This is a genomic window from Mesorhizobium sp. M0306, from assembly GCF_040321655.1.
Lineage (GTDB): Bacteria > Pseudomonadota > Alphaproteobacteria > Rhizobiales > Rhizobiaceae > Mesorhizobium.
Window position 1 is genome coordinate 55,764 of the sequence record NZ_JAMYRY010000024.1, and the last position, 44,511, is coordinate 100,274.

The following is a 44,511-nucleotide window of genomic DNA, read 5'->3' on the forward strand; positions in this document are numbered from 1 at the left end:
GCGATCCGCTTTCAGGTCGGGCAGTTCGAAACGACTGCGGCGGACGTCGATACTGCTTTCGAGGTCATCACTGACATCGCGCGGGGCCTAAGTTGATAGCCTCGTCGAGATTGCGCCGGAGCTTTTCTCTCTGCAGTCGCCCGATTTTCATTAGCCGGCTCATACCTGTTCATGGCTTTCGTTTTCAGCTATAGACGAGAAAAACGAAAATGAGAGGTTGCTAGATGTATCTGTCGCCGCGTCATTCCGAAATCATCCAGATGGCCAAAGATCATGGCCGCGTACTGGTCGAGGAGTTGGCGACGCATTTCAACGTGACGCCGCAGACGATCCGCAAGGATCTCAACGATCTCTGCGACCAGCGACTTTTGTCCCGCATTCATGGCGGGGCATTGTTCCCGTCCGGCATCGAGAACATGGAATATGAGGCTCGGCGCAAGATCGCCGCCGAGGAGAAGGAGGCGATCGGCCGCGCAGCAGCCCGGCTGATCCCCGACAACGCATCTCTGTTCATCAATATCGGGACCACGACGGAAGCTGTCAGCAAGTCGCTGCTCGATCACAGCGGCCTGATGGTCATCACCAATAACATCAATGTTGCCAATAGGATGCGCATATATCCTTCGATCGAGGTGGTGATCGCCGGCGGTGTCGTGCGCGGTTCCGACGGCGGCGTGGTCGGCGAGGCAGCGGTCGATTTCATCAGGCAGTTCAAGGTCGATTTTGCGGTGATCGGCGCCTCGGCCATCGACCATGACGGCGCACTGCTCGACTTCGATTTTCGTGAGGTGAAGGTGGCTCAGGCGATCATCGCCAACGCCCGGCATGTGATCCTGGTGTCGGACCAGACCAAATTCGAGCGCACCGCGCCCGTCCGCATCGGCCATCTGTCGCAGGTCAACACCTTCATCACCGATCGTTGCGACATCCCGTCGGTGCGCAAGATCTGTGAAGAGGCAGAGGTTCAGCTGATCGAAACGTCGCTCTCCTAGAGATGCCGCTGCGGCATCTGCCGCCGATCATATTTCGTTTGACATTCGTTATCATTTCGAAATAATCCCGTCACGGTTTCGCAAAACTCAAAAATGCTGCAATGCGAAATCGAGGGAGGATTTCTTTGCGCGCATCACCGATCCATGACATTTTCGTCATCGGTGGCGGCATCAATGGCTGCGGCATCGCCCGCGATGCCGTTGGACGTGGCTTTTCGGTCTTTCTTGCCGAGATGAACGATCTGGCCAGCGGAACTTCTTCGGGTTCGACCAAACTGATCCATGGCGGCTTGCGCTATCTCGAATTCTACGAATTCCGCCTGGTGCGCGAAGCGCTGATGGAACGCGAGGTCCTGTGGAGGAACGCGCCGCATATCATCTGGCCGATGCGCTTCGTGCTGCCATACGCCAAGGGGCTGCGTCCGGCCTGGCTTATCCGGCTCGGGCTTTTCCTCTACGACCATATTGGCGGGCGCAAATTGCTGCCGCCGACGAAAACGCTGGACATGGCCAAGGATCCGGCCGGCAAGCCGCTGAAGCCGTTGTTTCGAAAGGCGTTCGAATATTCCGACGGTTGGGTCAACGATGCCCGGCTGGTTGTGTTGAACGCCCGTGACGCTGCCGAGCGCGGCGCAACCATTCGAACCCGAACAAGGGTCGTCAGCGCCCGACGTGAAGGCGATCTCTGGACGGTCAGGCTTGAAAACGTGCGGACCGGCGATACCGAGGAGGTCAAGGCGCGGTTGCTGGTCAATGCCGCGGGCCCGTGGGTCGACCAGGTTCTTTCGGCCACCGTCGGCCTGAACGACGTGCACAATGTCCGCCTCGTGCAAGGCAGCCACATCGTCGTTGGCAAGAAATTCGACGACCCACGCGCCTATTTCTTTCAGAACAAGGACGGGCGCATCATTTTCGCCATCCCCTACGAAGACGAGTTCACGCTCATCGGCACCACCGACCGGGACTATCCCGGCGATCCGCACGACGTCAGGATCAGTGATGCCGAGATCGACTATCTCTGCGCTGCGGCAAGCGAATATTTCGCGCAGCCGGTCAAGCCGTCGGATATCGTCTGGACCTATTCCGCGGTGCGCCCGCTCTACGATGATGGCGCCTCAAAGGCGCAGGAAGCCACGCGCGACTATGTGCTGAAGGCCGATGGAGGCGAGGGTGCCGCCCCGATCGTCAACGCCTTTGGCGGCAAGATCACCACCTACCGCCGATTGTCGGAATCAATGCTCGAGAAGATCGAGGGTTTTCTCGGCAAGCGAGGCAAGCCATGGACAGCAAACACGCCGCTGCCCGGCGGTGACTTTCCCGTCACCGGCTTCGATGGCGAGGTAGCGAAACTGAAAACGGCGTACCCGTTCCTCGACGCGCGGCTGGCCCGCCGGTTGACCCGGCTCTATGGCACCCGCGCAAGGAAGCTGCTGGGCCTCGCCAAGTCGAACGCCGATCTTGGCCGCAACTTCGGCGCCGATCTCTACGAGGCCGAGGTGCGCTACCTCGTCGAAAACGAATGGGCGATGACTGCCGAGGATGTATTGTGGCGCCGGACCAAGCGCGGCCTGCGTCTCAGCCGTGAGCAGGCGGCAGTGCTCGACGAGTTCATGCGCGGAATAAGCCGGCAGCACGTAGCGGCTGCCGAATAGGGACGGCCGACTGATGCAGAAAGCCTGGGAGGAGGCATCATGCTTGAACTGAGAAACGTGACGAAGACGGTGGGTGCGGCGGAACATATCCGCGACGTCTCGCTGACGCTTCAGCACGGCTCGCTCAACGTCCTGCTCGGGCCGACGCTCTCCGGCAAGACCAGCCTGATGCGGCTGATGGCGGGCCTCGACGTGCCGACCTCCGGCTCGGTCTGGTTCGATGGCAAGGATGTCACCGGCATGCCGGTGCAAAAGCGCAACGTCGCCATGGTCTACCAGCAATTCATCAATTATCCGGCGATGACGGTCTACGAAAACATCGCCTCACCGCTGCGGGTGGCCGGCACGGATGAGGCAACGATCGACAGGGAGGTGCGCAATGCCGCCGCCCTTCTCAAACTCACGCCCTATCTCGACCGCACGCCTCTCAGTCTGTCGGGCGGCCAGCAGCAGCGCACCGCGCTGGCCCGCGCCATCGTCAAGAATGCCAGCCTCGTGCTGCTCGACGAGCCGCTCGCCAACCTAGACTACAAGCTGCGCGAAGAATTACGCGCGGAACTGCCGAAGGTCTTCGCGGCCGCCGGCACAATCTTCGTTTATGCCACGACCGAGCCGCACGAGGCCTTGCTGCTCGGCGGCAACACGGCGACGCTTTCCGAAGGCAGCATCACCCAGTTCGGGCCGACCATCGAAGTGTTCCGCAAGCCGGTCGATCTGGTGACGGCGAGAACCTTCGCCGATCCGCCGCTCAACACCATCGTGCTTGCCAAGAAGGGCCTGGATTTCCTGCTCGAGGGCGGCGTGAAATTGCCGGTGCCGGCCGAGCTCTTCGGCATTGCCGATGCGATCTATACGATCGGCTTCCAGCCCCATCATCTTTCCCTCGATCGGCCCAACGCCGCCGCAGTGCCGGTGCGCGCAAAGGTGACGATCACCGAGATCACGGGATCGGAAAGCTTCATCCATCTCGATTTCGCCGATGCGCGCTGGGTCATGCTGACCCACGGCATTCGCGACTTCGAGCCGGATGAGGAAGTCGAGGTGTTCATCGACCCGCGCCACATCATGGTCTTCGACGAGCACGGCCGCGCCGTGGCCGCGCCGAAGCTGGCGGCTTAGGAGGAAGCGATGGCGCGCATCGACGTCAATCATATCCGCCACTCCTATCTGCAGAACCCGCGCACGGATGCCGATTTCGCGCTGAAGGAAGTGCACCACACGTTCGAGGATGGCGGCGCCTATGCGCTGCTCGGCCCGTCCGGCTGCGGCAAGACTACGCTGCTCAACATCATTTCGGGATTGCTGCATCCCTCGCACGGCCAGTTGCTGTTCAACGGAAGGGACGTGACAAATCTGTCGACCCAAGAGCGCAACATTGCCCAGGTCTTCCAGTTCCCGGTGATCTACGACACGATGACCGTCTACGACAATCTGGCGTTCCCGCTGCGCAATCGCGGCGTGCCGGAGGCCGACGTCGACCGCAAGGTGCGCGAGACGCTGGAGATGACCGGGCTGGCCGATATGGCCAAACGAAAGGCGCGCGGACTGACCGCCGACCAGAAGCAGAAGATCTCGCTCGGGCGCGGGCTGGTGCGCTCCGACGTCAATGCCATCCTGTTCGACGAGCCTTTGACCGTCATCGACCCGCATATGAAATGGGTGCTGCGCTCGCAGTTGAAGCAGCTTCACCGCCGCTTCGGCTACACCATGGTTTATGTCACGCACGACCAGACCGAGGCGTTGACCTTCGCCGACAGGGTGGTCGTCATGTATGACGGCGAAATCGTGCAGATCGGCACACCGGCGGAGCTGTTCGAGCGCCCGCGCCACACCTTTGTCGGCTATTTCATCGGCTCGCCCGGCATGAATGTCATGACGGTGGCGATCGACGGCAAGACCGCGAAGCTGGGCTCGCAGCAGATCGAACTGCCGGGCGTGCCCAAGGCGGGCGGCGGCGCCATCGAGCTCGGCATCCGTCCCGAATATGTGCGCCTGGGCAGCCAGGGCATGGCCGTCCGGATCAGCAAGGTCGAGGACGTCGGCCGCCACAAGGTGGTCCGTGCCAATCTCGAAGGGCGCGAGATCGCCGCCGTCATCGGCGAGGACGAGACGGTTCCGGCTGATCCGAAGGTGCGGTTCGACCCTGCCGGCATCAACATCTATGCCGATTCCTGGCGCGTCGAGATGGGAGCCTGAAGTGGAAAAGACCTGGAACAACAGAGCCTGGTTCCTGGTGCTGCCGGTGCTGCTGCTGGTGGCGTTCTCGGCGGTCATACCGCTGATGACGGTTGTCAATTATTCGGTGCAGGACACTTTCGGCAACAACGTCTTCTTCTGGGCCGGCACCGAGTGGTTCGAGGAACTGCTTTCCTCCAGCCGCTTCTGGCAGGCGATGATCCGCAACCTTGTCTTCTCCTTCATCATCCTGGCGATCGAAGTGCCGCTCGGCATCTTCATTGCGCTCAATATGCCGAAGAAGGGTTGGGGCGTGCCGGTTTGCCTTGTTTTGATGGCGTTGCCGCTGCTGATCCCATGGAACGTCGTCGGCACCATCTGGCAGGTGTTCGGGCGCAACGACATTGGCCTGCTCGGCTATTACGTCAACGCGCTCGACATCGACTATAATTATGTGCAAGACCCTTATGACGCCTGGGTCACGGTCATCATCATGGACGTCTGGCATTGGACCAGCCTCGTCGTTCTGCTCTGCTATGCCGGCCTGGTCTCGATCCCGGATGCCTTTTATCAGGCGGCCAAGATCGACGGTGCCTCGCGCTGGGCGGTGTTCCGTTACATCCAGTTGCCGAAGATGAACCGCGTGCTGCTGATTGCCGTGCTGCTGCGCTTTATGGATAGCTTCATGATCTACACGGAACCGTTCGTGGTGACCGGCGGCGGACCCGGCAACTCGACGACCTTTCTTTCGATCGATCTCGTCAAGACGGCGCTCGGCCAGTTCGACCTCGGCCCGGCGGCGGCGATGTCGCTGGTCTACTTCCTTATCGTCCTGTTGTTGTCATGGGTGTTCTACACCGTGATGACCAATTACGACGCGGAGCGCTGAGATGAGCCGCGCTGACGAAAGAGCCGACAGAGTGAGCGAGACGACAGCTTCGCAAGGATTGGCCAGCACGCTGCGGCAGGACGAGATCGCACGGCTCATGCGCCGTCGCGGCGAGGAGTCGCGTTGGTGGTGGATCGTGCCGACGCTCTACATCATCGTTCTGCTTTTGCCGATCTACTGGCTCATCAATATGAGCTTCAAGACCAATGGCGAGATCGTCTCGTCGCTGACGCTCTACCCGCACGCACCGACATTAGCGAATTACCGCACCATCTTCACCGACGCGTCCTGGTATTCGGGCTACATCAACTCGATCACCTATGTGGTTATGAACATGGTGATTTCGGTGGCCGCAGCACTGCCTGCTGCCTACGCCTTTTCGCGCTATCGCTTCCTCGGCGACAAACATCTGTTCTTCTGGCTGCTGACCAACCGCATGGCGCCGCCGGCGGTGTTCGCGCTGCCATTCTTCCAGCTTTATTCGGCCTTCGGCCTTATCGACACCCATATCGCAGTGGCTCTGGCGCATTGCCTGTTCAACGTGCCGCTGGCGGTGTGGATCCTCGAAGGCTTCATGTCGGGCGTGCCGAAGGAGATCGATGAGACCGCCTATATCGACGGCTATTCGTTCCCGCGCTTCTTCATAAAGATCTTCATGCCGCTGATTGCGAGCGGCATCGGCGTGGCGTGCTTCTTCTGCTTCATGTTCTCGTGGGTCGAGCTGCTGATCGCCCGCACGCTGACGACCACGGACGCCAAGCCGATCGCCGCGACCATGACCCGCACCGTTTCGGCCGCCGGCATGGATTGGGGGCTGCTCGCCGCAGCCGGCGTGCTGACGCTGATCCCGGGCGCGCTCGTCATCTGGTTTGTGCGCAACTACATCGCCAAGGGCTTTGCCCTGGGGAGGGTATGATGGAGCAGGTCGACAGAAGCCCATGGTGGTGGGCCGTGCTGTTTCTCGCCCTGATCGTTGTGGCCTGGGTGGCACTTCAAATCGATTTCGTGGCAATAACCGTAGGTTTCAGCGATCCGGCAAATATCCGCCTGTGGGGATTTAACCTCTCGTCCAACCTCGATTTTTCGTGGATGGCCTGGACGTGGCCGACCGCGGCCTTCTTTGGAACCATCTTTCTGCTGCTTTGCGGCATGGCGGTGTGGGAATACGTCTCGCCGGGCGGCAATCCGCGCGTCGGCGTGCTGCGCTTCGAAACGACGCGCGGCGACCGCTTGTTCCTGTCGCTGCTTGGCAGTGCCTTTATCCATCTCGCTTGGCTGGGTCTAGTCGGACCCAATCTGTGGTGGGCTCTCGCTCTCTCCGTGGTCTACGCCGTTGGCGTGTTCCGCTACGTATAGAGGGGGAAACTGTTGGAACGGCGGCGTGCCGGCCGCCGATCCAGATCGCACTTTGAACTTTAACAGTGGAGGAAATACATGCGACGGCAATTCTTGACATCAACAACTGCGCTTGTCCTGTTGCTCGGGGCAAGCAACGCCTATGCCGGAATGGACGAGGCCAAGGCCTTCCTGGACAAGGAAATCGGCGACCTCTCGACGCTCGACCGCGCCGGCCAGGAAGCCGAAATGCAATGGTTCATCGATGCCGCGAAACCTTTCGCCGGCATGGATATCAAGGTGGTTTCCGAAACCATCGCCACGCATCAGTATGAATCGCAGGTGCTGGCGCCGGCCTTTACAGCCATCACCGGCATCAAGGTTACGCACGACGTCACCCAGGAAGGCGACGTTGTCGAGAAGATCCAGACCCAGATGCAGACCGGCCAGAACCTCTATGACGGCTGGGTCAACGATTCCGATCTGATCGGCACGCACTGGCGCTACCAGCAGGTGCGCAACCTGACCGACTGGATGGCAGGCGACGGCAAGGATGTCACCAACCCGAATCTCGACCTGAAGGATTTCATCGGCACCTCGTTCACCACCGCGCCCGACAAGAAACTCTACCAGCTTCCCGACCAGCAGTTCGCGAACCTCTACTGGTTCCGTTACGACTGGTTCAACGACGAGAAGAACAAGGCGGACTTCAAGGCCAAATACGGCTACGACCTCGGCGTGCCGGTGAATTGGTCGGCCTATGAGGACATTGCAGCGTTCTTCACCGGGCGTGAGATCGACGGCAAGAAGGTCTACGGCCATATGGACTATGGCAAGAAGGACCCGTCGCTCGGCTGGCGGTTCACCGACGCCTGGCTGTCGATGGCCGGCAATGGCGACAAGGGCATTCCGAACGGTCTGCCCGTCGACGAATGGGGCATCAAGGTCGACGAGAATTCGCGTCCGGTCGGTTCCTGCACGGCGCGCGGCGGCGACACCAATGGTCCGGCTTCCGTCTACTCCATCCAGAAGTATCTCGATTGGCTGAAGGCCTATGCACCGGCGGAAGCCCAAGGCATGACCTTCTCCGAATCGGGGCCAGTTCCGGCGCAGGGCGCGGTTGCCCAGCAGATCTTCTGGTACACCGCCTTCACCGCCAGCATGGTCGACGCCAGCGCCAAGGCCGTGCTGAACGACGACGGCACGCCGAAGTGGCGCATGGCGCCGTCGCCGCATGGCGTCTACTGGAAGGACGGCATGAAGCTCGGCTATCAGGACGTCGGTTCCTGGACGCTGATGAAGTCGACGCCGACCGACCGCGCCAAGGCCGCCTGGCTCTACGCGCAGTTCGTCACCTCGAAGACGGTCGACGTGAAGAAGAGCCATGTCGGCCTGACCTTCATCCGCGAGAGCACGATCCACGACAAGAGCTTCACCGAACGTGCGCCAAAGCTCGGCGGCTTGATCGAATTCTACCGCTCGCCGGCGCGCGTCCAGTGGTCGCCGACCGGCACCAACGTGCCGGACTATCCGAAGCTGGCACAGCTCTGGTGGCAGGCGATCGGCGATGCTTCGTCGGGCGCCAAGAGCGCGCAGGAAGCGATGGACTCGCTCTGCGCCGAGCAGGAAAAGGTGATGAGCCGCATCGAAAAGTCGGGCGTCCAGGGCGATATTGGCCCGAAGATGGCCGAAGAGCATGACCTCGCCTACTGGAATGCGGACGCGGTCAAGAAGGGCAATCTCGCTCCTCAGCTCAAGATCGAGAACGAGAAGGAAAAGCCGGTCACCATCAACTACGACGAGCTGGTGAAGAGCTGGCAGCAATAGGACCGTTTGATGCGGGCGTCCGCGCCCGCATCGCCATGCTCAGGGGAGGCGGCATGTTGCCGTCTCCCCTGTTTGCGTGAACGGCTCGGCGCCATCTGGCGTCGAGACACCGTAGCACCTTTGAATTCGCTTCGACGGGAGAGAGAATGACCGGATACATCCTTGCAATCGACCAGGGAACGACATCGAGCCGGGCGATCCTGTTCGACGACAAGATGAAGGTCGTCGGCAGCGGGCAAAAGGAATTCACCCAATATTATCCGGCCTCCGGCTGGGTCGAGCACGATCCCGAGGAGATATGGGCAAGCGTCGTGGAAACGGTGAAGGCCGCGCTGAAGACAGCCGGCCGCAACGCAGCGGAAGTCGCCGCGATCGGCATCACCAACCAGCGCGAAACGGTCGTCATCTGGGACAAGGAGACCGGCAAGCCGATCCACAATGCGATTGTCTGGCAGGATCGTCGTACCGCGCCGCTATGCCAGAAACTGAAGAAGCTAGGGCTGGAGAAGAAATTCACGAATAAGACCGGCCTGCTGCTCGATCCCTATTTCTCCGGCACCAAGATCGCCTGGATGCTGGACAAAGTGAAGGGCGCCAGAAAACGCGCCGAGAAAGGCGAACTGCTGGCCGGCACCATCGACAGTTTTCTGATTTGGCGCCTGACTGGCGGCAAGGTCCACGCCACTGACGCCACCAATGCCTCGCGCACACTGGTCTACAACATCGAACAAAACGCCTGGGACGACGAGCTGCTGGCCATTCTCGGCATACCTGCAAGAATGCTGCCGCAGGTGAAAGATTGTGCCGATGATTTTGGAATCACCGACAAAAGCCTGTTTGGCGCAGAGATCAGAATTCTCGGTGTGGCCGGCGACCAGCATGCGGCGGCGATCGGCCAGGCCTGTTTCGAGCCGGGCATGATGAAATCGACCTACGGCACCGGTTGCTTCGCGCTGCTCAACACCGGCAGCGATCTGGTGCGTTCGAAGAACCGGCTTTTGACCACCATCGCCTATAGGCTGAACGGCAAGACCACCTATGCGCTGGAGGGCTCGATCTTTATCGCCGGCGCCGCCGTGCAATGGCTGCGCGACGGCATCAAGGTGATCGGCAAGGCCGAGCAGAGCGGCAAATTGGCGGCGGAAGCCGATCCGACGCAGAACGTCTATCTGGTGCCGGCTTTCGTCGGGCTCGGCGCACCGCACTGGGATGCCGAGGCGCGCGGTGCCATCTTCGGGCTGACCCGCAATTCGGGGCCGGCGGAATTTGCCCGCGCGGCACTGGAATCCGTAGCGTTCCAAACGCGCGATCTGCTTGACGCCATGCGCAAGGACTGGAAGGGCGCCTCGGCCAAGACTGTGCTCAGGGTCGATGGCGGCATGGTGGCGTCGGACTGGACTATGCAGCGGCTGGCCGACATTCTCGATGCGCCGGTCGACCGGCCGACAATTCTCGAGACGACCGCGCTTGGTGCGGCATGGCTGGCCGGCTCGAAGGCCGGTGTCTGGCCGAGGGCCCGGGAATTCGCTAGGAGTTGGGCGCTCGAGCGCCGCTTCAACCCAGACATGGATGCTTCGACACGTGCCGCCAAGCTGGCAGGTTGGCGCCACGCTGTGCGCAGGACGCTAAGCATGCAATAAGCAAGTGGCCGCCGAATTCCCAACCTTGTTTAATCAGGCGGGGCTGGTGGTTGCTCGGATGTGTGGGGCGACTCCGAGAGCGGGTCAGGCAGGGTGAGGGTCCATGAAACACCCAGATTGGTATCCTGCTTGGCGCCAAGAAGCCATCGAGCAACTGAGCGCTAAGAATAGAGGCTTGCAAGATGATTTCGGCGTCGGCAGTTGGCCTCGTTATGATTACGCCCTAAAGACTGGAAAGCTTCTTTTCTCAGATCAAGGTGTCGTCAAGGTCGTCGCCGAAATCCAGGTTGCAGGCTCCACAAGCGGCAAAGGTGGCAATTGGCTTTGGGCCTGGGGAAATTCAACCTGCCTGGCGACGTAGTTACCGATGCCCAGCGAGTTCGATCCTTCGGGGAGAAGAACGGCATTGATGAACTGACTCAGCTTTTTGTGACAGATGATAATGACCTGACCGTGCTTGGGTGGGAACTGGCGGCCGTAATGGCTCGAATTTGCAACGCCCGTGGGGTCTATCGTTCTCCTCGTGGCGAAGGGGCAAGCCTCTATCCGACCATCAAGAGCATCAGCCGGGCAAACTGATCTTGATGTCTGCCTGCCGAACGTTCGAGACGCAGTGACTATGGCGGAAATATCAGTGCTTCCTCGCCCAGCAATAACCCGCGCCGTTTCGGGCGCGGGCTTGCAGCCTCTAAGCTAGGACTCAGTAAGGCGACCGGCACTGCCGGCGCGGACCGTAGTTGGGCTGGTAAGTGTTGTCAGAAGCGCGATAGCTCCGATAACGGTCATAGCACCACTGCACGTGGGCATCGCCACGATAGACACGATTCTGGCTGTTGACGATGGCGCCCGTAATCAGCGCTCCTGTGGCGAAGGCGGCCAGCGGGAACCAGTAGTCACCGTGACGGCGATAGCCGCGACGATATTCGCGATAGCCGCGATGGCCACGCCAATACATGCCGTCCTCACGCGCAAAACTGCGCCGCGAGAAATCGCGGTTGAAACTCCGGTGCCTCCGCCACGGCTCGTACTGGACGGTCTGGACATTCGAGGTGAGCCCCTGGGCAGGGGGCGCATAGCTGGGCTGAGCGTTGACTGGCACGATCTCCGCGGCAGCGAATGAGATCGAAAGGGTGGTAGCCAGCAGGCCCGACATGATCCTATTCATGATCTTCTCCTTGAAACGCGTGTCCCTTGTCGCGGAAAAACGGGCAGGCTGCGCAAATTGTTCCGCTAAAAATCCCAAGTTGCTGATCTGCAAAGGTTCTCCCGATTCGCTGCTTGTGCTTGTCCCGCAAAGCGCGAGCTTCGGCCTTGCGCGAGAGGGAGGCAGTTCCGTCAACGCCGAAGCGCACCGCACGGCATGCATGACACGGCAGGAAAGTCCGGTTTGGGAGCCGTCTTTTTCCGGTTGACCGGCAGAGGCACTCTCCCTATGTTCCGCGCAATTTCGAGGGCGGCCTTTCTGAGCCCGCGGGAGCGCGTAGCTCAGCCGGTAGAGCAACTGACTTTTAATCAGTAGGTCATGGGTTCGAATCCCATCGCGCTCACCATCAATAAAATTGTACGGCCGGAAACATGGGTAACAGTTTGCACCTAAGACATGGGTGACAACCTCGTGCCGAACGCATGCGGTGGCCTTAGCCACCCGCGCCATCGTCCATCATCGTGCCGGTGAGCGCCTCATAGGCTCTGCTGCACAGCTGTGAATGCGGACAATCCTTCACGATAAGCACTGGCACCACGGTGAGAACCGCTGCGGCAAGGATTTGCAGGCAAAGACCGACGGCGCTTACCTTGCTGTCGAACATGCCGGCCAGGAAAAAGTAGAGACCCTGGGCCATGCAGGCTGCCGTCAGAATGCCCAGAAGCGTGCTGGTCGCTCTTGCGAAGGGCGTTATGTAGCCGTCAGGAAAACCCAGCATGCCGAGATCGGCGGACCATTGCAGCGCCAGCATGACGCTCAGCACTGACCAGACGAGGGCCGTCGTACGAGTGAACAGCGTCTGCTTTGGTTTATTGCTCGGATCGGCCATCGGGGTCACGTCGGAATTGCTTGCCGGGACATGCGCAAGCTCTCGGTCAGATCAGTGAGACGTTGCCGCCGGCATGGCGTTCGAGCCGTCCGGCGAGGTCGAGCTCCAACAGCACCATGAACACTTGAGCGGGATGCAGGCCGGTGTGGCGGATGATCTCGTCGACTGCTACCGGCGTCGGGCCGAGCGCCTCGACGACGCGGTCGCGGTCGTCCTCGCGCGGCGGCGGCGTTGCCGAAAAGTCGGGCGGCTCTTCGAGCGGCGATGTCCTTGGCGTCCAGGCGCCGACCAGCGGCGCGATCGCGCTGGTGATATCGGCGGCCTCGGTGACAAGGGTGGCGCCGTCCTTGAGCAGGCCATTGGTGCCGGCGGCGCGCGGATCGAGCGGCGAACCGGGAACGGCGAAAACCAGCCGGCCCATCTCGCCGGCGAGGCGGGCGCTGATCAGCGAGCCGGAGCGCTGCGCCGCCTCGACCACCACCAATCCCAATGCAGCACCGGCGACGAGCCGGTTGCGGCGGGGAAAATCCTGTGCGCGCGGCTGCCAGCCAAACGGCATTTCGGAAATGATGGCGCCGCCACGCTCGGCGATCTCGTCGCACAGGCCGGCATTTTCGGGCGGGTAGGGCAAATCGAGGCCGCCGGCGAGCACGCCGATCGTCCCGGTCGAAAGGCTGCCCTGGTGCGCGGCCGTATCAACGCCGCGCGCCAGGCCGGAGACAATGCCATAGCCGTCGCGGCCGAGATCCGCCGCCAGCATCCGCGCCATCTTGATGCCGGCCAGCGATGCGTTGCGAGCGCCGACGATGGCGACCGCTGGCAAGCGGAACACCGCACTGTTGCCCCTGACCGCGAGCAGCGGCGGCGGATGATCCATGCTCTTCATCAGCGGCGGATAGTCCGCCTCGCCGATGCCGACAAAGCGGGCGCCCGCACGCCTGGCTGCCTCCAGCTCCGCCTCGGCCTCGGCAATGGACGGAATGCGGGCGATTTTTTTGGCGCCACCCGAAATCATCAGCTCCGGCAGCATCGATAACGCTGCTTCGGCCGAACCGAACCGGTTGATCAGGTCGCGAAAGGAAGCCGGGCCGACATTCGGCGTACGGATCAGACGAAGCCAACTCAGCCGCTGCCGGTCGCTGAGGCGCGGCCCGGAATTGGGCTCGCTCACTCCTTGGCCCCGATCTTACCCTCGGTGCCGGCAAGCAGCCGCGCAATGTTGGCGCGGTGCTTTACGATGACGATGAGGCTCATCGCCGCGAAAAGCCCGGCAATCTGCGGCGTGCTCAGGAGATACAGGGCCACGGGCACGACGACCGCTGCCGTCAGTGCCGCAAGCGAGGAGAAGCGGAACAGGAAGGCCACCGCCAGCCAGACGACGGCGAAGATCAGCGCCACCTGCCAGGCAAGGGCGATCAGCACGCCAAGGTACGTGGCGACACCCTTGCCGCCCTTGAAGCCGAGCCAGACCGGAAAGAGATGGCCTAAAAACGCGCCGAAGCCGGCCCAAAGTCCGAGCTCGGGCGCAAAGCGGCCTGCGATCAACACCGCCGCGGTGCCCTTCAGCGCATCGAGCAGCAGCGTGGCCGCGGCCAAGCCCTTGTTGCCGGTGCGCAGCACATTGGTGGCGCCGATGTTGCCGGAGCCGATGTTGCGCACGTCGCCGAGGCCGGCGGCACGGGTGATCAGCAGGCCAAACGGGATCGAGCCGAGAAGATAGCCGAACACCAATGCCAAGACGGGACTGTAAACCATTGTTCCCCCGAACTTTCCTTGGCCGAGCGGATTTGAAGACGTGACGGCCGCTCCGTCCTACGCCGAAAACACTGTGCGGCCCGCCACCATCGTTTGCAAGACCTTGCCTTGCAGCCGCGCGCCTTCGAAACAGGTGTTTTTCGAGCGCGAGCGGATGCCGCTCTCGCTGACGACCCATGGCTCGTCCAGATCGACGAGCGCAAGATCGGCCAATGCCCCCGGTTTCAGCGTGCCGCCGGGCAGGCCGAACAATCTTGCCGGCGCGGTCGACAGTGTCTCGACCAGCCGGAGCAGCGTCGCGTCGCCATTGTGATAGAGCCGCAGCGCTGCGCCCAGCAGCGTTTCCAGCCCGATGGCGCCGGCCGCGGCATCGGCAAAGGGCAGGCGCTTGGTGTCGACGTCTTGCGGGTCGTGGGAGGAGACGATGAGGTCGATGGTGCCGTCCTTGATCGCTTCGATCATCGCCAGCCGATCTTCTTCAGCGCGCAGCGGCGGCGTCAGCCGGAAGAAGGTGCGGTACTCGCCGACATCGTTCTCGTTGAGCGACAAATTGTGGATCGACACGCCTGATGTGACGTTGGCGCCATCGGCTTTCGCGCGTGCTACCGCGTTTGCCGCCATAGCCGTCGAAATCTTGGCAGCGTGATAGGCGCCGCCGGTCAGCCGAGCCAACGCGAGATCGCGGTCCAGGGGAATCGATTCGGCTTCGCGCGGAATGCCGGCAAGGCCAAGCCAGCTTGCGTAAAGGCCTTCGTTCATGACGCCGGCCGAGGCGAGATCGGCGTCCTGGGTTTCATGCGCGATGACGCCGCCGAAATCGCGCGCATAGGTCAGCGCGCGGCGCATCACCAGCGCGCTGGCAATAGAATGGCGGCCGTCGGTGAAGGCGACCGCGCCGGCCTCGCGCAGCAGGCCGAATTCGGTCATCTCGCGGCCTTCCAGCCCCTTGGTGATCGCTGCCGCCGGAAAGATGTTGACGATTGCAGTGTCCTTGGCGGTGCGCAGCACGAACTCGACCAATGCGACATTGTCGATCACCGGGTCGGTATCGGGCATCATGACGACTGAGGTGACGCCGCCGGCCGCCGCAGCGATGCTCGCCGAAGCAATGGTCTCGCGGTGTTCGCCGCCCGGTTCGCCGATGAAGACACGCGCATCGATCAATCCGGGGATGATAGTCTTGCCGGCGCAGTCGATGATCGTGGCGCCTTCGGGCGCGCCCTGGTTCAAGGCCGCCTTGCCGGCCGCAACGATTTTGCGGCCTTCGACCATGACGGTACCGACCTCATCAATGCCGCGCGACGGGTCGACGATGCGGGCTCGGCTGAAGACCGCTATGCTCATGCGCCGCGGCCCTCGTGGTTTCGACGGGGATCGAGCAGTGCTTCCATCACCGCCATACGTACGGCGACGCCCATCTCAACCTGTTCCTGGATGACGCTTTGCGGGCCGTCGGCGATCTCGGAGGCGATCTCGACGCCGCGGTTCATCGGGCCTGGATGCATGACCAGCGCGCCGTCCTTGGCTGCTTTCAGCTTCTCGGCGTCGAGGCCGAAATAGTGGAAATATTCGCGCACCGACGGTACGAAAGCGCCTTCCATGCGTTCGCGCTGCAGGCGCAGCATCATCACCACGTCGGCGTCCTTCAGACCCTCGGCCATCGAGCGGGTGACGATGACGCCCATCTTCTCGATGCCGGCGGGCAAAAGCGTCGAAGGGGCGACGACCCTGACCTGGGTACCAAGCGCGTTGAGCAGGATGATGTTGGAGCGCGCCACGCGCGAATGCAGGATGTCGCCGCAGATCGCCACGATCAGCTTTGACAGCGGACCCTTGGCGCGGCGGATGGTCAGTGCGTCGAGCAGCGCCTGGGTAGGGTGCTCATGGGCGCCGTCGCCGGCATTGACCACCGAGCAGCCGACTTTTTGGGCAAGAAGTGCTGCCGCACCGGCCGATTGATGGCGGATGATCAATATGTCGGGACGCATGGCGTTCAGCGTCATCGCCGTATCGATCAGCGTTTCGCCCTTTTTCACCGAAGAGCTCGCTACGGACATGTTCATGACGTCGGCGCCGAGCCGTTTGCCGGCCAGCTCGAACGACGATTGCGTCCGGGTCGAGGCTTCGTAGAAGAGATTGATCTGAGTGCGGCCGCGCAGCGTCGATGTCTTCTTGTCCGACTGCCGCGAGATGGCAACGGCCCGGTCCGCCCGGTCGAGCAGTAGCTCGATATCGGCGGGGGAAAGATCGCGGATGCCCAGAAGATGGCGGTGGGGATAAAGTGGCAGGGACGATGCGTCGGTCATCTCAAGTCGCTGCTATAGGGGGGAGGCCTCGCGGCTGCAAGCACCGGCTTGGGATTGGATTGGTTCTCCCCGGTATTTTCGTCGCGCGCCGCTGGCCATAGGCTATAAACCGCCTTGGCTTTGGATTCGCAGCCTTCAGGTGATAAGGACGAAGCGTGACTGACGACGTGACCAACCAGCCGCCGCCGCTGGCCGGCGGCAACGCCTGGCGGGGCGATCCGTTGCTGATCCAGCTTGCCGAGCGCTTTTCCGATCCGGTCCGCAAGGACCTCGACGGGCTTGGTCGTTTCGTTCTGACCCATGAGGCGCAGGAACTGGCCCGTCTTGCCAATGTCGAGACGCCGAAGCTCAGGACCCATGATCGCCAGGGCCGGCGCATCGACCAGGTCGAGTTCCATCCCGCCTATCACGCGCTGATGCGCCGCTCTGTTGCCAACGGGCTGCATTCGTCGGTCTGGGAGAATGGCGACGCCGAGATCGGCCGTCGCCACCAGGTGCGTGCCGCGCGCTTTTATCTCACGGCTGAGCTCGAGACCGGGCATCTCTGCCCGATCACCATGACCAGCGCTTCGCTGGCAGCGCTGATGGCCAGCCCGAAGCTGTTTCGCGAATGGGCGCCTCGGGTGACGACGCGGAAATACGATCAAAGCCAAAAGCCTCCGGTCGAAAAAGCCGGGCTGACGCTCGGCATGGGCATGACCGAGAAGCAAGGCGGCACCGATGTCCGTGCCAACGTCACCAGGGCCGAGCGCGCCGGCAGCGGGTTTTATCGCCTGACCGGCCACAAATGGTTCATGTCGGCGCCGATGTCGGATGCCTTCCTGGTGCTCGGACAGGTGCCGGAGGGACTGTCGTGCTTTCTCGTGCCCCGCTTGCTCGGCGACGGATCCGGCAACGGCTTCCGTTTTCAACGGCTGAAGGACAAGCTCGGCAATCGATCCAATGCCTCGTCGGAGGTGGAATTCGTCAATGCCATCGGCGAGATGGTCGGCGAGCCCGGCGCCGGCGTGAAGACGATCATGGACATGGTGACCCTGACGCGGCTCGACTGTGCCGTCGCCTCGTCGGCGATCATGCGGGCCGGACTGGCCGAGGCTGTCCACCACACGCGCCACCGCAAGGTGTTTGGAACCAATCTGATCGAGCAGCCGCTGATGCAGCGTGTGCTGGCCGATATGGCGCTGGACGTTGCCGCCGCTACCGCGCTGTCGTTCCGGCTGGCGCGCTCCTTCGACGAGGCGGCCGGCGACCGCGGCGAGGCGGCCTTCGCCCGCGCCATGACGCCGGTCGTCAAATACTGGGTCTGCAAGATCGCGCCGCCGCTGCTCTATGAAGCAATGGAGTGCCTCGGCGGCAACGGCTATGTCGAAGAGGGGCCGCTCGCCCGCTACTATCGCGAAGCTCCGGTCAACGCGATCTGGGAAGGTTCAGGCAACGTCATGGCGCTTGACGTGCTACGTGTGCTGGGGCGTGCACCCGGCCTGTTCGATGACGTGCTGTCCGGCATCGACCGCGATCTCGGTGCAGGCGGACGCGGCACCGTCGGCGTGCTCAAGGCGGCAATGCAGGTCGCGGCTACCGACGAGGGCTCGGCGCGGCTGTTGACCGAGCAATTGGCATTGTCGGCGGCGGCGGCAGAGCTTCGCAGGCTGGGGGCAGGGCGGATCGCCGACGCCTTCGTCGAAACGCGCCTCGCCGGCCAGTGGCGCAATACCTATGGCATGATCGATTCGCGCCATGATGCGCGCATGATCATCGATACGCTCTACCCGCCGATCAACTAAGTGCCGTCGCCCAATTCGCTGCCGCTCTCGCGCCCCCTGTGGATGGCCGTTAACCTTAACGAATGGTTTCCATTGCGGCGACCGGTGGCAAAGCCCAGTGTTATGGTTAAGGCAAGGATTGTTCAGCTTGAGCGGCTTTGCCCTGCGAAGCAGGAGCGTCATGCGGCATATTCTGAGCTCTTTTCTGGCATTGCATTGGGCGGCCGTTTTCGCCCTGCTGGCGTTCATCTGCATCGACGGAAATCGAGGCGTCGCGACGGCCCTTGGCGTGCTCGGCGTTCCCGTCCAGAACACTCGATTTGCCGATCTCGAAAACGCTGTCGTCGTGGCGCCGCTCGCCGTGGCACTGCTTGTCGTCGCGGTGCTGTTCTGCTGGGCCTTTGTTGAAGCACTGACCAGCGACGCGACCAACCCGGACCCCGCCGACAGCGTCGTGCGGATCGCCTTCATCTCCGCCTTGGGCGTGCTGTCGCTGATAGTCATCGGCGGCGCCGCGCAAGGCATTAATGGGCTGTTCATGGTTGTCGCGGTGCAATTGGCGGCACTTCTGGCGTCCTATGTCGCGATGCTCGCCGAGCGGCGGTCGGCCGTTGCCGCGGCAGTTCCAGGAACCGGCGAAATCCGAGCGGCCGCCCATGTCATGGCCAAGGCAGCGGCGCATAATTCCTCGCTTGCCCGCATTTCCGGCCGGCTGGATTCGAGGGATGACCGCTAATGCGCACCTTGTTCGCGCTGTGGGCGGGTCCGCTCCTCTTATTTTGGGGCTGGTTCTTTCTGTCGCTCAACGACATCAATTTCGGCTATGTCATGCTGAGCCGCCAATTGCACGATCTCGTCTTCCAGCTCTATGGACAGATGCTGGGCGTTGATCCCGCGCTCATTCCGGGCATGGTGGCGAAAGCTTGCGTATTCGACGGGCTGCTGCTGATGGCGTTCTGGGCATTTCGCCGCCGCAAGGCAATTGGCGGCTGGATCACGGCGATGCGCAACCGCTATTTCGACCAGGCATCGACGCCGAGCGCCTGAAGGCGGTCGAGAACGCCCTGCAGGATAAAAGCGGCCGCCGCCGAATCGATCTTGCCGGCGCGCTTCTTGCGGGAAAAATCCATCTCGATCAGCGTCCGCTCGACCGCCACCGTCGACAGCCTTTCGTCCCAAAAGACGAACGGCAGATCGGTCAATCCAGCCATATTGCGCACGAAAGCGCGGGATTTTTGGGCGCGCGGGCCTTCCGAGCCGTCCATGTTGATGGGGAGGCCGATCACCGCGGCGCCGGCATTTTCCTTCTGTAGCAGAGCGAGCAGCACTGCGGCATCGAGCGAGAATTTCCTGCGCATGATGACAGGGCGCGGGTGCGCGAAGGACAAGCCGCGGTCGGAAACCGCCACGCCGATCGTCTTGTCGCCGAGGTCGAGACCGGCCAGGGTTTTGCCGCCGCCTAGCCGGGCCGGCAACTCCTCGATGGTGATGATGCCCAACGGCTTTTCCTTTGACCGCGACGCCGCACGTCCTATACGCGCAAAGCGTGCGTGGCACTTTAATTTCGCCGTCGGCGTTCTATCCTCTACCGAAACAAAAATCGAGGAAAGCATTGATGAGACTGACCTGGTACGGACATTCGGCATTCCGAATCGAAATCGAAGGCGCGAAAATCCTGATCGACCCCTATCTAGTCGGCAACCCGTCGTGGACGGGCGGCTGGGAAGGGCCGGCCGAAGGGATCACGCATGTCTTGCTTACCCATGGCCACAGCGACCACATCAGCGGCGCCATCGAAGTGCTCAAGAAAAGCGGCGCGATGCTGGTCGCCAATTTCGAGATTTGCATGTACCTGGTCGGCAAGGGCGTCGGTGACAAGCAGATCAATCCCGGCAATATCGGTGGTACGGTCGATTGCGGCGGCTTCACCACCACCTTCGTTCAGGCCCTGCACTCATCGTCCTTTCCGGGCGAGGGCGGCCAGAATACCTATCTCGGCAATCCGGGCGGGCTCGTCCTGCACTTCCCCGAGGACAAGACGCTTTATCATATGGGCGACACCGACATCTTTTCCGACATGGCGCTGATCAACGAGTTGCATGAACCGAAGATCGGCATCGTGCCGATCGGCGACCGCTTCACCATGGGTGGGGCGGTGGCAGCCCTTGCCTGCCTGCGTTTCTTCAAGTTCGAGACGGTCGTTCCCGCTCACTTCGGCACGTTTCCGATGATCGACCAGACCGCCGACAAATTCGTGGCCGGGCTGGACGGATCGGGCGTGAAAGTGGCGTTGCCGAAGATCGGCAAGACGATTACGCTGTAAAGAAAGCCGATCCGGAACGATACGATGCGCTTGAGAAATTCTCTTTGCATTTCCATGCTGGTTGCCGCGTCGCCGGCGCTGGCGGCGGAGGATTTCATCGAGGGCATCTATCTGCAATCGGAGGATCTCTGCGCGCAGGCCAAAAAGGATACGCTGCAGACGGTGATCGAGGGCGGCAATATCGTGCTGTCTGCAAATGGCCTGGAAAGCATCGAATATAACTGTGAGTTCCTGCAGATCACCAAAGCGACTCGCTCGCCAAGCTGGGCGGTGACCGCCATATGCCAGGAACCGGGCTACGTCTTTCCCGATGTTCTCTCACTGACACAGATGAGCCCGAAGCAGATCGACCTGGTATCGGTTCGGCCTGCCGCCGACGAAGGCGAGCAGAGCGGCAACGGCGGCAGTTATTTCCTCTGCGACGGCGTCGCGATGCCATAGGGCAGTTGTCGGCACGATGCATGTTGCGCGGCACGCGCCGCGCCGCTATAGCGCTGGTTTTCCCCGAGGCACAAACATGTCCGTTGATATAAAAACCGTGAAGCGCGTCGCGCATCTTGCCCGTATTGCGGTGAGCGAGGAGGATGCAGAGCGCATGACCGGCGAATTGAACGCCATTTTGGGCTTTGTCGAGCAATTGAACGAGGTCGATGTTTCCAGCGTCGAGCCGATGACCTCGGTCACGCCGATGGCAATGAAAAAGCGCCAGGACGGCGTCACTGACGGCGGCAAGGCAGCCGACATCGTCGCCAACGCGCCGGCGACCGAAGAGAATTTCTTCCTTGTGCCGAAGGTCGTGGAGTAGCTGGCCGATGGCAATCGAGATCGCCGCGGAGACGCCGCTGCAGGACGATGTGCGTGGGCTGGTCGAGGAGCTCAACGCCACATTGCTGGAGCTGACGCCGCCGGAGCATTGCTACCATTTGACGGTCGAGCAGATGGCGGACGGCGACACGACCGTCTTCATCGCCCGCGATAACGGTCTTGCCATCGGTTGCGGCGCACTGAAGCGCCACGATACTGTCGTCGGCGAGGTCAAGCGCATGTATACGCGACCTTCGCATCGCGGCCGCAAGATCGGCGCGAAGATTGTCGAGCGAATCGAGGCGCTGGCGCGCCAAGAAGGGCTTAAGCGTCTGGTGCTGGAGACGGGGGACCGTCATCCCGCCGCCTGGACCGTCTACGAACGCGCCGGATTTTCTCGCTGCCGTCCGGTGCTGAATTATCCCGATTCCGAGTGGTCGGTGTTTTACGAAAAGAGCCTTGCCTGATGAGCGATCTGACCCAGCTGACGATTTCGCAGGCCCGCGCCAAATTGCGCTCCAGGGAGATCACTGCCACCGAAATCACCGAGGCTTATCTATCGGCGATCGAGCGAGCCAATCCGGCGCTCAACGCCTATGTCGTGGTCACCGACGACAAGGCGCGGGACATGGCCAAGTCCTCCGACGCGAAACTAGCCAAGGGCGAGGGCGGGCCGCTTGAGGGTATCCCGCTCGGCATCAAGGATCTGTTCGGCACCGAAGGCGTCCACACCCAGGCCTGCAGCCATGTGCTAGACGGCTTCAAGCCGCGCTACGAATCGACTGTCACCGCCAATCTGTGGGCGGATGGCGCCGTCATGCTCGGCAAGCTCAACATGGACGAGTTCGCCATGGGCTCGTCCAACGAGACCTCGTATTACGGGCCCGTCATCAACCCGTGGCGGCGTTCGCGCCTCGACACGGTGGTGATGCCGACGACGCATCAGGGCGAGGGCGGCTTCGTTTCGGCCGGCGGCACCAGGACCGCGCGCACGTTGGACAATGCCCAATTGGTGCCGGGCGGTTCGTCCGGTGGCTCGGCATCAGCCGTCTCGGCTTTCCTGTGCGCCGGCGCCACCGCCACCGATACCGGCGGCTCGATCCGCCAGCCCGCTGCCCTCACCGGCACGGTCGGCATCAAGCCGACCTATGGCCGCTGCTCGCGCTGGGGCATCGTCGCCTTCGCCTCGTCGCTCGACCAGGCCGGGCCGATCGCGCGCGACGTCCGCGACGCCGCGATCCTGCTGAAGTCGATGGCTTCGGTCGACCCGAAGGACACGACCTCCGTCGACCTGCCGGTGCCGGATTACGAGGCGGCGATCGGCCGCCCGATCAGGGGCATGAAGGTCGGCATCCCCAAGGAATACCGTGTCGACGGCATGCCCGCGGAGATCGAGGCGCTGTGGCAGAAAGGCATTGCCTGGCTGAGGGATGCCGGCGCCGAGATCGTCGATATCTCGCTGCCGCACACGAAATACGCGCTGCCGGCCTATTACATTGTGGCGCCCGCCGAAGCTTCGTCCAACCTCGCCCGTTACGACGGCGTCCGCTATGGGTTGCGCGTGCCCGGCAAGGACATTGTCGAAATGTATGAAAAGACCCGCGCCGCCGGCTTCGGGCGCGAGGTCAAGCGCCGTATCATGATCGGCACCTATGTGCTTTCCGCCGGCTATTACGATGCCTACTATCTGCAGGCGCAGAAGGTTCGAACCCTGATCAAACGTGACTTCGAAAATGTGTTTGCCGCAGGCGTCGACGTCATTCTGACGCCGGCAACGCCGTCCGCCGCCTTTGGCATCGCCGACGAGGACATGGCAGCCGACCCGGTCAAAATGTATCTCAACGACATCTTTACGGTGACGGTGAACATGGCCGGCCTGCCCGGCATAGCGGTCCCGGCTGGGCTCGACGCCAAGGGGCTGCCGCTCGGCCTGCAGCTAATCGGCCGGCCCTTCGACGAGGAAACGCTGTTCCAGACCGCCCACGTCATCGAACAGGCGGCCGGCACATTTCAGCCGGAAAAATGGTGGTAGGATCGTTTCTCATCTGAGGGGGTGAGGGATGTTCTTCTATGTCTCCAAGATTCTCTGGTTCTTCGTCCAGCCGTTGAATCTCACGATCTTCCTGCTGCTGGCGGGGCTGGTCGCGGCGATGTTCGGTCGGCGACGGTTGGCGACCGCCGGCAGCGCTCTTGCCTTCCTCATTCTGGCGGTTTCGACATGGAGCCCGCTCGGCCCCATGATGCTCAATCGGCTGGAGGAACGCTTCCCCAGGCCGCCGCTGCCGGAAAAGGTTGACGGTATCGTGGTGCTTGGCGGCAGTCTGGATGGCGCCGTCAATCTGGTGCGTGGTGGCTATGAAATGAACTCCAGCGGCGACCGGATGGTCGAGGCGGCCGTGCTGGCGCGGCGGTTTCCGATAGCGAAAGTCGTTATCTCCGGTGGCAGCATCGAAACGTTCCGCGGCGGCGAAGGCGATGCAGATACCGCGCCGCGTCTTTTTGCCGCTTTCGGCGTCGCGGCCGATCGGCTGATCCTCGAGAACAAATCCCGCAACACCTACGAGAATGCTGTCTTTACCAAGGAACTGGTGACGCCGAAACCGGGCGAGACCTGGTTGCTGGTGACCTCGGCCTTCCACATGCCACGCGCCAAGGCGCTGTTCGACAAAGCCGGCTTTTCGACCGTTCCGTGGCCAGTCGACTATCGCACCTCCGGTAGGGAAGGCATCACCACGTTCCCCTATCCCGGCGACTGGCTGGAGGTCACCACTGTTGCGATCCGCGAATGGATAGGGCTCATCGCCTATTGGCTGTCGGGCCGCATCGATCGGCCTTTTCCCGGGCCGGGCGGCTGACCGAGCACCGCCTGCCGCGCCGCCGAGAAAAATTGGCGGCGCACCAGTACCGCCAGTAGCAGCAGCGTCGATAGCACGAAAACGGTGGGATCGACGAACCAGCCGAGATAACCAATCGAGAAGAACACGCCGCGCAGGCCCGAATTGAAATGCTTCCCGGCCAGCATGTTCATGCGCGCGGCACGCCAGACTGCCGTTTCGGTGACCGGATTGCGCGACGCCTCGCCATGCGGAATCGGCACGGCGCCGATCAGGATCGAGCAATAATTGAATAGCCGGTAAGCCCAGCCGAACTTGAAGAAGGAAAAGGCCAGGATCAGCACCAGCCCGAACACCTTCGTCTGGAAGGCCGCGCGTGAGGACGTGGCGCCAAACGGCAGGTCGCTCAGCACGGTCAGAACCTGATCGGAGGCGCCGAGCAGGGCAAAACAGCCGCCGATGGCAATCAGCGAACTGGAGGCAAAGAAGGCGGTTCCCTGTTGCAGGCCGCTCATGATGGCGGTGTCGACGATGCGGATCTCGCGTTCGGCCATGGTCCGCATCCAGGCCTCACGCTGCACGTTCATCGCCCTCGTCAGCGACATGCGGCTGACCAGCATTCCGTCGGCGGCGAGCGTATGCAGCACCCACGCGGCAAGGAAGAACCCCAGCGCCGCAAGGTCGGCCATCGATAGATGAAAGGAATCGCTCATGCGTTGCTTTTACCACAGGCCGAGGGGACGCTTCGATGGTCGAAGCTGGAATGTCGCTGCCGGAGCAAACAAGGTCGGCAGGCGCAGCGCCGCGATCTTCAAAACAGCGGAAAACATCATGGCAGTTCCTATATGTAGACCTCAACAGGGTCCCAGGAGAAAACGCCCACGTGTTCCTTTCGGTTTTCGACCTGTTCAAGATCGGCATCGGCCCATCGAGTTCGCACACGATGGGGCCGATGACGGCTGCGCGGCGGTTTCTCGATGAGATTGCGGGAGACGACTGGCCGCGCCCGGCCGGCGCCAAGGTCGACCGCATCGCGGCCAGCCTGCATGGCTCGCTCGCCTACACCGGCATCGGCCATGGCTCCGATCGTGCCGTGGTGCTCGGCCTCGCCGGCCAGACGCCGCAGATGGTGGATCCCGACCAGGCGGACGGCATCGTCGCTCGCATCGCCGCCGAGAAGCGGATTTCGCCGCCTGGCCATCCGTCCTATCGTTTCGACCCGGGAACGGATCTTGTGCTGGATCGCAAGACGCCGCTGCCGGGTCACGCCAATGGCATGGCCTTCTCTGCCTATGATGCCGGCGACCGGTTGCTGCTGAGGCGGGTCTACTATTCGATCGGCGGCGGCTTCGTAGTGTCCGAGGAAGAACTGCAGCGGCTGAAGGCAAGGGGCTCGGCGACAACAGAGGGCAAGAAGGTTCCGTATCCGTTCAAGAATGCCGTCGAAATGCTGTCCCTGGCAGCGAGAAGCGGGCTTTCCATTGCCGAGATGAAGCGCGTCAACGAGGAGACGCAGATGTCGCGCGAGGAGCTCGACGCCGGTCTCGACGGCATCTGGAGCGCCATGAAGGGGTGCATCGAGCGCGGCCTGTCGCAAGACGGCATCATGCCGGGCGGACTGAAGGTGCGCCGTCGTGCCCGGATGCTGCACGACAAGCTGCAAGAGCAATGGCAGCAGAACCGGCCCAACCCGCTGCTCGCCAATGACTGGCTGTCGATCTATGCGATGGCGGTCAACGAGGAGAACGCTGCCGGCGGCCGTGTCGTCACCGCGCCAACGAATGGGGCGGCCGGCACTCTGCCCGCGGTGCTGCGCTACTGGCTGCATTTCCATCCCGAAGCCGACCAGCCCAGCATCCGCGATTTCCTGCTGACGGCGGCGGCGGTGGGCGGCATCATCAAAACCAATGCTTCGATCTCGGGGGCGGAAGTCGGTTGCCAGGGCGAGGTCGGTTCGGCTTCGGCAATGGCTGCGGCGGGACTGTGCGCCGTCATGGGCGGCACACCCGAGCAGGTCGAGAACGCCGCCGAAATCGCGCTGGAACATCATCTCGGCATGACCTGCGATCCGGTCGGCGGCCTGGTGCAGGTGCCGTGCATCGAGCGCAACGCGCTTGGCGCCGTCAAGGCGGTGACCGCCGCTTCGCTGGCCATCAAGGGCGATGGCGTTCATTTCGTGCCGCTCGATGCCGCGATCGAGACGATGCGCCAGACCGGCCTCGACATGAACGAAAAGTACAAGGAAACCAGCCTTGGCGGATTGGCCGTCAATGTCGTGGAGTGCTGAGCGCCAATCTGGCGGCCTGGACCACCACTGTGGAGAAGTCGATCAGGCCGTTGACGCGTTCGCGTGCTGGACTAAACCTTAAACGATGTCTCTCAATCTCATAAAGCTTTGCGTCGGCTGTGACAGCGTCGAGGATCTGGAAGAGTGGATTGCCTTCCGTCTCGACGAGCGGCGCCGCGCCGGCGAACCGGCCGAGCACTACCACACCACCCGCATGGTGCCGACACGCGGCGCCGAGATTACCGACGGCGGCTCGCTCTACTGGGTGATCAAGGGCAATGTTCAATGCCGCCAGCTGATCACCGAAATCCGGCCCTTTACCGATGACGAGGGTATCGGCCGTTGCCATCTGATCCTCGATCCCGAGGTCGTGCGCACCGACTGGCAACCGCGCCGTGCATTCCAGGGGTGGCGCTACCTGAAGCCGGCGGACGCGCCGGCCGATCTCGGCAAGGGCAAAGCCGGGCTGATCGAGATGCCGCCGAAGCTCAGGCGTGAGCTTGCCGATCTCGGCCTGCTCTGACGCCGAGAACCGCGACGCCAAGACCACCAGGCGAAGCGCTTGTCCGCAGTTGCCATCATCACCGGTCCTCCAGGTCGCCTCATCTGGGCTTGCAAGCCGGGGAACAACGCCACATCTTGAATGTCATGAGCGACAAGAAGCAGCCCGTGCCTGCAAAGGCAAATCCTGCGCCGGTCGAGTCTCAATCGAGCACCGGCGAGATCGACGCGTTTCTCCGTCAGGCAAGAACGCTCGCTGCATCCGCCACCGGTTCAGGCAGGCTGATCCTGTCCCTCGACGCGACGATGAGCCGCCAGCCGACCTGGGATCTCGCCTGTGCGCTGCAGGCCGAGATGTTCGACGCCGTCGGCAAGACCGGGGCGCTCAAGGTTCAACTTGTCTATTTTCGCGGCCTTGGCGAGTGCCGCTCCTCCGCATTCGTCCCCGATACCGAAGCTCTGAAGCAGTTGATGACGCGGATCGAATGCCGCAGCGGCCATACCCAAATCGGCAAGGTGCTCGCCCATGCGCTGAAACAGACGGCGGCGGCCAAGGTCAACGCGCTGGTCTATATCGGCGACGCGATGGAAGAAAACATAGATGATCTGGCCGAAAAGGCCGGCAGCCTCGGTCTGCACGGCGTTCCTGTCTTCGTCTTTCAGGAGGGCCATGATGCCGCCGCGGAAAAGGCGTTCAAGGAAATTGCGCGGCTGTCGAAAGGGGCCTGGTTCCGGTTCGATCGGCGGGCTGCCGCAACCTTGGCCGGCCTGCTTTCGTCCGTCGCCGTGTTTGCGACCGGCGGCCTGAAAGCACTGGAGGCCCGGGGCAGGCCGGAGGACCGGCTGATGATCGAGCATCTGAGGGGCGGCGGAAACTGATGGGCGCAATTATCGCTTTTGTAGCATTGCTTCTGGTGTTTCTCGGCACGGTCACTGTCTTCCTGCGCGCCGATCCGGCCAAGCTTGCAGGCGGCATGAGGACGCTTGGACCTGTGCTGCTCGGGCTGATTGGCGTCGCCGTGCTGCTGGTCGGGCGCGAGGGTATCGGCGGCTTGATCCTGTCGGCTGCGCTCGCCTGGTACGGCTCCATGCGCATGAATCGGCCGGCAGCAAAACTGGCACCAGGCAAGCGTTCGACAGTTCGTACAGCGGCGCTTGAGATGGAACTCGATCACGATACCGGCGGCCTCGAAGGCCTCGTGCTGGCTGGGCGCCATGAAGGCAAGATGCTTGGCTCGATGGGGCTTGCCGAATTGCAGCAACTCTATCGCGAACTCTCCGGCGATCCGGAGAGCCGCCAATTGCTAGAGACGTATCTTGACGGCAGATTTCCCATCTGGCGCAAAGACGCTGATGCGAATGGTGGCGAAGGGCTGGGTGTTGCGCCAGGTTCTGGCGCCATGACTAAGGAGGAGGCCTACAAGATCCTTGGTCTTGAAGCGGGGGCTGCCGCGGCGGATGTCCGCAAGGCGCACCGCCGCCTGATGCAGCGCCTGCACCCCGATATCGGTGGCACGTCTTTCCTGGCGGCGCGGATCAATGAAGCCAAGGACGTCTTGCTCTCCAATCACAACTAGTCTCCTTCGACGCAGAACTTTCGGGAAAGATATCGTTTCGCGCGCCGCTTACTGCTGGACGGCGTAGCACTCGATCTTCTTCTTTTTCAAAGCGTTGCAGGCCTTCCAGGCAGCGGTCTTCGAACCGAAACCACCGAACCGGGCGCGGTAGTAGGTGACACCGTCCTTGTCGAAGGCGACGGTGAAACCGGAGGCATCGGCCAGAACGGAGGGCGCCTGCTTCGTCGCCTTGTCGAGGAAAGCCTTCGCTTCGGCCTGATTTGGCGAAGAGGCGACCTGTATTGCCCAGCCGGATGGCACTGACGCCGTGCTGACCGGATCGACCTCTGCCGCCGGTTCGGCATAGGCTGCGGCGACCCGGGCTGTCGCCACGTCGTCCACCGTCGACACAGCCGTCGTCTTGACCCTCTTGGCCTGAACGACCGGAGTGGTTTCTTCAACGACGGGCGCATTTTCCTCGACAAGGGAGGCAACGGCATCGTCGTCCGGCTTACTGTCCGGTGTCGGCGCGTCATGCTTCGGTAGAAGCACCTTGGCCAAGGCTGAAATCGGATTGCCGCCACCAGCCTTGGCAATCAGCACGCCGCCGCCGCGCGACGACGCCTTCGGCATGTAGGCATTGATCAACCCGGCCATCTGGCTGTCGCGGCTGCCGCCGGACCTGCCGCCCATGACCACCGCTACGATGCGCCGATCGCCATCCGAGACCGAGGAGACCAGATTGTAACCGGAGGCGCGGGTGTAACCGGTCTTGATGCCGTCGACGCCCTTGATACGTCCGAGCAGACGGTTGTGGCCGTTGATACGCTGCCGCCCATAAAGAAAGGAGCGTTGCGAGAAATAGCCGTAATATTGCGGAAAATGCTCTCTCAGGGCGATGCCGAGCATCGCCATGTCGCGCGCGGTCGTGAACTGGCCGGGATCAGGCAAGCCGTTGGCGTTGCGGAAAACGGTTCCCCTCATGCCCAGCGCCCGCGCCTTGGCGGTCATCATGCGGGCGAAATTGGCTTCATTGCCGCCGAGCATCTCGCCAAGCGCCGTTGCGGAATCGTTTGCCGATTTGGTCACCATCGACAGGATCGCGGTCTCGACCGTGACCGAGCCGCCCCGCTTGACGCCGAGCTTCGTCGGCGGTTCGGCAGCGGCATTGGCCGAGAACACGACCGGGGAATTCTCGCTGATCCTGCCCTTCGCCAATGCCTCGAACGTCAGATAGAGCGTCATCATCTTGGTAAGCGACGCCGGATAGCGCCGGCCATCGGCGTCCGACGAATAAAGCACCTTGCCGGTCTTGGCATCGATGACGATGGCCGCCGACTTGGCCGCCATGGATGAAGCCGCGTCCGCGACGACGAAGCTCATCGCCATAGCGAGGATCATGATCGTTTGGAGGGAGCCCGCGGATTTGGAAACGAAGCCCGACAACGCCTTACGCACTGATAGTTCCTTTGAATTTCCGTTGCCTTGGAGGCGGCAAAGGGTCCTGCCTCACCTCCGGCCACGCTAACGCGCGCAGCGTTACCAATCCGTTTATGGTAACCGCCGCGTTCACCGTTTTCTGCGGGATTGAGCTTCTCTTTATTCGAATCTTAGCGATTGCCGGCAGCTCACGATGCGCATTGCCGCGGAAATCTTGACTTTTTGTGCACTGCACAATATATTTACACGCATTGCACAACGCGGCCCGGACAAGGCGCGTCCATCGTCCAAAGGCAACCGTTCAAGGGAATGCGTGAAATGACCCAGACCTATGAAGATTTCAGCAAATACGGCAAGGAATTTGCCGACACCGGATTGAAGAGCTTTGCATCGCTGTCCAAGGGTGCGCAGGCTATCGCCGCCGAGGCGGGCGAGTACACCAAGAAAAGCTTCGAAGCCGGTAGCGCCGCTGTCGAGAAGCTCTTTTCCGCCAAGTCGCTGGACAAGGCGATCGAGATCCAGTCCGACTATGCCAAGCAGTCCTATGAGAGCTTCGTCACCGAGGCCACCAAGCTTGGCGATCTCTATGCCGAACTCGCCAAGGAAGCCTACAAGCCGTTCGAATCGATCGTCGCCAAGGCGAAGTAAATTCGACGAACGTTCCGAGCCGACCCTGGGCTCGCAAAGACAGACCCGGTCGCAAACGCGCGGCCGGGTTTTTTCATGCCAGCTCGAAATCGGGGCCTGCGGTCTTCACGATTTGAAAAATCGGTCAAGTTTGGCCACCTAGCCATATTGTCAGCTAAACAGAAGGGCTTAAAATCGTCCATCGAACACCTACATGTCGAGGATGCATGAGGATTCGAAAGAGGCAGGACTACGTGACTACAGGTTTGACTGCCACGAGCTACGTGGTGCGAATGCAGAACGGCAGCAACGGCAATGAGGCCGGTCGCGGCACGGCCGTCATCACGCGCACAAAAACCAAGACCAAGAAGCCCAGTCTGTATCGGGTCCTCATTCTTAACGACGACTACACACCCATGGAATTCGTGGTCCACGTGCTGGAGCGCTTTTTCCAGAAGGACCGCGAAGCCGCCACACGCATAATGCTTCATGTTCACAATCATGGGGTGGGCGAGTGCGGGGTCTATACATTCGAGGTGGCCGAGACCAAAGTGTCTCAGGTCATGGATTTCGCCCGACAGAATCAGCATCCGCTGCAATGCGTGATGGAGAAGAAGTGAGGTAACATGCCGGCTTTCTCCCAAGGCCTGGAAAAGGCGCTTCACCAAGCGCTGACGCTCGCCAATGAGCGGCACCATGAATATGCAACCCTTGAACATTTGCTGCTCGCCCTGATCGACGACACCGAGGCGGCCGCCGTCATGCGTGCCTGCAACGTCGATCTCGACGAGTTGAAGCATACGGTCCTCACCTATATCGACACCGAGCTCGACAACCTCGTCACCGGCTACGATGAAGATTCCAAGCCGACTGCCGGTTTCCAGCGCGTCATCCAGCGCGCGGTGATCCATGTGCAGTCGTCAGGCCGCGAGGAAGTGTCCGGCGCCAACGTGCTCGTCGCCATCTTCGCTGAGCGCGAGAGCCACGCCGCTTACTTCCTGCAGGAACAGCAGATGACCCGCTACGACGCGGTCAACTACATCTCGCATGGCATCGCCAAGCGCCCCGGCGCCTCCGAGACGCGGACGCCGCGCGGCGCCGACGACGAGCAAGGCAACCAGGGCGGGGCCGAGCCGCAAGAGGAAGGCGGCAAGAAGAAGCAGCAGCAGGACGCGCTGACTGCTTATTGCGTCAACCTGAACAACAAGGCCAAGGCCGGCAAGATCGATCCATTGATCGGTCGCGAGAGCGAGATCAACCGGACCATCCAGGTGCTGTGCCGCCGCTCCAAGAACAACCCGCTCTATGTCGGTGATCCCGGCGTCGGCAAGACGGCGATCGCCGAAGGCCTCGCCAAGCGCATCGTCGAGGGCGACGTTCCCGAAGTGCTGCACAATGCCACCATCTTCGCGCTCGACATGGGCACGCTGCTGGCCGGCACCCGATATCGCGGCGATTTCGAGGAGCGGCTGAAGCAGGTCGTCAAGGAGCTCGAGGACTATCCCGGCGCCGTGCTGTTCATCGATGAAATCCACACCGTGATCGGGGCAGGGGCCACCTCCGGCGGCGCCATGGATGCATCGAACCTGTTGAAACCCGCATTGTCGTCAGGCGCCATCCGCTGCATCGGCTCGACCACCTACAAGGAGTTCCGCCAGTTCTTCGAGAAGGACCGCGCGCTGGTGCGGCGCTTCCAGAAGATCGACGTCAACGAGCCGACCGTCGAGGACGCCATCGAGATCATGAAGGGCCTCAAGCCCTATTTCGAGGAGTTCCACAAGGTCCGCTACACGAGCGAGGCGATCAAGGCTTCGGTCGAGCTCTCGGCGCGTTACATCAACGACCGCAAGCTGCCGGACAAGGCGATCGACGTGATCGACGAGACCGGCGCCTCGCAGATGCTGGTGCCGGAAGCCAAACGCAAGAAGACCATCGGCATCAAGGAGATCGAAGCGACGATCGCCACCATGGCACGCATCCCGCCGAAGACGGTTTCCGCCGACGACGAGAAGGTGCTGCAAGGCCTCGACATCGAGTTGAAGCGCGTCGTTTACGGCCAGGACACCGCAATCACAGCACTGACCTCGGCCATCAAGCTGGCGCGGGCCGGCCTGCGCGAACCGGAAAAGCCGATCGGCTCGTACCTGTTCTCGGGCCCGACCGGCGTCGGCAAGACGGAAGTGGCCAAGCAGCTCGCCGCCTCGCTTGGCGTGGAGCTGATCCGCTTCGACATGTCGGAATATATGGAACGCCACACCGTTTCGCGGCTGATCGGCGCGCCTCCCGGCTATGTCGGCTTCGACCAGGGCGGCCTTCTGACCGACGGCGTCGACCAGCATCCGCATTGCGTGCTGTTGCTGGACGAAGTCGAGAAGGCGCATCCGGACCTGTTCAACATCCTGTTGCAGGTCATGGATCACGGCAAGCTGACCGACCACAACGGCAAGCAAATAGACTTCCGCAACGTCATCCTGATCATGACCACCAATGCGGGTGCATCCGATGCGCAGCGCGCGGCGATCGGTTTCGGTTCGACGAAGCGCGAAGGCGACGATGTCGAGGCGATCAACCGGCTGTTCACGCCGGAGTTCCGCAACCGCCTCGATGCGATTATTCCGTTCGGCTCGCTGCCGGTGCCGGTCATCCATCAGGTGGTGCAGAAGTTCGTCATGCAGCTGGAAGCGCAGCTTTCCGAGCGTGGCGTGACCTTCGACTTGTCGCAGGATGCAATCGCATGGCTGGCCGACAAGGGCTATGACGAGCGCATGGGCGCCCGGCCGCTTGGCCGTGTCATCCAGGAGCACATCAAGAAGCCGCTAGCGGACGAGGTGCTGTTCGGCAAGCTCAAGAAGGGCGGCACGGTGCGTGTCACCGTCGAGAAGAAGGAAACCGGCGAGACCGGCCTGAAGCTCGAATCGCTCGCCGACGAGGCGCCGGTGAAGCCGAAGAAGGAAGAGCCGGACGACGTGCCGAAAGCCAAGAAGGCGGTGGCGAAGAAGCCCGCCGCGAAAAAGGCGGTGGCGCAGAAGCCGGAGCCGAAGGGCAAGGATGGCGGCAAGCGCAGCCTTGTGCCGCAACTGCCGCGCAAGAACTGACGAACAAGCCAGCAAAAAAAGCCCCGGAAACGGGGCTTTTTTTATGACACCTTCCGGTTAAGCACCCGGCGCCCGCCGGAGCGGTTTGCGCCGGTTCAGCTTGCCAGCGCTATCCGTATCTTGCCGGCGTTCTCGGCCAGGACTTCAGGCTTTTCCATCTGTCCGCTGTGCGGCTTCAAGGGAATGCCGTCGAAGCGCGGAATGACATGGACATGGAGGTGGAAGACGGTCTGGCCCGAAGCTGGTTCGTTGAACTGCAAGACCGTGACGCCATCGGCATCGAAGGCCTTCTTTACGGCCCGCGCAACTTTCTGGACGTGAACGAAGAGCGGGCCAAGCACCGCCGGATCCGCGTCGAGCAGGTTGCGCGACGGCGCTTTCGGCACCACCAGCGTGTGACCTTGTCCTTGCGGCATCACATCCATGAAGACGATGACCGCGTCATCCTCGTAGACGCGGTGCGAAGGGATTTCTCCGCGCAGGATTTTCGCGAAGATGTTGCTGCTGTCGTAGGTTGCTTCGGCCATGGCGCGCGCTCCGGTTCTTGGCTCGCTGTCTCGTGTAGCGAAGCTGTTCCGGGCGGGCAAGGACGATCGATCGACATCGGCCATGCCGGCCCGCGCGGCTGAGCGATTGGGTCTCGCTACCCTACTCCGCCAGGTCCTTGCGGAACGGGGTGTGCTCTTCCAGATATTCGCTCATCCGCTCGACTTCGCGGCGCTCGCGATGGAGGTAGTCGGCCACTGCATTGCGCAGACCTGGATGGGCGATGTAGTGCGCCGAATGCATCGTCACGGGCCGGTAGCCGCGCGCCAGCTTGTGCTCGCCCTGCGCACCGGCTTCAACCACCTTCAGCTTGCGCGAGATGGCGAAATCGATCGCCTGATGGTAGCAGACCTCGAAATGCAGGAATGGGTGGTCCTCGATGCAGCCCCAATTGCGGCCGTAGAGCGCGTCGGAACCGATGAAGTTGATGGCACCGGCAATGTAGCGCCCGTTGCGTTTGGCCATAATCAGCAGGATGTCGTCGGCCATGCGCTCGCCGATCAGCGAGAAGAAATCGCGGTTGAGGTAGGGCCGGCCCCATTTCCTGCTGCCGGTATCCATGTAGAACGCGAAAAAGTCGTCCCAGGCCTTTTCGGTCAGATCCTTGCCGGTCAGCCAGTCGATCGAGATGCCGTCGGCGAGCGCCTCGCGCCGCTCTTTCTTCATTGCCTTGCGCTTGCGCGAGGCTAACGTCGCGAGAAAATCGTCGTAGCTCGAAAAGCCTTCGTTGAAGAAGTGAAACTGCTGGTCGGTGCGATGCAGGAAGCCGGCCGCCGCCAATGTCTGGACGTCGTCCTCCGGCGCGAAAGTAACATGCGCGGAAGACACGCCGAGTTTATCCGTCACCGCCTTCAGGCCGGCCGCAAGACCGGCCTTGACGGTGTGGCTGTCCTCGCCCTTGCCGACCAACAGGCGAGGGCCGGTGACGGGCGTGAACGGCACCGCGCATTGCAGCTTCGGATAGTAGCGCCCGCCGGCGCGTTCGAATGCGTCTGACCAGCCATGGTCGAATACATATTCGCCCTGGCTGTGCGACTTCAGATAGCAGGCGACCGCCCCGAGCAGCTTGCCTCGCGCGGTTTCCAGCCGGAGGTGATGGCCTTGCCAGCCGGTGCGCCGAACAGCGCAGCCGGAATCTTCCAGCGCGCTCAAAAAAGCGAATGAAACAAGCGGGTTGTAGCCGTTTTCTGCATCGCCGCGCGTAGTGCCGCCGAGGCTGTCCCATTCAGCGCTGGTGAAGGCGCCGATGCCCGCGGCGATGCGGATCGACAGCTCCGCATTCGCCGTTTGTCTTTCGCAGTCGTCCCCTTGATCCATGAGGCTTACTTAAGCTCGCTGCGGACCCATACAAGCCCGCTCAGGCAAGCCGTACAAGATCGGGCTCGAATCCTTCGAACGTCATCTGGTCGGCATATTTGAAGGTCAGATCGACGGCAGGCTGGTCATGCACGGTCCAGGTGATCACCGGCATGCCGAGTGTCTCTCGCACGAAGGAGACGAACCGGTTCGGCAGGTCGCCGGCGGCGTAGGAGGTGAAGGCGATGTCATGCGCCAGCATGGCGAAATGCGCCTCGATCAGGTGGTTGTCGTTGCCGTAGGCGGTCAACCCGCCGGGTATGCCGGGTGCATATTTCGCGAACTCGCGGATCAGCCAATGGTCGAACGACATGATCGCGGTCTTGCCCTTGTATTGCTTGAGCATCTTGCCGACGCTTTCGACCAGGCCTTCGTCGTGCCCGGCAGCGCCTTTCAGTTCGACAACCATCGGCACACGGCCGTCGACCAGATCAAGCGCCTGCTGCAGCGTCGGCAAATGGTCGGCGGTGCCGCCGACCTTCAGCGCCGTGATCTCGGCAGCCGTACGCTGCCAAACGAAGCCGTCCTTGCCGGTCAGCCGCCGCAGATCGCCATCGTGGATGATGACGGGGACGCCGTCGGATGACAGGTGCACATCGCATTCGATCGCGTAGCCGCGCTCGGCTGCCGCAGCGAAAGCGGAAAGCGTGTTCTCCCAGCGCGTCTTGTTCATGTCGTGGAGGCCGCGATGGGCGACGGGCCGGGCAGTCAGCCAGGAAAGATCGGTCATGGTCGCGGTCCCGGTCATTCGACTTCGAAGATCGCTTCGATTTCCACTGCGGCATTAAGCGGCAGGGAGGCGGTCCCGACGGCGGAGCGAGCGTGCTTGCCGCAATCGCCGAGCACGGCGACGAGAAAATCCGAGGCGCCGTTGGCAACCAGATGCTGTTCGACAAAATCCGGTGCCGAGGCGACGAAGACGGTGATCTTCACCAAGCGACGGATTTTCTCGAGATCGCCAAGTGCCGCCTGGGCCTGCGCCAATATGTTGATCGCACAGTATTTTGCGGCTTCCTTGCCGGTCGCGGTGTCGACATCGCGGCCAAGCAGTCCGCTCGCCTGGAGCTTGCCCTCCTTGAGCGGCAACTGCCCGGCGGTGAACAGCAGATTGCCGGTCCTGCAATATGGCACGTAATTGGCGGCGGGCGCGGCGGCGACCGGCAGCGTCACGCCGAGTTCGCTTAGCCGCTTTTCGATTGTTTCGCTCATGCTATTTCCCTATTGCTTGAAGGCGCCGCGCAGGCCGGGCCGAAATTGCTATTTTTGCCTCGCTTCCGCCACGACTTTTTTTAAGCTGGACCATCTTTCCATGCGGCCTGCCATTAGCCGCGATGATCGGAGCACCCCATGCGCGCAACGCGCCTCGCATTCAACGCCGTCCTCCTGACAGCGGCTTCCTGGGCGGCTCCCGCTTTTGCGGTGCCTGCGCTGCAGGCGCATCGTGCTGTTTACGACATTTCGCTCGACAAGGCCTCCGATCGCTCCGGCATTACTGGCATCACCGGCCGCATGGTCTACGAGTTCAACGGCTCGCCTTGCGAGGGCTATACGGTAAAGTTCCGTTTGGTGACCCAGATCGTAACCAACGACAACACTAGGCTGACCGACCAGCAGATGACCACCTTCGAGGATGCCGAGGGCAAGACCTTCTCCTTCGTGAACAAATCCTTTGTCGACCAGAACCTCGACAAGGAGGTCAAGGGTACCGCAACGAAGGAGGCCAATGGTCTCAAGGTCGATATCGACAAGCCCGAAAAGAGCAGCCTGGAACTCGCGCCGACCCAGTTCCCGACCCAGCAAATGGTCGAAATGATCGGCAAGGCGGAAAAGGGCGAGCGGTTCTACGAAACCAACCTGTTCGACGGCTCTGAGGACGCCAACAAGGTGGTGACCACCACCGTCGTCGTCGGCAAGCAAGCCGATGCCGACAACACCGATCCGGAAGCGCCGGCGCTGGCCAAGCTCGCCACCGACAAATACTGGCCGGTCGACATCGCCTATTTCGACGATGCCGACAAAGGCGGCGAGGAGGTGCCGGAATACCGGATCAGCTTCAAGCTGCACGAGAACGGCATCACGCGCGATCTCGTGATGGACTATGGCGAGTTCTCGATGACGGGCAAACTGGTCAATCTGTCGCTGTTCGATCAGCCAAAGACCTGCCCGTCGAAATAGGCTCGAACCAACGACAAGCCGCCGGCGCTATCCGGGATAGTAGCGCTTGATCTTGCGGGGCATGTCGCATCGACTTGAGCATGCCGCAATTGCCTATCAACGTCTTACGACGGTAAGCGCCGTGGGGGGAGCAGGTTGAGCAGGATCGACGTTTTTGTGGCGCCGCGGCCCAATGCGACGCTGATCAAGGCCATGACATTCGTCAACCGGATTGTCATGCTGCACGGCATTCCGGGGCTTCGCGACCTGTTGCCATTCAACCGTCTGGCCGGTTTGCGCGGCGTCGCCAATGTCCGCCACATCGATTTTCCGGAGGATGACCGGCAAAGGCTGAAGGCTTGTTGCGGTGCGGGCAAGGCGACGTTCATCACACCCAACCATCCCGAATTCTTTACCGACTGGATGATCGACAAGGAGGTCGTGTCGCGGGTAAGCCCGCTGGCGGCATCCTGGGCCACGCATGGCGTCGTCAATGGGCTTGGCCGGCTGATGCAGAAATTCTGGCTGGCCAACAATCTGATCGCGCAAATCCCGGGCAATAGCGCGGCGGCCAAGGAACATTCGGTGGCCTGGGCGCTGAAAGGGCACGGCGTGCTCCTGCATCCCGAAGGCGGTGTCGGCTGGCATGCCAACATCGTTGCCCCGCTGCTGCCAGGCGCGGTCGAAATGGGGTTCGAAGCGCTGAAGCGCGGCCGCCTGATGGATCCGGATTTCAAGGTTTGGATCGCGCCCGTGATCTGGAAGCTCGCTTTTACGGGGAATGTCGAGGCAGCGCTGGCAAAGGAATGCGCCTATGTCGAGCACAGCCTGAAGATCGAACGCCGTGCCGCCGATACGCTGCCGGAGCGCGTCCATCATATCTACGCGACGCTAGTATCGCGCGACGAGGCTGCAAATGGCCTGCGGCCTGATGAGCGGGCTTCATATGCCACACGTCAGAAGGATCTGCTGACCGAACTCGGCCGTCGCCTTGCCGAACTTGTTTCGCTCGAAGCCGGCACGCTCGACAATGCCGAGCTTTTGCGCCGGTCGCGGCGCTGGCTGCGGGAAAACACGGACGGCACCGGAAGCCAAAAGCAGGTCCGAACGCTGGCAGATACGATCCAGCGCCTGCAGCGTGTCGGGCCGTGGGCTTCGGCCAATCCGCGCATCACGCAGGAGGAGATCGCCGAACATTTGAAGCGGATCCGCAACGATTATTGCAAGGGTACACTGCGCGATACGATCAACCGTTTCGTGCCGCAGCCGGCCGGCCCACGCCGCGCCCATATCCGGGTACCGGAGCCGCTAGGCTTGCACGCCTATCAAGGCTCCGTCGAGGAGGCGCTCGCCGAACTGCACGACCGCATGCAGGCGACCATCACCAACACCATGGCGCAACTCGAGGCCGGCGGCGGCTTCATTTTCTACGCCAATCCCTTCTATCATCGTTAGCGGCGTGTTGGTCGGCGCAAGATGAAGGAGTGCGGCAAGCCTCATGGCGGTCTATGTCGATGCGGCGATCTGGAAATGGGTCGGCCACCGCTGGTGTCATCTGCTGGCAGACGATACCGACGAGCTGCATCGCTTCGCCGGGCAGCTCGGCATCAAGCGCTCGTCCTACCAAGGGCCGCCGAAGACATCGGCGCCACATTATGACATAACCGGGTTCGAGCGCGACCGCGCGGTGCGGTTAGGCGCCATCGAATGCAGCCGCGACGAGATCGTCGCTGTTTTCCGGCGTGTGCGGGTGCCGAAGGGAAAGATGCGACGATGACACCGGTGCGCTGATCGCCGCACGCTGAGCCGCACGACGCCACAGCGCTTGCGTTTGTCGCGCTTCCCCTCTATATGCGCGCTCATTCCACACACGGACTTTGGTGTCTGCCCGGGAGAAATCCGGCTGAAACCTCCGGTGGCGTTCGAGGACAAAGTCCAAAAATGCCTGTGTCCGTGGAGGCTAACCGGAAAGGAAATAAGAAATGGCTCTGCCTGATTTCAGCATGCGCCAGCTATTGGAAGCTGGCATTCACTTCGGCCACCAGACCCACCGCTGGAACCCGAAAATGGCGCCCTATATCTACGGCGCCCGCAACAACATCCACATCATCGACCTCTCGCAGACGGTGCCTTTGCTGCACCAGGCGCTGAAGCAGGTTTCCGACACTGTTGCCAAGGGCGGCCGCGTGCTGTTCGTCGGCACCAAGCGCCAGGCCTCCGACATCGTCGCCGATGCCGCGCAGCGTTCGGCCCAGTACTATGTCAACTCGCGCTGGCTCGGCGGCATGCTGACCAACTGGAAGACGATCTCGAATTCCATCCAGCGCCTGCGCAAGCTCGACGAAATGCTGGCCGGCGAGGCTCAGGGCCTGACCAAGAAGGAGCGCCTCAACCTCGATCGCGAGCGTGAGAAGCTCGACAAGGCGCTGGGCGGCATCAAGGATATGGGTTCGACGCCCGATTTGATGTTCGTGATCGACACCAACAAGGAAGCGATCGCCATTCTCGAGGCCAAGCGTCTCGGCATCCCGGTCGTTGCCATCATCGATTCCAACTGCGACCCGGACAAGATCGACTTCCCGATCCCCGGCAACGACGACGCGGCCCGCGCCATCCAGCTCTATTGCGATCTGATCGCCAAGGCAGCTATCGACGGCATCGCCCGTCAGCAGGGCGCGCTCGGTGTCGATATCGGCGCATCGGTCGAGGCTCCGGTCGAGCCGGCGCTCGATCAGACCCCGGCCGCCGAGAGCCCGGCTGCCCAGACCCCGGAAGCATAGTAGCGAAGGCCGGCTGCGGCCTTCATCTTTCCAATATGTTGGCGCGGTAAGCGCCACCGGCACCAGGCGCATCATCGAAAATCGATGGTGCGTCGTCAGTGCATTTAGACAAAGAGGCGACAATGAGCATTTCGGCTGCACAGGTCAAAGAACTCCGCGACTTGACCGGCGCGGGCATGATGGACTGCAAGGCGGCGTTGAATGAGACCAACGGCAACATGGAAGAAGCCATCGACTGGCTGCGCAAGAAGGGCATTTCCAAGGCCGACAAGAAGGCTGGCCGTACCGCTGCCGAAGGCCTGATCGGTGTCGATTCCGGCGTCCGCGAGGCAGCGATCGTCGAGGTCAATTCCGAGACGGATTTCGTTGCGCGCAATGCTGCGTTCCAGGAGATCGTCGCCAATGTCGCGAAGGTTGCGCTCGCCCATGGCGGCAAGACCGAGGCCGTTGCCGCTGCTCCCTATCCGGGCTCGGGCAAGTCGGTCACTGAGACCATCAAGGACGCCGTCGGCACCATCGGCGAGAATCTGGGCTTCCGCCGCTCGGCCAAGCTCACCGTCGAGCACGGCGCTGTCGCAACCTACGTTCACAATGCGGTCGCCGACGGCCTTGGCAAGCTCGGCGTGCTGGTGGCCATCGAGACGACGGGCAACGCGCATGCCGCGAACGCCTTCGCCCGCCAGGTTGCCATGCATGTCGCTGCCACCAATCCGATGGCCTTGACCACCGAAGAGCTCGATCCGGTCGCGGTGGAGCGCGAGAAGGCGATCTTCGCCGACCAGGCGCGCCAGTCCGGCAAGCCGGAAGCGATCATCGAGAAGATGGTCGAGGGCCGTTTGCGCAAGTTCTACGAAGAGGTCGTGCTGCTCAAGCAGGCTTTCGTGCTCAATCCCGACATCACCGTCGAGAAGGCGCTGAAGGATGCCGAAAGCGAGATCGGCGCGCCAGCCAAAATCGCTGCCTATCTGCGCTTCGCGCTCGGTGAGGGCATCGAGAAGGAAGAGACCGATTTCGCGGCGGAAGTCGCGGCAGCGGTCAAGAAGTAAACTATCCGCTCGAAAGGCTTTTTCGGCCGGGTGTCCGCGAGGATGCCCGGCCGATTTCTTGTGCGGTGTCGATGAAGGCGCGGAGCTTCGGGGCCATCGCGGCGCGGCGCGGGAAATAGAGGAACAGTCCCGGTTCCTCGATCGATGCCTCGCCAAGGACTTCGACCAGCCGGCCTGCTTCGATGTCGGGCTTGACAAGCGGCTCGAACAGATAGGCGAGGCCGATGCCGGCAAGCGCCATGTCCCTTGCCGACAGCGGATCGCTGACGACCACGCTGCCGCGTGTCTCGACGCTGATATCCTTGCCCTGGTCTGACAGATCCCAGCGATAGAGCGCACGTGATCGCAACAGCCGATATCCGATGCAGTTGCGGGTGGAGAGATCAGCAATTGTTCGCGGCTTTCCGTGGCGGCCGACATAGGCCGGAGAGGCGACAATGGTCGTCCGGAACGGCTGAGTCAGTCGCACCGTCACCATATCCTCGGCGATCATCTCGCCCAGCCGGATGCCGGCGTCGAAACCCTCGCCGACGATATCGCTCAGACGTTCGTCGGTGACGATCTCCACCGTCACGTCAGGGTAACGCTCCGCCATCGCCGTTAGGATGGGCATCAGCGCCAGAGGCAGCGACAAACGCGGCGCGTTGATCCTGAGCAGTCCGCTTGCCCGGCCTTTGACCGAGCGGATGCGTTCGATCCGGTCGGCAATGTCTTCCAACGCCGGCTCCGCCGCAGCGACAAGCGCGGTGCCAGTCTCGGTCAGCGAGACGCTGCGCGTGGTGCGGGCAAACAACGGCTGGCCGATTCGCTCCTCTACCAGCCGCACCGCATGGCTGACCGCTGACGGGCTCATGCCGAGCTCGGCGGCCGCCGACGCGAAGCCGCCACGCCGCGCGACGGCAACGATTATAGGTAGGTGGCTAAGCAGATCGCGGTCCATTCATGCATGATATCGCATAGTCCATTCGGATAATGCAATCTTATCGGCGGGGAAAGGAGGGCGCATCTTTGGCTGCATCACACGGCAATCGCCGAGCAGCCAAGGAGACGTCTAATGACCGACCTCGATTCCGAACGAACCCGCAATCTCGAGACCGTGCGTAAATTCTTTGATCTGATGCACCGCAAGGACATTGAGGCATGGGGCGACCTTTGGGCTGAAGATGGCCGTATCCTTGTCTTCTACCCGCCGGCAGGATTTGGAAACAGCATCGATGGCAAGGCCGCGATCCTGGCGGCCTTCCGAGGCCTCTTCGGTAATTTCGAATCCTTCGATTCGCAGCTGACAGCCATCTATCCGGCAGCGGATTCGGACGCGATCGTCGTTGAGTACAAGAACCGCGCGGTGCTGATCGGCGGCACTGAGTACACCAACAACAATATCGCGATTTTCCGCTTCAAGAGGGGTCTGATCAGCGCCTACCACGATTATTTCGATCCGCGCCGGTTCCAGGTGGTGGTCGATGCGCTGGCCAAGGCCTGACTGCGTATCCCAGGCAAGACCTCAATCCCGCTTTTCAAATTTTAGGAGAAAATCCATGACCATGTCCTACTACACGCTCGGCAACAGCGGACTGCGTGTCACCCGCCTGGCGCTCGGCACCATGACGTTCGGCACGGAATGGGGCTGGGGTGCGGAGAAGGAAACCGCGCGCGCGCTGATCGATGCCTATGTCGAAGCCGGTGGCAATTTCTTCGACACCGCCGATCTCTATACCGGTGGCACGGCCGAAACCTGGCTCGGCGAATTCATCGCCGAGCGTGGGCTGCGCGACAAGGCGGTGATCAGTACCAAATTCACCTACAACGCCGAACCGGGCAACCCGAACGCCGGGGGCAACGGCCGCAAGAACATCCTGCGGGCGGTAGACGGTTCGCTGAAGCGGCTAGGCACCGACTATATCGACCTCTACATCCTCCATACCTGGGACAGGCTGACACCACCGGAGGAGGTGATGCGGACGCTGGACGATCTGGTGCGCGCCGGAAAGATCCGGCATGTCGGTCTGTCCGACGTGCCGGCGTGGTACGCAAGCCGGGCGCAGGCGGTCGCAGAGCATCGCGGCTATGAACCGGTTTCGGCGCTTCAGCTCGAATATTCGCTGGCCGAGCGCAACATCGAGCACGAATTCGTGCCGTTCGGCACGCGCTATGGCGCCGGAATCATGGTCTGGAGTCCATTGGCCAGCGGCCTGCTCAGCGGAAAATACCGTTTCGATACAATCGTCAAGGATGGTGGCCGGCTGGAGACAATGCGTGGTTCGACCAATCCCGGTTTCCAGAAATTCACCGATCGCAACTGGCAAATCGTGGCCGAATTGGAGACGGTTGCCGGCCAGCTCGGCCGCAGCATGGCCCAGGTCGCCCTGAACTGGACGGCAAACAGGCCAGGCGTTGCGTCCGTCATCGTCGGCGCCACCAGGCTTGACCAGCTCAAGGACAATCTCGGCGCGCTTGATTTCGACATTCCCGAGGATCTTCGGGCACGGCTCGATGAGGTTAGCCGGCCGGTCACGCCCTTTCCGTACTCGTTCTTCGGCCCTGAAATACAAGGCGGCCTGACCGGTGGGCAGGCGGTTGGCGGTAAGCCGGCAAGTTATCTGCCGGACCTGCTCATGCAAGGCACTTTTGCCGGCGTGAGCTGACGGCTATCCCGGTCCACGATCTCAACTTTCCGGCTCGGGGGGCGGCGCGCCAACCCCGCGCCCGGCTGCTTTACAACACACCCAGTATAGAGGCGGGCCGCCAACACGCGCACCCACCCGAAACCCAGCGAACAACATGCAGTTTAAACA

The 44,511-nt window shown here is 62.0% G+C and carries 47 protein-coding genes, 1 tRNA gene and 1 pseudogene (1 of these 49 cut by a window edge); 35 read left to right on the top strand and 14 right to left on the bottom strand.

The window, feature by feature from the left end; genetic code table 11:
- The 11 genes and pseudogenes from NKI95_RS25620 to NKI95_RS25670 form a co-directional block, all read left to right on the top strand.
- Positions 1-96, top strand: the final stretch of a protein-coding gene (locus NKI95_RS25620; RefSeq protein WP_352720166.1) for a pyridoxal phosphate-dependent decarboxylase family protein. Its footprint begins 1,317 nt before the window's first position; the window shows 96 of its 1,413 coding nt (coding positions 1,318-1,413); its start codon lies off the left edge, out of view; the stop codon is at positions 94-96.
- Positions 97-224: 128 nt separating this feature from the next.
- Positions 225-992 (top strand): DeoR/GlpR family DNA-binding transcription regulator, encoded by a 768-nt coding sequence (locus tag NKI95_RS25625; RefSeq protein WP_352720168.1) that lies wholly within the window; start codon positions 225-227, stop codon positions 990-992.
- A 125-nt stretch (positions 993-1,117) separates the two neighbouring features.
- Entirely contained in the window at positions 1,118-2,644 is a 1,527-nt protein-coding gene (gene glpD, locus NKI95_RS25630) for a glycerol-3-phosphate dehydrogenase (protein WP_352720169.1), read from the top strand.
- 39 nt (positions 2,645-2,683) lie between these two features.
- Positions 2,684-3,763, top strand: coding sequence for an ABC transporter ATP-binding protein (locus tag NKI95_RS25635; RefSeq protein WP_352720171.1), 1,080 nt, complete (start codon positions 2,684-2,686; stop codon positions 3,761-3,763).
- A 9-nt stretch (positions 3,764-3,772) separates the two neighbouring features.
- Positions 3,773-4,840 carry an ABC transporter ATP-binding protein gene (locus tag NKI95_RS25640; protein ID WP_352720173.1) on the top strand — a complete coding sequence of 356 codons (1,068 nt, stop codon included), beginning with the start codon at positions 3,773-3,775 and terminating at the stop codon, positions 4,838-4,840.
- Between the two features lies 1 nt (position 4,841).
- Positions 4,842-5,708: a carbohydrate ABC transporter permease gene (locus NKI95_RS25645; RefSeq protein WP_352720175.1), complete on the top strand. Its 867-nt coding sequence runs from the start codon at positions 4,842-4,844 to the stop codon at positions 5,706-5,708.
- A gap of 1 nt (position 5,709) precedes the next feature.
- Complete coding sequence (locus NKI95_RS25650; protein ID WP_023717772.1) at positions 5,710-6,624, top strand: carbohydrate ABC transporter permease; 915 nt, start codon at positions 5,710-5,712, stop codon at positions 6,622-6,624.
- 173 nt (positions 6,625-6,797) lie between these two features.
- Positions 6,798-7,064 (top strand): DUF2160 domain-containing protein, encoded by a 267-nt coding sequence (locus NKI95_RS25655; protein ID WP_031193610.1) that lies wholly within the window; start codon positions 6,798-6,800, stop codon positions 7,062-7,064.
- A gap of 78 nt (positions 7,065-7,142) precedes the next feature.
- Positions 7,143-8,870: an ABC transporter substrate-binding protein gene (locus NKI95_RS25660; RefSeq protein WP_352720178.1), complete on the top strand. Its 1,728-nt coding sequence runs from the start codon at positions 7,143-7,145 to the stop codon at positions 8,868-8,870.
- Positions 8,871-9,016: 146 nt separating this feature from the next.
- On the top strand, positions 9,017-10,510 hold the full coding sequence (gene glpK, locus NKI95_RS25665) for a glycerol kinase GlpK (protein WP_352720180.1): 1,494 nt from the start codon (positions 9,017-9,019) through the stop codon (positions 10,508-10,510).
- 103 nt (positions 10,511-10,613) lie between these two features.
- Positions 10,614-11,089, top strand: a pseudogene (locus NKI95_RS25670) (DUF6882 domain-containing protein).
- 121 nt (positions 11,090-11,210) lie between these two features.
- Here the strand turns inward: NKI95_RS25670 and NKI95_RS25675 are convergent.
- Positions 11,211-11,675, bottom strand: coding sequence for a BA14K family protein (locus tag NKI95_RS25675; RefSeq protein WP_352720182.1), 465 nt, complete (start codon positions 11,673-11,675; stop codon positions 11,211-11,213).
- Between the two features lie 309 nt (positions 11,676-11,984).
- Between NKI95_RS25675 and NKI95_RS25680 the strand changes: the two genes are divergently transcribed.
- Positions 11,985-12,060: transfer RNA gene (locus tag NKI95_RS25680), tRNA-Lys, on the top strand.
- 87 nt (positions 12,061-12,147) lie between these two features.
- On the opposite strand, the gene NKI95_RS25685 is transcribed toward NKI95_RS25680, so the two are convergent.
- The 5 genes from NKI95_RS25685 to NKI95_RS25705 are packed head-to-tail and all read right to left on the bottom strand — an operon-like array spanning position 12,148 to position 16,604.
- Positions 12,148-12,543: a hypothetical protein gene (locus tag NKI95_RS25685; RefSeq protein WP_352720184.1), complete on the bottom strand. Its 396-nt coding sequence runs from the start codon at positions 12,541-12,543 to the stop codon at positions 12,148-12,150.
- A 46-nt stretch (positions 12,544-12,589) separates the two neighbouring features.
- The gene (gene dprA, locus NKI95_RS25690) at positions 12,590-13,714 is read right to left on the bottom strand and encodes a DNA-processing protein DprA (protein WP_352720186.1); all 1,125 of its coding nucleotides are present in this window, start codon (positions 13,712-13,714) and stop codon (positions 12,590-12,592) included.
- Positions 13,711-14,298 (bottom strand): glycerol-3-phosphate 1-O-acyltransferase PlsY, encoded by a 588-nt coding sequence (plsY, locus tag NKI95_RS25695; RefSeq protein WP_352720188.1) that lies wholly within the window; start codon positions 14,296-14,298, stop codon positions 13,711-13,713. Before plsY ends, dprA begins: the two co-directional genes overlap by 4 nt.
- A gap of 57 nt (positions 14,299-14,355) precedes the next feature.
- The gene (locus NKI95_RS25700; protein WP_352720190.1) at positions 14,356-15,642 is read right to left on the bottom strand and encodes a dihydroorotase; all 1,287 of its coding nucleotides are present in this window, start codon (positions 15,640-15,642) and stop codon (positions 14,356-14,358) included.
- Positions 15,639-16,604, bottom strand: coding sequence for an aspartate carbamoyltransferase catalytic subunit (locus NKI95_RS25705; RefSeq protein WP_352466452.1), 966 nt, complete (start codon positions 16,602-16,604; stop codon positions 15,639-15,641). Before NKI95_RS25705 ends, NKI95_RS25700 begins: the two co-directional genes overlap by 4 nt.
- A gap of 155 nt (positions 16,605-16,759) precedes the next feature.
- Between NKI95_RS25705 and NKI95_RS25710 the strand changes: the two genes are divergently transcribed.
- The 3 genes from NKI95_RS25710 (at position 16,760) to NKI95_RS25720 (ending at position 19,414) form a co-directional block, all read left to right on the top strand.
- Positions 16,760-18,388 (top strand): DNA alkylation response protein, encoded by a 1,629-nt coding sequence (locus NKI95_RS25710; RefSeq protein WP_292653482.1) that lies wholly within the window; start codon positions 16,760-16,762, stop codon positions 18,386-18,388.
- Positions 18,389-18,548: 160 nt separating this feature from the next.
- Positions 18,549-19,103 (top strand): hypothetical protein, encoded by a 555-nt coding sequence (locus NKI95_RS25715; RefSeq protein WP_292653483.1) that lies wholly within the window; start codon positions 18,549-18,551, stop codon positions 19,101-19,103.
- A complete protein-coding gene (locus tag NKI95_RS25720; protein WP_352720193.1) occupies positions 19,103-19,414 on the top strand; it encodes a DUF6105 family protein in 312 nt (103 codons plus the stop codon). Before NKI95_RS25715 ends, NKI95_RS25720 begins: the two co-directional genes overlap by 1 nt.
- Here NKI95_RS25720 and ruvX read toward each other — a convergent pair.
- The gene (gene ruvX / locus NKI95_RS25725; protein ID WP_352720195.1) at positions 19,381-19,866 is read right to left on the bottom strand and encodes a Holliday junction resolvase RuvX; all 486 of its coding nucleotides are present in this window, start codon (positions 19,864-19,866) and stop codon (positions 19,381-19,383) included. The two genes, NKI95_RS25720 and ruvX, sit on opposite strands and share 34 nt — an antisense overlap.
- A 116-nt stretch (positions 19,867-19,982) precedes the next feature.
- Here ruvX and NKI95_RS25730 point away from each other — a divergent pair, with 116 nt between their 5' ends.
- The 6 genes from NKI95_RS25730 (at position 19,983) to NKI95_RS25755 (ending at position 24,349) form a co-directional block, all read left to right on the top strand.
- Positions 19,983-20,690 (top strand): metal-dependent hydrolase, encoded by a 708-nt coding sequence (locus NKI95_RS25730; protein WP_352720196.1) that lies wholly within the window; start codon positions 19,983-19,985, stop codon positions 20,688-20,690.
- A 24-nt stretch (positions 20,691-20,714) separates the two neighbouring features.
- Positions 20,715-21,131 (top strand): hypothetical protein, encoded by a 417-nt coding sequence (locus tag NKI95_RS25735; protein ID WP_352720198.1) that lies wholly within the window; start codon positions 20,715-20,717, stop codon positions 21,129-21,131.
- Between the two features lie 76 nt (positions 21,132-21,207).
- Positions 21,208-21,495: an Asp-tRNA(Asn)/Glu-tRNA(Gln) amidotransferase subunit GatC gene (gene gatC / locus NKI95_RS25740; protein ID WP_352720199.1), complete on the top strand. Its 288-nt coding sequence runs from the start codon at positions 21,208-21,210 to the stop codon at positions 21,493-21,495.
- Between the two features lie 7 nt (positions 21,496-21,502).
- Positions 21,503-21,961: a GNAT family N-acetyltransferase gene (locus tag NKI95_RS25745; RefSeq protein WP_352466458.1), complete on the top strand. Its 459-nt coding sequence runs from the start codon at positions 21,503-21,505 to the stop codon at positions 21,959-21,961.
- Positions 21,961-23,526 carry an amidase gene (locus tag NKI95_RS25750; protein WP_352720200.1) on the top strand — a complete coding sequence of 522 codons (1,566 nt, stop codon included), beginning with the start codon at positions 21,961-21,963 and terminating at the stop codon, positions 23,524-23,526. Before NKI95_RS25745 ends, NKI95_RS25750 begins: the two co-directional genes overlap by 1 nt.
- A gap of 28 nt (positions 23,527-23,554) precedes the next feature.
- The gene (locus NKI95_RS25755; protein WP_352720201.1) at positions 23,555-24,349 is read left to right on the top strand and encodes a YdcF family protein; all 795 of its coding nucleotides are present in this window, start codon (positions 23,555-23,557) and stop codon (positions 24,347-24,349) included.
- Here the strand turns inward: NKI95_RS25755 and NKI95_RS25760 are convergent.
- Positions 24,298-25,041 carry a DUF599 domain-containing protein gene (locus NKI95_RS25760; RefSeq protein WP_352720203.1) on the bottom strand — a complete coding sequence of 248 codons (744 nt, stop codon included), beginning with the start codon at positions 25,039-25,041 and terminating at the stop codon, positions 24,298-24,300. The genes NKI95_RS25755 and NKI95_RS25760 overlap by 52 nt on opposite strands.
- Positions 25,042-25,211: 170 nt before the next feature.
- Here NKI95_RS25760 and NKI95_RS25765 point away from each other — a divergent pair, with 170 nt between their 5' ends.
- The 4 genes from NKI95_RS25765 (at position 25,212) to NKI95_RS25780 (ending at position 28,693) form a co-directional block, all read left to right on the top strand.
- A complete protein-coding gene (locus NKI95_RS25765) occupies positions 25,212-26,615 on the top strand; it encodes an L-serine ammonia-lyase (RefSeq protein WP_352720205.1) in 1,404 nt (467 codons plus the stop codon).
- Between the two features lie 85 nt (positions 26,616-26,700).
- Positions 26,701-27,138, top strand: a complete 438-nt coding sequence (locus NKI95_RS25770) for a DUF1489 family protein (protein WP_352466463.1) — start codon at positions 26,701-26,703, stop codon at positions 27,136-27,138.
- A gap of 125 nt (positions 27,139-27,263) precedes the next feature.
- Positions 27,264-27,995 carry a vWA domain-containing protein gene (locus tag NKI95_RS25775; RefSeq protein ID WP_352720207.1) on the top strand — a complete coding sequence of 244 codons (732 nt, stop codon included), beginning with the start codon at positions 27,264-27,266 and terminating at the stop codon, positions 27,993-27,995.
- The gene (locus NKI95_RS25780; RefSeq protein ID WP_352720209.1) at positions 27,995-28,693 is read left to right on the top strand and encodes a DnaJ domain-containing protein; all 699 of its coding nucleotides are present in this window, start codon (positions 27,995-27,997) and stop codon (positions 28,691-28,693) included. Before NKI95_RS25775 ends, NKI95_RS25780 begins: the two co-directional genes overlap by 1 nt.
- Positions 28,694-28,741: 48 nt before the next feature.
- Here NKI95_RS25780 and NKI95_RS25785 read toward each other — a convergent pair whose 3' ends face one another.
- Positions 28,742-30,130 carry an SPOR domain-containing protein gene (locus NKI95_RS25785; RefSeq protein ID WP_352720211.1) on the bottom strand — a complete coding sequence of 463 codons (1,389 nt, stop codon included), beginning with the start codon at positions 30,128-30,130 and terminating at the stop codon, positions 28,742-28,744.
- Positions 30,131-30,430: 300 nt separating this feature from the next.
- Here NKI95_RS25785 and NKI95_RS25790 point away from each other — a divergent pair, with 300 nt between their 5' ends.
- From NKI95_RS25790 to clpA, 3 genes are all read left to right on the top strand, one after another.
- The gene (locus tag NKI95_RS25790; RefSeq protein ID WP_023674920.1) at positions 30,431-30,760 is read left to right on the top strand and encodes a phasin family protein; all 330 of its coding nucleotides are present in this window, start codon (positions 30,431-30,433) and stop codon (positions 30,758-30,760) included.
- A gap of 272 nt (positions 30,761-31,032) precedes the next feature.
- Positions 31,033-31,359: an ATP-dependent Clp protease adapter ClpS gene (gene clpS, locus NKI95_RS25795; RefSeq protein WP_023717744.1), complete on the top strand. Its 327-nt coding sequence runs from the start codon at positions 31,033-31,035 to the stop codon at positions 31,357-31,359.
- Positions 31,360-31,365: 6 nt separating this feature from the next.
- Positions 31,366-33,834 carry an ATP-dependent Clp protease ATP-binding subunit ClpA gene (gene clpA / locus NKI95_RS25800; RefSeq protein ID WP_352720214.1) on the top strand — a complete coding sequence of 823 codons (2,469 nt, stop codon included), beginning with the start codon at positions 31,366-31,368 and terminating at the stop codon, positions 33,832-33,834.
- Positions 33,835-33,929: 95 nt separating this feature from the next.
- Here clpA and NKI95_RS25805 read toward each other — a convergent pair whose 3' ends face one another.
- The 4 genes from NKI95_RS25805 to NKI95_RS25820 form a co-directional block, all read right to left on the bottom strand.
- Positions 33,930-34,361 (bottom strand): HIT family protein, encoded by a 432-nt coding sequence (locus NKI95_RS25805; protein WP_352720216.1) that lies wholly within the window; start codon positions 34,359-34,361, stop codon positions 33,930-33,932.
- Between the two features lie 121 nt (positions 34,362-34,482).
- Positions 34,483-35,697: a GNAT family N-acetyltransferase gene (locus tag NKI95_RS25810; RefSeq protein WP_352720217.1), complete on the bottom strand. Its 1,215-nt coding sequence runs from the start codon at positions 35,695-35,697 to the stop codon at positions 34,483-34,485.
- A gap of 40 nt (positions 35,698-35,737) precedes the next feature.
- Positions 35,738-36,466, bottom strand: coding sequence for a glycerophosphodiester phosphodiesterase (locus NKI95_RS25815; RefSeq protein ID WP_352720219.1), 729 nt, complete (start codon positions 36,464-36,466; stop codon positions 35,738-35,740).
- Between the two features lie 14 nt (positions 36,467-36,480).
- The gene (locus NKI95_RS25820; RefSeq protein ID WP_352720221.1) at positions 36,481-36,945 is read right to left on the bottom strand and encodes a RidA family protein; all 465 of its coding nucleotides are present in this window, start codon (positions 36,943-36,945) and stop codon (positions 36,481-36,483) included.
- 138 nt (positions 36,946-37,083) lie between these two features.
- Here NKI95_RS25820 and NKI95_RS25825 point away from each other — a divergent pair, with 138 nt between their 5' ends.
- The 5 genes from NKI95_RS25825 (at position 37,084) to tsf (ending at position 41,716) form a co-directional block, all read left to right on the top strand.
- The gene (locus tag NKI95_RS25825) at positions 37,084-37,911 is read left to right on the top strand and encodes a cell envelope integrity EipB family protein (RefSeq protein WP_292653503.1); all 828 of its coding nucleotides are present in this window, start codon (positions 37,084-37,086) and stop codon (positions 37,909-37,911) included.
- Between the two features lie 135 nt (positions 37,912-38,046).
- Positions 38,047-39,345 carry a lysophospholipid acyltransferase family protein gene (locus NKI95_RS25830; RefSeq protein WP_352720222.1) on the top strand — a complete coding sequence of 433 codons (1,299 nt, stop codon included), beginning with the start codon at positions 38,047-38,049 and terminating at the stop codon, positions 39,343-39,345.
- 43 nt (positions 39,346-39,388) lie between these two features.
- Positions 39,389-39,667: a DUF4031 domain-containing protein gene (locus tag NKI95_RS25835; protein ID WP_352720223.1), complete on the top strand. Its 279-nt coding sequence runs from the start codon at positions 39,389-39,391 to the stop codon at positions 39,665-39,667.
- A gap of 205 nt (positions 39,668-39,872) precedes the next feature.
- On the top strand, positions 39,873-40,670 hold the full coding sequence (rpsB, locus tag NKI95_RS25840; RefSeq protein ID WP_031211288.1) for a 30S ribosomal protein S2: 798 nt from the start codon (positions 39,873-39,875) through the stop codon (positions 40,668-40,670).
- Positions 40,671-40,792: 122 nt separating this feature from the next.
- Positions 40,793-41,716, top strand: coding sequence for a translation elongation factor Ts (tsf, locus tag NKI95_RS25845; RefSeq protein ID WP_352720225.1), 924 nt, complete (start codon positions 40,793-40,795; stop codon positions 41,714-41,716).
- A 1-nt stretch (position 41,717) separates the two neighbouring features.
- Here tsf and NKI95_RS25850 read toward each other — a convergent pair whose 3' ends face one another.
- Positions 41,718-42,656, bottom strand: a complete 939-nt coding sequence (locus tag NKI95_RS25850; RefSeq protein WP_352720227.1) for a LysR family transcriptional regulator — start codon at positions 42,654-42,656, stop codon at positions 41,718-41,720.
- 114 nt (positions 42,657-42,770) lie between these two features.
- Between NKI95_RS25850 and NKI95_RS25855 the strand changes: the two genes are divergently transcribed.
- Positions 42,771-43,199 (top strand): nuclear transport factor 2 family protein, encoded by a 429-nt coding sequence (locus NKI95_RS25855; RefSeq protein ID WP_352720228.1) that lies wholly within the window; start codon positions 42,771-42,773, stop codon positions 43,197-43,199.
- 55 nt (positions 43,200-43,254) lie between these two features.
- Positions 43,255-44,361, top strand: a complete 1,107-nt coding sequence (locus NKI95_RS25860; RefSeq protein WP_352720230.1) for an aldo/keto reductase — start codon at positions 43,255-43,257, stop codon at positions 44,359-44,361.
- Positions 44,362-44,511: the final 150 nt, after the last annotated feature.

What these genes read in the sequence shown, in the direction of transcription:
- NKI95_RS25625 (WP_352720168.1), top strand. Translation starts at nt 225, where the DNA reads ATGTATCTGTCGCCGCGTCATTCCGAAATCATCCAGATGGCCAAAGAT.
- NKI95_RS25635 (WP_352720171.1), top strand. Translation starts at nt 2,684, where the DNA reads ATGCTTGAACTGAGAAACGTGACGAAGACGGTGGGTGCGGCGGAACAT.
- NKI95_RS25640 (WP_352720173.1), top strand. Translation starts at nt 3,773, where the DNA reads ATGGCGCGCATCGACGTCAATCATATCCGCCACTCCTATCTGCAGAAC.
- NKI95_RS25650 (WP_023717772.1), top strand. Translation starts at nt 5,710, where the DNA reads ATGAGCCGCGCTGACGAAAGAGCCGACAGAGTGAGCGAGACGACAGCT.
- NKI95_RS25655 (WP_031193610.1), top strand. Translation starts at nt 6,798, where the DNA reads ATGGCCTGGACGTGGCCGACCGCGGCCTTCTTTGGAACCATCTTTCTG.
- NKI95_RS25660 (WP_352720178.1), top strand. Translation starts at nt 7,143, where the DNA reads ATGCGACGGCAATTCTTGACATCAACAACTGCGCTTGTCCTGTTGCTC.
- glpK (WP_352720180.1), top strand. Translation starts at nt 9,017, where the DNA reads ATGACCGGATACATCCTTGCAATCGACCAGGGAACGACATCGAGCCGG.
- NKI95_RS25675 (WP_352720182.1), bottom strand. Translation starts at nt 11,675, where the DNA reads ATGAATAGGATCATGTCGGGCCTGCTGGCTACCACCCTTTCGATCTCA.
- NKI95_RS25685 (WP_352720184.1), bottom strand. Translation starts at nt 12,543, where the DNA reads ATGGCCGATCCGAGCAATAAACCAAAGCAGACGCTGTTCACTCGTACG.
- plsY (WP_352720188.1), bottom strand. Translation starts at nt 14,298, where the DNA reads ATGGTTTACAGTCCCGTCTTGGCATTGGTGTTCGGCTATCTTCTCGGC.
- NKI95_RS25700 (WP_352720190.1), bottom strand. Translation starts at nt 15,642, where the DNA reads ATGAGCATAGCGGTCTTCAGCCGAGCCCGCATCGTCGACCCGTCGCGC.
- NKI95_RS25705 (WP_352466452.1), bottom strand. Translation starts at nt 16,604, where the DNA reads ATGACCGACGCATCGTCCCTGCCACTTTATCCCCACCGCCATCTTCTG.
- NKI95_RS25715 (WP_292653483.1), top strand. Translation starts at nt 18,549, where the DNA reads ATGCGGCATATTCTGAGCTCTTTTCTGGCATTGCATTGGGCGGCCGTT.
- NKI95_RS25720 (WP_352720193.1), top strand. Translation starts at nt 19,103, where the DNA reads ATGCGCACCTTGTTCGCGCTGTGGGCGGGTCCGCTCCTCTTATTTTGG.
- NKI95_RS25730 (WP_352720196.1), top strand. Translation starts at nt 19,983, where the DNA reads ATGAGACTGACCTGGTACGGACATTCGGCATTCCGAATCGAAATCGAA.
- NKI95_RS25735 (WP_352720198.1), top strand. Translation starts at nt 20,715, where the DNA reads ATGCGCTTGAGAAATTCTCTTTGCATTTCCATGCTGGTTGCCGCGTCG.
- gatC (WP_352720199.1), top strand. Translation starts at nt 21,208, where the DNA reads ATGTCCGTTGATATAAAAACCGTGAAGCGCGTCGCGCATCTTGCCCGT.
- NKI95_RS25745 (WP_352466458.1), top strand. Translation starts at nt 21,503, where the DNA reads ATGGCAATCGAGATCGCCGCGGAGACGCCGCTGCAGGACGATGTGCGT.
- NKI95_RS25750 (WP_352720200.1), top strand. Translation starts at nt 21,961, where the DNA reads ATGAGCGATCTGACCCAGCTGACGATTTCGCAGGCCCGCGCCAAATTG.
- NKI95_RS25755 (WP_352720201.1), top strand. Translation starts at nt 23,555, where the DNA reads ATGTTCTTCTATGTCTCCAAGATTCTCTGGTTCTTCGTCCAGCCGTTG.
- NKI95_RS25760 (WP_352720203.1), bottom strand. Translation starts at nt 25,041, where the DNA reads ATGAGCGATTCCTTTCATCTATCGATGGCCGACCTTGCGGCGCTGGGG.
- NKI95_RS25770 (WP_352466463.1), top strand. Translation starts at nt 26,701, where the DNA reads ATGTCTCTCAATCTCATAAAGCTTTGCGTCGGCTGTGACAGCGTCGAG.
- NKI95_RS25775 (WP_352720207.1), top strand. Translation starts at nt 27,264, where the DNA reads ATGAGCGACAAGAAGCAGCCCGTGCCTGCAAAGGCAAATCCTGCGCCG.
- NKI95_RS25780 (WP_352720209.1), top strand. Translation starts at nt 27,995, where the DNA reads ATGGGCGCAATTATCGCTTTTGTAGCATTGCTTCTGGTGTTTCTCGGC.
- NKI95_RS25790 (WP_023674920.1), top strand. Translation starts at nt 30,431, where the DNA reads ATGACCCAGACCTATGAAGATTTCAGCAAATACGGCAAGGAATTTGCC.
- clpS (WP_023717744.1), top strand. Translation starts at nt 31,033, where the DNA reads ATGCAGAACGGCAGCAACGGCAATGAGGCCGGTCGCGGCACGGCCGTC.
- clpA (WP_352720214.1), top strand. Translation starts at nt 31,366, where the DNA reads ATGCCGGCTTTCTCCCAAGGCCTGGAAAAGGCGCTTCACCAAGCGCTG.
- NKI95_RS25805 (WP_352720216.1), bottom strand. Translation starts at nt 34,361, where the DNA reads ATGGCCGAAGCAACCTACGACAGCAGCAACATCTTCGCGAAAATCCTG.
- NKI95_RS25810 (WP_352720217.1), bottom strand. Translation starts at nt 35,697, where the DNA reads ATGGATCAAGGGGACGACTGCGAAAGACAAACGGCGAATGCGGAGCTG.
- NKI95_RS25815 (WP_352720219.1), bottom strand. Translation starts at nt 36,466, where the DNA reads ATGACCGATCTTTCCTGGCTGACTGCCCGGCCCGTCGCCCATCGCGGC.
- NKI95_RS25820 (WP_352720221.1), bottom strand. Translation starts at nt 36,945, where the DNA reads ATGAGCGAAACAATCGAAAAGCGGCTAAGCGAACTCGGCGTGACGCTG.
- NKI95_RS25825 (WP_292653503.1), top strand. Translation starts at nt 37,084, where the DNA reads ATGCGCGCAACGCGCCTCGCATTCAACGCCGTCCTCCTGACAGCGGCT.
- NKI95_RS25835 (WP_352720223.1), top strand. Translation starts at nt 39,389, where the DNA reads ATGGCGGTCTATGTCGATGCGGCGATCTGGAAATGGGTCGGCCACCGC.
- rpsB (WP_031211288.1), top strand. Translation starts at nt 39,873, where the DNA reads ATGGCTCTGCCTGATTTCAGCATGCGCCAGCTATTGGAAGCTGGCATT.
- tsf (WP_352720225.1), top strand. Translation starts at nt 40,793, where the DNA reads ATGAGCATTTCGGCTGCACAGGTCAAAGAACTCCGCGACTTGACCGGC.
- NKI95_RS25850 (WP_352720227.1), bottom strand. Translation starts at nt 42,656, where the DNA reads ATGGACCGCGATCTGCTTAGCCACCTACCTATAATCGTTGCCGTCGCG.
- NKI95_RS25855 (WP_352720228.1), top strand. Translation starts at nt 42,771, where the DNA reads ATGACCGACCTCGATTCCGAACGAACCCGCAATCTCGAGACCGTGCGT.
- NKI95_RS25860 (WP_352720230.1), top strand. Translation starts at nt 43,255, where the DNA reads ATGACCATGTCCTACTACACGCTCGGCAACAGCGGACTGCGTGTCACC.